This window comes from Pseudomonas inefficax, from assembly GCF_900277125.1.
GTDB lineage: Bacteria > Pseudomonadota > Gammaproteobacteria > Pseudomonadales > Pseudomonadaceae > Aquipseudomonas > Aquipseudomonas inefficax.
Window position 1 is genome coordinate 1 of the sequence record NZ_OPYN01000156.1, and the last position, 51,788, is coordinate 51,788.

The 51,788-nt window shown below is 62.6% G+C and carries 40 protein-coding genes and 3 pseudogenes; 21 read left to right on the top strand and 22 right to left on the bottom strand.

What is annotated here, in order from left to right; translation table 11 throughout:
* On the top strand, positions 1 to 808 hold an 808-nt coding region (locus JV551A3_RS18000), incomplete at its 5' end, for a biotin/lipoyl-containing protein (protein ID WP_328592108.1).
* Positions 809 to 945: 137 nt separating this feature from the next.
* On the opposite strand, the gene JV551A3_RS18005 is transcribed toward JV551A3_RS18000, so the two are convergent.
* Both JV551A3_RS18005 and JV551A3_RS18010 read right to left on the bottom strand, forming a co-directional pair.
* Positions 946 to 1,608: a LexA family transcriptional regulator gene (locus tag JV551A3_RS18005; protein ID WP_205125956.1), complete on the bottom strand. Its 663-nt coding sequence runs from the start codon at positions 1,606 to 1,608 to the stop codon at positions 946 to 948.
* Between the two features lie 107 nt (positions 1,609 to 1,715).
* Entirely contained in the window at positions 1,716 to 2,369 is a 654-nt protein-coding gene (locus tag JV551A3_RS18010; RefSeq protein ID WP_133973993.1) for a LexA family protein, read from the bottom strand.
* 130 nt (positions 2,370 to 2,499) lie between these two features.
* Between JV551A3_RS18010 and JV551A3_RS18015 the strand changes: the two genes are divergently transcribed.
* Together JV551A3_RS18015 and JV551A3_RS18020 are read left to right on the top strand one after the other, a co-directional pair.
* Positions 2,500 to 2,811 carry a DUF6124 family protein gene (locus tag JV551A3_RS18015; RefSeq protein WP_112252873.1) on the top strand — a complete coding sequence of 104 codons (312 nt, stop codon included), beginning with the start codon at positions 2,500 to 2,502 and terminating at the stop codon, positions 2,809 to 2,811.
* Positions 2,812 to 3,246: 435 nt separating this feature from the next.
* A complete protein-coding gene (locus JV551A3_RS18020; protein WP_133973995.1) occupies positions 3,247 to 3,762 on the top strand; it encodes a DUF4880 domain-containing protein in 516 nt (171 codons plus the stop codon).
* Positions 3,763 to 3,809: 47 nt separating this feature from the next.
* Here the strand turns inward: JV551A3_RS18020 and JV551A3_RS18025 are convergent, their stop codons facing one another.
* From JV551A3_RS18025 to JV551A3_RS18105, 17 genes are all read right to left on the bottom strand, one after another.
* Positions 3,810 to 5,000 carry a Bcr/CflA family efflux MFS transporter gene (locus JV551A3_RS18025; RefSeq protein ID WP_133973997.1) on the bottom strand — a complete coding sequence of 397 codons (1,191 nt, stop codon included), beginning with the start codon at positions 4,998 to 5,000 and terminating at the stop codon, positions 3,810 to 3,812.
* 270 nt (positions 5,001 to 5,270) lie between these two features.
* Entirely contained in the window at positions 5,271 to 5,681 is a 411-nt protein-coding gene (locus tag JV551A3_RS18030; RefSeq protein WP_025339872.1) for an SRPBCC family protein, read from the bottom strand.
* 72 nt (positions 5,682 to 5,753) lie between these two features.
* Positions 5,754 to 6,764 (bottom strand): aldo/keto reductase, encoded by a 1,011-nt coding sequence (locus JV551A3_RS18035; RefSeq protein WP_133973999.1) that lies wholly within the window; start codon positions 6,762 to 6,764, stop codon positions 5,754 to 5,756.
* Between the two features lie 158 nt (positions 6,765 to 6,922).
* On the bottom strand, positions 6,923 to 8,305 hold the full coding sequence (locus tag JV551A3_RS18040; protein WP_133974001.1) for an MFS transporter: 1,383 nt from the start codon (positions 8,303 to 8,305) through the stop codon (positions 6,923 to 6,925).
* Positions 8,302 to 9,513 carry an acyl-CoA dehydrogenase family protein gene (locus JV551A3_RS18045; RefSeq protein WP_133974003.1) on the bottom strand — a complete coding sequence of 404 codons (1,212 nt, stop codon included), beginning with the start codon at positions 9,511 to 9,513 and terminating at the stop codon, positions 8,302 to 8,304. Before JV551A3_RS18045 ends, JV551A3_RS18040 begins: the two co-directional genes overlap by 4 nt.
* A gap of 231 nt (positions 9,514 to 9,744) precedes the next feature.
* The gene (locus JV551A3_RS18050; protein ID WP_133974005.1) at positions 9,745 to 11,457 is read right to left on the bottom strand and encodes a dipeptide ABC transporter ATP-binding protein; all 1,713 of its coding nucleotides are present in this window, start codon (positions 11,455 to 11,457) and stop codon (positions 9,745 to 9,747) included.
* Entirely contained in the window at positions 11,454 to 12,317 is an 864-nt protein-coding gene (locus tag JV551A3_RS18055) for an ABC transporter permease (protein ID WP_133974007.1), read from the bottom strand. The genes JV551A3_RS18050 and JV551A3_RS18055 overlap by 4 nt, the downstream gene beginning before the upstream one ends.
* Positions 12,314 to 13,300: an ABC transporter permease gene (locus tag JV551A3_RS18060; RefSeq protein WP_112253239.1), complete on the bottom strand. Its 987-nt coding sequence runs from the start codon at positions 13,298 to 13,300 to the stop codon at positions 12,314 to 12,316. Before JV551A3_RS18060 ends, JV551A3_RS18055 begins: the two co-directional genes overlap by 4 nt.
* A complete protein-coding gene (locus JV551A3_RS18065; protein WP_133974008.1) occupies positions 13,297 to 14,931 on the bottom strand; it encodes an ABC transporter substrate-binding protein in 1,635 nt (544 codons plus the stop codon). Before JV551A3_RS18065 ends, JV551A3_RS18060 begins: the two co-directional genes overlap by 4 nt.
* 205 nt (positions 14,932 to 15,136) lie before the next feature.
* On the bottom strand, positions 15,137 to 16,924 hold the full coding sequence (locus JV551A3_RS18070; RefSeq protein ID WP_133974010.1) for an ABC transporter ATP-binding protein: 1,788 nt from the start codon (positions 16,922 to 16,924) through the stop codon (positions 15,137 to 15,139).
* A 21-nt stretch (positions 16,925 to 16,945) separates the two neighbouring features.
* Positions 16,946 to 18,595 carry a dipeptide ABC transporter ATP-binding protein gene (locus tag JV551A3_RS18075; protein ID WP_133974012.1) on the bottom strand — a complete coding sequence of 550 codons (1,650 nt, stop codon included), beginning with the start codon at positions 18,593 to 18,595 and terminating at the stop codon, positions 16,946 to 16,948.
* Positions 18,592 to 19,440, bottom strand: a complete 849-nt coding sequence (locus JV551A3_RS18080; RefSeq protein WP_133979016.1) for an ABC transporter permease — start codon at positions 19,438 to 19,440, stop codon at positions 18,592 to 18,594. The genes JV551A3_RS18075 and JV551A3_RS18080 overlap by 4 nt, the downstream gene beginning before the upstream one ends.
* Before the next feature lie 140 nt (positions 19,441 to 19,580).
* A complete protein-coding gene (locus JV551A3_RS18085; RefSeq protein ID WP_133974016.1) occupies positions 19,581 to 20,636 on the bottom strand; it encodes an NADP(H)-dependent aldo-keto reductase in 1,056 nt (351 codons plus the stop codon).
* A 101-nt stretch (positions 20,637 to 20,737) separates the two neighbouring features.
* Complete coding sequence (locus JV551A3_RS18090) at positions 20,738 to 22,060, bottom strand: LLM class flavin-dependent oxidoreductase (RefSeq protein ID WP_133974018.1); 1,323 nt, start codon at positions 22,058 to 22,060, stop codon at positions 20,738 to 20,740.
* Between the two features lie 14 nt (positions 22,061 to 22,074).
* Entirely contained in the window at positions 22,075 to 23,319 is a 1,245-nt protein-coding gene (locus JV551A3_RS18095) for an acyl-CoA dehydrogenase family protein (protein WP_133974020.1), read from the bottom strand.
* A 21-nt stretch (positions 23,320 to 23,340) separates the two neighbouring features.
* On the bottom strand, positions 23,341 to 24,273 hold the full coding sequence (locus tag JV551A3_RS18100) for an ABC transporter permease (RefSeq protein WP_133974022.1): 933 nt from the start codon (positions 24,271 to 24,273) through the stop codon (positions 23,341 to 23,343).
* Positions 24,270 to 25,913: an ABC transporter substrate-binding protein gene (locus JV551A3_RS18105; protein ID WP_133974024.1), complete on the bottom strand. Its 1,644-nt coding sequence runs from the start codon at positions 25,911 to 25,913 to the stop codon at positions 24,270 to 24,272. Before JV551A3_RS18105 ends, JV551A3_RS18100 begins: the two co-directional genes overlap by 4 nt.
* A gap of 641 nt (positions 25,914 to 26,554) precedes the next feature.
* On the opposite strand from JV551A3_RS18105, the gene JV551A3_RS18115 reads away from it, so the two are divergent.
* The 5 genes and pseudogenes from JV551A3_RS18115 (at position 26,555) to JV551A3_RS18130 (ending at position 33,181) form a co-directional block, all read left to right on the top strand.
* Positions 26,555 to 28,666, top strand: a complete 2,112-nt coding sequence (locus JV551A3_RS18115; protein ID WP_133974026.1) for a TonB-dependent receptor family protein — start codon at positions 26,555 to 26,557, stop codon at positions 28,664 to 28,666.
* A 200-nt stretch (positions 28,667 to 28,866) separates the two neighbouring features.
* A complete protein-coding gene (locus tag JV551A3_RS18120) occupies positions 28,867 to 29,178 on the top strand; it encodes a hypothetical protein (protein ID WP_133974028.1) in 312 nt (103 codons plus the stop codon).
* 170 nt (positions 29,179 to 29,348) lie between these two features.
* The gene (locus tag JV551A3_RS18125; RefSeq protein WP_133974030.1) at positions 29,349 to 31,595 is read left to right on the top strand and encodes a putative bifunctional diguanylate cyclase/phosphodiesterase; all 2,247 of its coding nucleotides are present in this window, start codon (positions 29,349 to 29,351) and stop codon (positions 31,593 to 31,595) included.
* A pseudogene (locus JV551A3_RS31430) lies at positions 31,592 to 31,921 on the top strand (PAS domain-containing protein); the annotation flags it as partial. The gene JV551A3_RS18125 and the pseudogene JV551A3_RS31430, both read left to right, overlap by 4 nt.
* A gap of 120 nt (positions 31,922 to 32,041) precedes the next feature.
* Positions 32,042 to 33,181: a methyl-accepting chemotaxis protein gene (locus JV551A3_RS18130; protein WP_372239057.1), complete on the top strand. Its 1,140-nt coding sequence runs from the start codon at positions 32,042 to 32,044 to the stop codon at positions 33,179 to 33,181.
* A 30-nt stretch (positions 33,182 to 33,211) separates the two neighbouring features.
* Here the strand turns inward: JV551A3_RS18130 and tssM are convergent, their stop codons facing one another.
* From tssM to vasI, 3 genes and pseudogenes are all read right to left on the bottom strand, one after another.
* Positions 33,212 to 36,820, bottom strand: a complete 3,609-nt coding sequence (gene tssM / locus JV551A3_RS18135; protein WP_133974034.1) for a type VI secretion system membrane subunit TssM — start codon at positions 36,818 to 36,820, stop codon at positions 33,212 to 33,214.
* Positions 36,817 to 38,285: pseudogene (gene tssA, locus JV551A3_RS18140) on the bottom strand (type VI secretion system protein TssA). Before tssA ends, tssM begins: the two are co-directional and overlap by 4 nt.
* Complete coding sequence (gene vasI / locus JV551A3_RS18145) at positions 38,273 to 38,905, bottom strand: type VI secretion system-associated protein VasI (protein ID WP_177421335.1); 633 nt, start codon at positions 38,903 to 38,905, stop codon at positions 38,273 to 38,275. The pseudogene tssA and the gene vasI overlap by 13 nt, the downstream one beginning before the upstream one ends.
* A 298-nt stretch (positions 38,906 to 39,203) precedes the next feature.
* On the opposite strand from vasI, the gene tssB reads away from it, so the two are divergent.
* From tssB to JV551A3_RS18210, 13 genes and pseudogenes are all read left to right on the top strand, one after another.
* Entirely contained in the window at positions 39,204 to 39,707 is a 504-nt protein-coding gene (gene tssB, locus JV551A3_RS18150; RefSeq protein ID WP_133974038.1) for a type VI secretion system contractile sheath small subunit, read from the top strand.
* A 17-nt stretch (positions 39,708 to 39,724) separates the two neighbouring features.
* The gene (tssC, locus tag JV551A3_RS18155) at positions 39,725 to 41,215 is read left to right on the top strand and encodes a type VI secretion system contractile sheath large subunit (protein ID WP_133974041.1); all 1,491 of its coding nucleotides are present in this window, start codon (positions 39,725 to 39,727) and stop codon (positions 41,213 to 41,215) included.
* A complete protein-coding gene (gene tssE, locus JV551A3_RS18160; protein WP_025339895.1) occupies positions 41,212 to 41,622 on the top strand; it encodes a type VI secretion system baseplate subunit TssE in 411 nt (136 codons plus the stop codon). Before tssC ends, tssE begins: the two co-directional genes overlap by 4 nt.
* Before the next feature lie 3 nt (positions 41,623 to 41,625).
* Entirely contained in the window at positions 41,626 to 43,392 is a 1,767-nt protein-coding gene (tssF, locus tag JV551A3_RS18165) for a type VI secretion system baseplate subunit TssF (protein WP_133974043.1), read from the top strand.
* Complete coding sequence (tssG, locus tag JV551A3_RS18170; RefSeq protein ID WP_133974045.1) at positions 43,356 to 44,372, top strand: type VI secretion system baseplate subunit TssG; 1,017 nt, start codon at positions 43,356 to 43,358, stop codon at positions 44,370 to 44,372. The genes tssF and tssG overlap by 37 nt, the downstream gene beginning before the upstream one ends.
* Positions 44,369 to 44,926 (top strand): FHA domain-containing protein, encoded by a 558-nt coding sequence (locus JV551A3_RS18175; RefSeq protein WP_133974047.1) that lies wholly within the window; start codon positions 44,369 to 44,371, stop codon positions 44,924 to 44,926. The genes tssG and JV551A3_RS18175 overlap by 4 nt, the downstream gene beginning before the upstream one ends.
* Entirely contained in the window at positions 44,923 to 45,717 is a 795-nt protein-coding gene (gene tssJ / locus JV551A3_RS18180) for a type VI secretion system lipoprotein TssJ (RefSeq protein ID WP_133974050.1), read from the top strand. Before JV551A3_RS18175 ends, tssJ begins: the two co-directional genes overlap by 4 nt.
* Before the next feature lie 52 nt (positions 45,718 to 45,769).
* A complete protein-coding gene (gene tssK, locus JV551A3_RS18185) occupies positions 45,770 to 47,107 on the top strand; it encodes a type VI secretion system baseplate subunit TssK (RefSeq protein WP_133974052.1) in 1,338 nt (445 codons plus the stop codon).
* Between the two features lies 1 nt (position 47,108).
* The gene (gene icmH, locus JV551A3_RS18190; protein WP_133974054.1) at positions 47,109 to 47,978 is read left to right on the top strand and encodes a type IVB secretion system protein IcmH/DotU; all 870 of its coding nucleotides are present in this window, start codon (positions 47,109 to 47,111) and stop codon (positions 47,976 to 47,978) included.
* 135 nt (positions 47,979 to 48,113) lie between these two features.
* A complete protein-coding gene (locus JV551A3_RS18195) occupies positions 48,114 to 48,629 on the top strand; it encodes an Hcp family type VI secretion system effector (protein WP_133974056.1) in 516 nt (171 codons plus the stop codon).
* A 73-nt stretch (positions 48,630 to 48,702) separates the two neighbouring features.
* Complete coding sequence (locus JV551A3_RS18200) at positions 48,703 to 50,688, top strand: type VI secretion system Vgr family protein (RefSeq protein WP_133974058.1); 1,986 nt, start codon at positions 48,703 to 48,705, stop codon at positions 50,686 to 50,688.
* 48 nt (positions 50,689 to 50,736) lie between these two features.
* A complete protein-coding gene (locus JV551A3_RS18205) occupies positions 50,737 to 51,168 on the top strand; it encodes a DcrB-related protein (RefSeq protein WP_133974060.1) in 432 nt (143 codons plus the stop codon).
* Positions 51,169 to 51,221: 53 nt separating this feature from the next.
* A pseudogene (locus JV551A3_RS18210) lies at positions 51,222 to 51,788 on the top strand (type IV secretion protein Rhs); the annotation flags it as partial.

Genomic DNA, 51,788 nt, shown 5'->3' on the forward strand with positions numbered 1-51,788 from the left:
GGTGTCGCCGTTCTACGACCCGATGCTGGGCAAGCTGATCGCCTGGGGCGAAGACCGCGAACAGGCGCGCCTGCGCTTGCTGGCCATGCTCGACGAGTTTGCCATTGGCGGGCTGAAGACCAACATCGCCTTCCTGCGGCGCATTCTCGCCCACCCGGCGTTTGCTGCAGCCGAACTGGATACCGGCTTCATTCCGCGTCACCAGGAGGTTTTGCTGCCCGCGCCTCAAGCGCTGCCCGCAGGCTTCTGGGAAGCGGCGGCCGAGGCCTGGCTGCAGGGCCAAGCCGCACATCAGCGGGACGACGACCACAATTCGCCGTGGGCCGAACGCAACGGCCTGCGCCTGGGCCTGCCAGCGCGCAGCACCCTGCACCTGATGAGTGGCGGGCAGGACCAGGCGGTTGCCCTGGAGCGCAGCGCTGCGTCTACCTGGCAACTGCTGGGCGAGCAGTTGGTTCATGACCAGGCGGGCGTGCGTCGCCAGCATCTGGCGATCCGCCGCGGTGGCACGCTGTACTTGCACTGGGACGGCGAGATGCATGCCATCGAAGCCTTCGACCCGATTGCCGAGGCCGAGGCCAGCCACAGCCACCAGGGCGGCCTGGGCGCGCCCATGAACGGCAGCATCGTGCGCGTGCTGGTAGAGCCTGGGCAGGTGGTGGAAGCAGGTACGGCGCTGGTGGTGCTGGAGGCCATGAAGATGGAACACAGCATTCGCGCGCCGCATGGCGGCACGGTGAAGGCGTTGTTCTGCCAGGAAGGCGATATGGTCAGCGAAGGGACGGTGCTGGTCGAACTGACCGAATGAGGATACCCGGGGGCCGCTTTGCGGCCCTTTCGCGACACAAGGCCGCTCCCACAAGTACCGCGCCAACCTCAAGGCATGCACCGTACCTGTGGGAGCGGCCTTGTGTCGCGAAAGGGCTGCGCAGCAGCCCCGGCAATCTAGAAGGCCCCGTGTACTCGCACGACCACCCCCAGAAACTCGCAGCCATCCTCACACAGCAGCGCCGGATAGTTGCTGTTCAATGCCTTCAGGTACCGCTGCCCACCTTCCTCGGCCAGCTCACGGAAAATCGCCGGTTTGCCCGGCTGACGGGCGATAATCAAACGCCCTGGCTCGGCTTCCAAGCCAGGGTCAACCAACATCCGCATGCCCTGCGGCACACTGCGGCCACTGACGGCACTCATGGCATCGTTTTCCACGGTCAGCCAGAACGCCTTGCCCTGGGCCAGATAGTCCGTCTGTTCGAATACGCCAGGCTCCGTAACATCTGCAACACCTAGCTCATCCCAACCCAGCACCGGGTAGCGGAAACACACGATGTATTGCATGAGGTCCAGATCGTCATCGGTGCCATCCACATCGTAAACGCTCCGCTCCCCGTCCTGCCCCTGAATGCGCAGGTGCAAGCTGACGCTGTAATGGGGCATGCCAATCTCGACAAGCGTGCGATTCATCGACTCGATCTTCGGCTGACGCCGCTTGTTCACCCAATGTCCCACGCTGCCTTGGGATACACCAACACGCTCGGCCAGCTGTTCTTGAGTGAGCCCCAGCTCCTCCATCCGATCACGGACCAGGGCAATCCATCTATCCATATTCATCGCTGCCATCAGCCTCCTGCAAAGGCGCGCCTCCCGATCGAACCCGGTGCGGCCGCTGTAGGAGCGGCTTTGTGTCGCGACAGGGCTGCACAGCAGCCCCCGGCAAGCTAGAAGACCCCATGCCCCCGCACGACCACACCCAGAAATTCGCAGCCGTCTTCACACAGGACTGTCGGATAACGCGTATTCAGCGGTTTGAGCATCCTGTCTCCGCCCTCCTCGACCAACTGCCGCAACACTGCCGGCCGCCCGGGCTGCCGCGCAATTACCAACCGGCCTGGCTCAGCCGGCAGGCCAGTATCCACCAGCACACGCATACCCTCAGGTATGCTCCTGCCACTGGCGGCATTCATCGAGTCGTTTTCCACCACTAGCCAGAACGCATTGCCGGCGGGCATGTAGTCAGTCTGCTCGTGGGCCTTGCTTGTTTCTGGCAAAGTCCCCTGCAAGTCAGCCCAACTCAGCACCGGAAAGCGTAAGCTCGCGTAAAGCAGTGCCTCTGCCGAAACCGGCTGCTCGGCCGCATAGTGACCAGGCGATTCGCGCACGATATCTCGCTCCACCACCATGACTTGGGCTTCCAGAAACACCAGCCCAAGTTTTTCGAGCTTTTCGTTGATGGTTTCCAGCGTCGGCCGCCGCGTACCACGCAGCCAATGCCCCACGCCCCCTTGAGTCATGCCCAGGCGTTCGGCCAGCTTGAGCTGGCTGAGATTGTGTTCGCGCTTGTAGCGCTTGAGAAATGCGTTCCAGTTTTCCATGAGCGGCAACAATACGGACTGTATTAATCGCAGCAATACACAATATGAATTATTTATTTTGAGATAGATAGTACAGACTGACCTATCCTCTGAATCCTGTGTGCTTGAAGGGAAATCAGAAGGTATCGCGATGAAACCACCGAAAAACGACGAAACAGATCTCGACAGCGAAGCCGCCCGCCGCGCCCTCGACTACTACCTCAACCCCAACCCGCCGCGCCCCACTCAGGAGAACAGGATCTGGACCCTGCACGAGGGGGTAACCAAAGACCAAGCCCAGGAGCATGCCATCGCCCTGCTGCGCTGCGCCGCCGCCACCGCGCAGGAAACCGCCACCCACCAGCACGGTAGCCAGCGCGAGCTGACCTTCGCGCTGATGCACATGATGGACATGGCACGCGCACTGCTCGAGCACAACCGCTCGGTGGGCTCGGGTTCGTAAGCAGGAAAGAAGGGAGAGAACGTGATGGCCAGGTAACGGCAAAGGCCCCGATTGCCGGGACAAGGAAGCGCACCGGTAAAAATTTTTTACCGGATTAGCGAAAATTCATTTGACTGGCAAATGATAACGATTATTATTGCACTCAGCTGATCGCGAGATCCGCTGGATAACCTGGAGCTTAGGTCGCTCTCAGATTATCTCCTCATCAGGCTAATCACGGTTTTTGACCCGGCTTTTTGCTGGGTCTTTTTTTTGGCTCTTCAGGCTAATGAAGATCGTGATGGCGCGCATGATAGCAAAGGTGTTTCAGGGCGTGAACGCTCATTACAAAACTTTGCGGAATCAGCACTTGAGAATCAATCTCGTTTGTCCTACGCTGATCACGCATCACGGAAGATGCCCCCATCCCTCCCCTTATAGAGCAAGGAGCTGTCCATGACCCGTCTGCTGATGCCCCTTGAGCACCCAACCCCTGCTGCCGAACACCATGCAGACGATGCCCTGCTGCACGCGCTGAAGCGCCTGCCGCGGCGCGTACAGCAAGTGTTCCTGCTCAACCGCCTCGACCAGCTGGACTTCGCCAGCATCGCCGCCCGCCTCGACCTGCCATTGGCGAGCATCGAGCGGCACATGGACCAGGCGCTGCAGGCCGGCCGCTCGCGCCGGGATGTGCTGGCGAGTGTTGCCGGGCAATGGTATGTGCGCTTGCAGAGCCCACAGGTGACGGCGTGCGAGCGGATCGATTTTCGCCGTTGGCTGGATGCGGACATGGCGAACTTGCAGGCGTTTCATGACACGGAATTGCACTGGCGCAGCCTGTTGGCACCGGCACGGCGATTAGGCCAGGATGGTTGGTACCGGCAAGGTCGGGCAGCGCTGTCGATTGGCGGGTGTTCGGTTGCAGTCGGGCTTGGTGTTGCGGCGTTGGTGCTGTTCGGTGTCTGGGCCTGATCAGCACCAGGCCGTTATCGTGCTCACTGCGGATGGCTCGTTTGGCATCAAATTCGAGTGCTGGTTGGCGTTTCCGTCAGGCATGCAAGCAGTAGCCATCCGCATAAACCCGCCCCCAGGAACAGAAGCCCCAGGCTCATCGGCAACGCGCCTTCGACGCCAGCAACAAGACTGCCAGCCAAACCACCACCTGCGAACAGCAAGGTCGTGTTGAGCGACGCTGCCGCACCGGCCTGCTGCGGGTAACGCGCCAAGGCCTGGGTCGTTGCAGCAGGGCGCACCAGCATTGTCCCGGTCGTGCAGATGATCATCGGCAGCAGCAGCCCCGCCACCGTCAATCCCGCTACCTGCTCCCAGATCAACAACGTGATGCCCCCGGCAGCTATGAGCAGGAATCCCGTCTTGATCTGAACCTGCGGGCTTACGCGGTTGTTCAAATAGGTCGCGGCTGTTCCGCCAGCGATATACGCAAGCCCATAGCCGATAAACACCACCGAGAATTGATAGGGCGTCAGCCCCAGGCTGTCCATCAACGCCAATGGCGCGACAACGATGAAGGAGAAATGGCAGGCAAAAGCGAGACTGGACAGCAGGGAGTGCGCAAGATAGGTCGTATCATGCAGCATGGCCCAATAGCTGCGCATGCCTGAAATACGGCGTCGCGATGGAGGCGTATCCTGCAACAGTGCAAACGAAAGGCATGAAACGATCAGTGCTATGAAAGCGAATAGCGTAAAGCTGCCCTTCCAGCCAAAGGATTGTTGGAGAAAAGCGCCTGCGACCGGTGACAATGAAATGAACAGCCCACTTGCGCTGGTCAGCAGGATACGCATGGCATTGCGCTGTTTACCACTGTACAAGTCCTGCACAAGCGCCTGGCCCAACACGAAGCTCCCGCAACCCACGGCCTGTAGCAAACGGAACGCCATGAACGTCTCATAGCGGGTTGAAAGTACACAACCCACTGCCCCTGCAATGGACACTCCCAGCCCTGCAAGCAATAACCGCTTGCGTCCCATGCCATCTGACAATGGCCCGATCACCAATTGCGCCAAGGCGACACCAAACGCAAAGAAGCTCACCGAGTAGGCTATCTGCTGTGGTTCGACGCGAAACTCGTCTGCGAGCGCCGGGAATGACGGCAGGATCACATCGAGAGGGAATACACCCAATAGACATAACAGAATCAACAAGCCCGAGCACAGAAAGTTACTGGGTGAACCCAAGGGCCGATTCACGCTACCAAGCCCGCTTTCTTGTATTGCCGGAAATAGTCACTGGAATCTCCACGGAAGCGCCGAGCCCTGATGGTAGCGACACCCTGAAGATGTACAACCCGAACCAGGCAGCGAAACTTCCGATAGAGTTGTAGGGCTTTTCCGTTGTCGCTTATTACCGTTGGGTTCTGGTGCTATCTGGGCTTCTGCTGACTGGATAACCGGCACCCAGCGAAGTCTCAGGGTTCGGGCCCTGACACTGTCGCCGGGCAAGCCCTTCCAGAAAGCCGCTTAGCCTTCCAGCCCTTTCTTCAGCGCCGCCAGGCCATCTTCATAAATGCCAGCGAACAGCGCAGTTGCCTCAGCATCGCTGATACCCACCGGCACGAACGAACCGGACCACTCCACGCGCGACCCGCTACCTTCAGCCACCACACGCAGGGTCGACTGGTAGTCACGCACCGGCGCCGGGCCCGTGAGGATGGTGTAGCTGTAGCTGCGGCCGGCTTCGTTGAAGTCCAGCAGGCGCTCGATGATTGTATCGCCAGCCACGCTCTTGAGGGTACGGACGCGGCCACCTTCGCTCAGGGCGCTTTCAGGGATGAACGGCAGCCAGTCGGGCAGCGCGTCGAAACCGCCAATCAGTTGCCAAACGCGGTTGGCATCGGTTGCAAGGGTGATGGAAGCTTGTGCAGTTGCCATGATGATTCTCCCGGGGCGTGGGCCCCATTGATTCGGGTAGGCAGGGCCGCGGAACGGCCCTGAAAGGTCGGTTTAAACGCTAGGTACCGGGGCTTGGGCGTTGATCAGCCCTTGCTGGCGCAGGTCGTTCCAGAACGCCATCGGAATCACCTTGCTCAGGGCGGCGAGGTCTTCGTTGGCGTGCGCAGGACGGGTGGAACCCGGGATCACCGAGACCACGGCCGGGTGGGCCAGGGCGAACTGCAGGGCGGCAGCCTTCACATCCACACCATGGGCACGGGCCACGGCGCGGATGCGCTCGAGCTTGGCAAGAACAGGCTGGGTGGCCTTCTGGTACTCGAAGTGCTCGCCGCCGGCGGTGACACCCGAGCTGTACGGGCCACCCACGACGATACCTACACCCTGCTCCACCGCTTGCGGCATGACGCGTTGCAGTGCGCGGTCATGGTCCAGCAGCGAGTAGCGGCCGGCCAGCAGGAAGCCGTCGGGGCGCGGCTCGTCCAGGTCGAGGGTCAGCTCGATCGGCTCGACGCGGTTCACCCCCAGGCCCCAGGCCTTGATCACGCCTTCTTCACGCAGGCGAGAGAGCACGCGGAAGGCGCCAGTGCGGGCGACTTCGAACTGGCTCAGCCACTCGTCACCGTAGAAGTCCTGGGCGATGTCGTGGATCCAGACGATGTCCAGGCGGTCGGTCTTCAGGCGGCGCAGGCTGTCTTCGATGGAGCGCAAGGTGGCGTCGGCGCTGTAGTCGTTGACGATGCGGTTGCGGTTACCGTGCTCGAACAGGCCGCTCTTTTCGCCCAGTTCACGGGCGGCCGGGTCTTCCAGTTCGTCGAGGATGATGCGACCGACCTTGGTGCTGAGCACGTACTCGTCACGTGGGCGACCGACCAGGGCATTGCCCAGGCGGCTTTCGGAAAGGCCGGCACCGTAGAACGGGGCGCTGTCGAAGTAGCGCACGCCGTTGTTCCAGGCCGCATCGACGGTAGCCTGCACTTCGTCTTCAGGTACGTTGCGGAACATGTTGCCCAGCGGTGCAGTACCGAAGCCCAGTAGGTTGGCGATAAGGGATTTGAGGTTCATGTGCGTATTCCTGATGAGGGGAGTTGGTTGTGAACTCCAGTGGCTGCAATCCTATGCGCCACCCACCAAGACCGTCCAAGTCATATTTCGAACGACTTGAGACCTTTTGCGCAACACCCTTTCAACAAACGGGTGGCTGATGCACACCCGGCCAATGACTAGTCCACCAAACGCCGGAACACCAGCGCAGAAGCCCCGCACATGACAGCGCACAGCAACATCACCGTGGCGATATCTGCCACCGAGGTTTCGCTACGCCCATCCAGCCCGGCCAGCATCCCCAACACCCCTCCTGCCAGGCTCACCGACATGGCCATGGTCAACTGCACGGACATCGCCGACAACGAACTGGCCGCCGCCGAACGCTCACCGGGGACGTCCTGATAACTGGCAGCTCCCAACGTCGAGAACTGCAGTGAACGCACCAGGCCTGCGGCGAACAGCACCGTAGCCATCAGCCACACAGCGGTATCACGATCGAAACTGGCGCACAGGGCAATCCCCATACCACTGAGCACGGCATTGCAACTGAGTACCCGCCCATAGCCGTAGCGCCGCACCAATGGCACTGCCAACAGCTTCATCAGCAGCGCGCCAACGCCACCACTGACCACCAGCCCTCCTGCCGCCAACGGGCTGAAGCCCAGGCAGTTCTGCAGCAGCAGCACGATCAGGAACGGCTGGGCAGCCGAACCCAGGCGGAACAGCCCGCCACCCGCCTGGGCCACGCCAAAGCTGCGCAGGCGCAACAGCGACAGGTCCACCAGCGGATTGGGGTGTCGTCGCGCGTGCAGCAGATACCCCAACGCACAGGCTACTCCACCGACCACCAGCACCATGGCCCAGACCTGCGGCAACTGCCCCAGCCCCAGCGCTTCCAGGCCGAACACCAACATGGCCAGGGCGCCACCGCTGAGCAGCAAGCCACGCACATCCAGCGGTGGCACCGGCCGTGCCGGATAGTCCGGTACATGGCGCAGGATCAGCCAGCAACCGAGCAGGCAGATTGGCAGGTTGACCAGGAAGATCCAGTGCCAGGACAGCACCGTCACCAGCAAACCGCCAAGCAACGGCCCGACCAGCGGCCCCACCAGTGCCGGCAGGGCCAACCAGGACATGGCTTGCAGCAGCTGCTCGCGGCTCGACCACCGCAGGATGATCACCTGCCCCACCGGTGTCATCAATGCCCCGGCGGCCCCCTGCAGCATGCGCCCCAGGCACAGTTGCCAGAGCGTATCGGCCAGGGCGCAGGCCAGTGAGGCACAGGTGAACAAGCCCATCGCCGCCAACATGACCTGGCGCGGGCGAAAGCGCTCGGCAGCCCAACCGCTGACCGGCACGCAAAGGGCCAGGGCAAGCATGTACAACGACACCACCAGATTCATGCGCAGCCCCGGCTCGCCGAAATCGGCGGCCATCTGCGGCAAGGCGGTCATCACCGCTGTGCTGTCGAGCAGTTCCATGAACAATGCGGCACCGATGATCACCGGGACCTTGGGGCTTTGCAAATGGCCGGCCAGCAAGGCCGGCTGGGCAGTCAAAACAGCCCCGAGACAGGTGGGCGAGTGCCCTTGAGCTGCCAGGCACCTACCACCGCCGCCTTCCATTGGCGCGGATTATGATTGGCGACTGTGCGGGCGTTGCGCCAGTGGCGGTCGAGGTTGTGCTGGCGGCCGGTGGTGGAGGCACCGCCAACGTCGAACAGCGTTTGCGCAGCCTGGAGCGCCAGCTCAGCGACCAGATACTGGGTCTGCGCCACCTCGATTGCGGATTGCTCCACGGCGGCTTCATCCAGTTGCGCGGCCCAGGCCTTGTCGATGGTTGCAGCGGCCTTGAGGACCACGGCTTGCGCGCCATATGCGCGGGCGGCAATATCGCCTACCGACAGCTCTACGTAGGGGTCATCCACCGAGCGGCTGGCCGTGCTGTGCTTGATCGGGCGGGCATGCTCGCGGGCGAAGCGGGTTGCGTCGTCCAGCGCATTGCGGGCGATTCCGGCCAGCACGGTGGCCAGGAACAGCTGCAGGAACGGCGTGACGATGGTGCGCTTGCCCTCCTCCACGGTACGCGTGCGGATATCGCTGGCCTCGACACGCACATTACGCAAGTGGGTGGTGCCGCTGGCGGTCAGGCGCTGGCCCATGGCGTCAAAGTCGTCGACCAGTTCCAGGCCCTCGCGGTCACGCGGCAGGATGAACGACACTGGCTGCTCGTCCTCGTCAAGGGCAACGGCACTGACGTAGTCGGCGAACAGCGCACCCGTGCTGTAGAACTTGCTGCCATTGGCGCGGAAATGATCGCCCTCACGCACCAGGCGCGCGGCGATGGCGCCGTTGGCACCGCCCAGTTCCCAGCCGGCATTGCCAATCACCGCCCCCTGCAGATAGCGCGCGAACCAACGCTCGCGCTCCTGCTCGGCGCCTTCGGCTTGTGAAGCCAGCAGGCCTTCGACAAAGGCAAAACCTGGGCGCAGGGCCTGGGCCACGTTGGAGTCGACCGAGGCGATTTGCAGCAGCAGTTCGATCACATCGCTGACACTGCCGCCGGGGCCACCGTACTGCCTGGGGATACGCACGGTGTAAAGCCCGGCTGCCGCAAGCTGGGCAATGGCCTCATGGGGCAACAGGCGTTCGCGTTCGCGTTGTGCGGCACCTTCGCCGATGGCAGGCAACAAGGCGACGATGCGGGCCTTCAGGTCTGCGACGCTGGTGGCCGGAGCCTGGGTTGGGAAACGTTGAAATGTGGTCATGGTTCAGTCCTTTAAGTACATCTTTCGTTTAGGCGACCCGAGCCTTGTGGGAGCAGCTGTATTGCCAACTTCCTGAAGCTGGCGCGGTCCCTGTGGGAGCCGCGCTTGCCGGCGATGGGCCGCGAAGCGGCCCCACAATTTCAAGGCAGTTGCATAAATCGCCGGGGCCGCTTCGCGCCCCATCGCCGGCAAGCGCGGCTCCCACAGGTGTTCGGCGCTGGGCTTGACGTTTCAAATCGCGATCTTCCACAGGCGGGTTTCGTCGAACAGGTCGAAGGCTTCGTGTTCCAGGTCCAGCGGCGGCACCACCAGTTCGGCACCGCTGCCGGGCAGGCGCGGCACCGCGCCGAGCAATCGCTGGGTGTATTCGTGGGCCGGGCTCTCGAACAACTGCTCGACCGGTGCCCGCTCCACCACCTGACCGTGGCGCATCACCAGCACGTCGTCGCTGACATGGCGGATTACCCCCAGATCGTGGGAGATGAACAGGTAGGCCAGGCCAAGTTCGTCCTGCAGGTCGGCCAGCAGGTCAAGCACCTGTGCCTGCACCGACACGTCCAGGGCCGACACCGGCTCGTCGCAGATGATCACCTTGGGTTCGCTGGCAATCGCCCGGGCGATTGCCACCCGCTGGCGCTGGCCGCCCGACAGTTGCAACGGTCTGCGCTGGCCGAGTTCTGCCGGTAAACGCACCTGGTTGAGCAGCACAGCGATACGTGCTGGCCTGGCTGGTGCCTCGATACCAGCTACCTGCAACGCGTCATCAAGAATCTGCGCCACGCTCCAACGCGGATCGAACGAGCCCAGCGGGTCCTGGTAGATCACGCTGATCTCGCGACGCAACGGCCTGCGCACTGCCTCGTTCACGGCGTTGGCCGGGCGGTTCCAGGGTTGCCCGCGATAAAGCACTTCGCCCTCATCGGGCTGCAGCAGGCCGAGGGCGATGCGTGCCACGGTGGTCTTGCCCGAGCCGGACTCGCCGACAATGCCCAGAGTACGCCCGGCACGCAGGCTGAAGTCGACACCCTGCACCACCTGGCGCACCAGCCCATCCGGGCCAAGGTAGCGCTTGCCCAGGCCACGGCCTTCGAGCAGCACATCGCTGTGCGAAACTGCTCGCGGTTCATGTCGCACGCCAACCCGCTCGGGTGACAACCGGCTGCCGCGCGGGTGCTCGGCCGGTACTGCCGCCAGCAAGGCCTGGGTGTAGGGGTGGCGCGGCTGACGCAGCACCTGCTGCATCGGCCCCTGCTCCACCACTTCGCCATGGCGCAGCACCACCACCTCATCGGCCAGTTGGGCAACCACTGCCAGGTCGTGGCTGATGATCAGTAGCGAGGCGCCACGGGCCTTGATCTGCTGAAACACTTCGAGAATCTGTGCCTGCACAGTGGCGTCCAGTGCGGTGGTCGGCTCGTCGGCGATCACCAGTGCGGGGTCCAGGGCCAAGGCACTGGCGATCAGTGCACGCTGGCGCAGGCCACCGGACAACTGCCCGGGGCGCTGGCGAGCACGCAGTTCGACATCCGGTACGCCAACCCGCTCGAGCAACTCATGCACACGCGCAGTACGGGTGTGGCGGTCACCGTATCCGTGGGTCTGCAGCACTTCGAGAATTTCCTTGCCCACCGGCCGCAGCGGGTCAAGCGATACCAGCGCATCCTGCAGTACGAAGCCGATATCCTTGCCACGCACCGCGCGCCACTGGCGCTCGCTGAGGTCGAGCAGGTCGTGGCCGGCGAAACTCAAGCGGCGGGCACTCACCTGCGCTCGCCCTCCGGCCAGCCCGACCAGGCAGCGGGCACTGACGCTCTTGCCCGAACCAGACTCGCCGACCAAGGCCACGCAACGGCCGGGCAGCAAGGTGAAGGACAGATCACGGACCACGCTGGCGCCATCAAAGGCCACGTTCAGCCCTTCGACAATCAAGGTCTTGTCGCTCATGGCAGGCGCCCCTCCAGGCGTTGTTGGATATAGCGGCCAGTCACGGTGGTCGCCAGGGTGGTGAGGACGATGAACAGGCCAGGGAAGAAGGTGAGCCACCAGGCATTGGCGATGAAGTCGCGCCCCATGGACAACATGGTCCCCCACTCCGGCGCCGGCGGCCGCGCGCCCAGGCCGAGGAAGCTCAGCGCCGAGGCCCAGACGATGGCCTGGCCAACGCCCATGGTCAGCGTCACCACCAATGGCCGCATGGCGTTGGGCAGCAATTGGCGCAGCACGATACGCGAAGTCGGGTGCCCCAGCGCCCGCGCCGCCTCGATGTAGCCGGCGTTGCGAACCGCCAGCACCTGGCCACGGACCATGCGCGCGTACCCCGGCGCACCGCCCAGCCCGGTGGCGACGATCAACGGGCCGACACCGCTGCCGAACACCGCCACGAACAGCAGCGCCAGCACCAGGCTGGGGAAGGCGAACAGCACCTCCAGCAACCAGCCCACCGCACGGTCCACGCGTGCGCCGCCAAGGCCACCCAGCAGGCCGAGGGCGATGGCGATAACCATGGAAATGGCCGTAGCTGCGAGGCCGATCAGCAGGCTCTGCCGTGCGCCGTGGATGACCCGCGCAAAGATGTCGCGGCCTGACTGGTCGGTGCCCAGCCAGTGCGCCCAGCTGGGCGGCTGGAAAGCCTCCCGCGGTACGATGGCCAATGGGTCGATGCGGGTGAACAGCCCTGGCGCCAATGCGGCCAGAAGCAATGCGAACAGGAACAGGATCGCCAGGCTTGCGCCCAGCGGCGGCAGTTTCACTTGGCGCTGCCAACGCAACGGCGCGAGCACGTGGCCATGGGTCAGGTCTGTCATGCTGCAGCCTCCTGCTGCCGAGGGTCGATCCACTGGTACAGCAGGTCGACCAGAATGTTCGCCAGCACATAGCCGGCCGCCACTACCAGGCTGATGCCGATCACCAGCGGCAGGTCCTGGGCTTGCACCGCCTGGTACAGCTGGCGGCCCACCCCCTTGCGGGAAAAGATCACCTCGCACACCACCGCACCACTGATCAGCGCGCCGATGGCCCAGCCTGACAGCGACACACCTGGCAGCAAGGCATGGCGCAAGGCATGCCGAAAACGCACGGCCAGGTCACTGAGGCCTCGTGTGCGGGCGGTAAGGACGAAGGGTTGATCGAGGGTGAGCTCCAGCGACTCCCGGGTGACCTGGGCAATGAAACCGGCCAATGGAATCGCCAGGGAAAACGCCGGAAGTACCAGGCTGGCGAAGCTGTCGCTACCTGCCGGCGGGAACCAGCGCAGGCCAAAGGCGAATACCGCCAGCAGTACCACACCAAGCCAGAAGTGCGGCAGCGCCGCGCTGAGGGTTTCCGCCAGCGAGGCGATGCCGCCGACCAGCCTGCCGCGCCCGGCTGTGACCACTGTCAGCAGCAGCACCAGCAACCAGGCCAGCACCAAGGCGGCGACGGTCAGTTCCAAGGTCGCCCCGCCCTGCTCCGCCAGCACACGGGTGACTGGCAGGTGCTGCGAGTAGGACACCCCCAGGTCACCTTGCACCAGGCGCCCGAGGTAGAACGCGTATTGCACGGCCAATGGCTTGTCGAGGCCGTACTCCACGCGCGCGGCTTCAATCGCTTCCGGCGTCGGGTTGCCACTGGGGCCACCAAGAATCGCCAGCACCGGGTCACCCGGCATCAGCCGCAGTGCGAAGAAGGTCAGGGTCGCCACCGCCCACAGCACCAGCACGCCACCGGCCAGGCGGATGGCGGCGCGCCGCCCCAGGGCAGCCAGGCGTTCGCGACGCGGGTCGGTCACCGCGAGTGTCGTCGTAGTCATTTGTTCACCCATGCGTCATAGAGGTAGGTCACCGCCAGCGAAGGTTCAAGTCGCACGCCATGGGCGGTCTTGTAGATACCCAGGCGCGTGCTTTGCGGATAGGTGGTGAGTTGCAGGTACTGCGCGGCGGCCTGTTGCTGTGCCTGGAAGTAGCGCTGGCGCCTCAGGCCCGCGTCCTGGGTGGCCAGGGCACTGTCGAGCAGCGCGTCGTAACCCGGGTCGGCGTAGCCGGAGGAATTCTGGTGATAACCGCCAACCCCGGCTGGCTGCACGAACGCGGTGGTGAAGATGATGCGCAGCACGTCAGGGGTGTTGGTGTTCCAGTAACCGGTGCGGATGTCGTAGTCCCATGCCGCCTGGCGAGCGGTGACCTGGGCATCGCTCATCTGGTCCAATACCAGCTCCAGGCCCGCCTGCCGGGTTGTGGCCTGTACCTGCTCCCACAGGGTCAGCTCCGACGGGGGCGTGCGCGCGCCGATCAGCACGACAGCACGCAGCCGCTGGCCGTTCCTGGTGCGGTAGCCTTCGCTGTCGCGGCCGGTCCAGCCGGCCTCGTCGAGCAACCTGGCGGCGCGGGCCGGGTCGTAGTCCTGGCTGCGTTCGAAGTCACCGCTGTAGAACGGCGTGGCCAGGCTCAACGGGCCACCGGCGCGGGGGAACTCGCCGAAGTACACACTTTTCAGCGCGCCCTCGACATCGGCGCTGCGAACGAAGGCCTCGCGTACACGGATGTCGTCGAACGGTGCCCGGCGCAGGTTGAAGGTGCCATTGGTGGGGTTGCCCGGGCGCTGGGCGATGATCAGTTCCACGTCCGGGTTGCGCCGTGCTGCTTCGTGCGACTCTGGTGGCAATGCTTCGATCACGTCGACCTCACCGGCCTGCAGCGAGGCGAAGCGCACCGACGGTTCCTGGATGAACTTCCAGACGATGCGATCAAGGTACGCAGGGCCCTGGTGTCGTGCGGTCGGCGGCGCCCAGTTGTAGGCCGGGTTGCGCACCAGCTCCACCTGGTTCTGCCGGTCCCAGCGCACCACCTTGAACGGCCCGCTGCCAACCGGGCTTTCGCAGTTCTGGTCACGGCTGCGTTGCAATGCGGTGGGCGACTGGATGCCGAGAAAGCCCTGGGCCAGCACTTCGAGGAACGCCGCATAGGGTGTCGCCAGAGTCACTTCGGCAGTGTAGGTGTCGAGCACCCTGGTGCCGCGGTACTGGCGGATGTAGCCACCGGCGGTACTGGATTGGGTCTTGGGGTTGGCCATGTGGTCGAGGTTGGCCTTGACCGCTTCGGCATTGAACGGTGTGCCGTCGGTGAATTGCACGTCGCGGCGCAGGTGGAAGGTGTAGCGCAGGCCATCTGGCGAGACCTCCCAGCTTGTCGCCAGCCAGGGACCGATCTGGCCGTTGCTGTCCATTGACACCAGCGAATCGAGGTACTGCTGGGCAACGAAAACCTGCGGCATGTCGCCGGCCACATGCGGGTCCAGACAGGTGGGCTCGCGGTCGGTGGCATAGACCAGGGTGCCGCCCTGCTGCGGCTGGGTGCTTTGCGCGGCATGCTGTTCGGCTTTTTCGCAGCCGAGCAAGGCCAGTGCGGTGCAGAGCGGGATCAGAGTGAGGATGGGTGTGTTCAAGGGCGCTCCTGCGAGGACTGGGCTTCGATAGGCCTGTTGCAGGAGTTGTGCCGGGTTCAAGGGCTTGATTTTGTTGGAGTTTGCCGGGGGTCAGGTGCTGTTGCGGGGGCAAAGTGTGTGAGAGCTGTTCGAGTGGCAACAGTGCTGTTCCGGCCTGTCGCCAGCCAGCTGGCGACAGGCCGCGCTCACAAGCCCGTTGCGGGGCTCAGGCCGCCTCCCCTTGCCGGCTCCACAGCCGATGGTAATAACCCCGCCGCGCCAGCAGCTGCGCATGGCTGCCATCCTCGACAATGCGCCCGTCCTCGAACACCACGATCCGATCAAGGTGCGCCACGGTCGACAGCCGGTGTGCCACCACGATCACCGTCTTGTCGTCCATGATCTCGTCGAGCTTGTCCTGGATATAGCGCTCGGTGATCGAGTCGAGGCTTGACGTGGCTTCGTCCATCACCAGGATCGGCGCGTTCTTCAACAGCACTCGGGCGATGGCGATACGCTGGCGCTGCCCGCCGGACAGCTTCACACCGCGCTCGCCCACCAGCGATTCAAAGCCCTGCTCCATGGCCTCGATGAAGTCCCGGGCACCGGCCCGGTCGATGGCAGCGGCCAACGCATCGTCGCCAGCTTCCAGGCAGCCATAATGGATGTTCTCGCGAATACTGCGGTGGAACAGCCCCGGCTCCTGCGGAATCAGCCCGACCTGCTCGTGCAGCGAATGTTGGGTCACCGTGCGCACGTCCTGGCCGTCGATCAGCACCTGGCCCTGATCCACGTCGTACAACCGTAGCAACAACCCGAGCAAGGTCGATTTGCCCGAGCCGGACGCCCCCACCAGCCCGACCCGCTGGCCCGCCGGAATATGCAGGTTCAGGTGCTGAAAGATCGGCCGCCCGGGGTGATAGCCAAAGGTCACGTCGGCAAAATGCACCTCGCCCCGCTCCACTTTCAACGACGTTGCGCCGGCCGTGTCGCGTACCTCGTGTGGCCGCACCAGGGTGCGTACGCCATTGGCGATATTGCCCATGGCCTCGAAGAACTCCAGCAAGCGCCGCGACAGCCCGGCCACATCGGTGATGATCATCAGCGACAGGCTGGTAGCGGTTACGAAGGTGGCGATGTCGATGCTGCCGCGCTGCCACAACCACAGCGCCAGCAGCAGGATGCCAAGCTTGAGCAGCACCCCGCAGCTGTTCTGCAACCAGCGAATCTTCTCCATGTAACCGAGCGAGCGGTCCGCCGCTACCACCTCACGGTCGAGGAACTTGCCCAAATAGCCATGCTCGTAGGGGTGGCGGGCGAACAGACGGATATTGGTGAGGTTGGTCACCGCGTCCACCACCTTGCCGGTACTGACGCTGCGCGCTGCGGCAAAGTCGCGGGCCAGCGGGTGACTGCGCCTGGCCAGGAACCAGCACAGCATGAGAAAACCGACCGCCCACAAGCCCATGAATGCCGCCAGCCAGGCGTTTGCGGTGGCCAGCAGGATGACTGCCAGGGCCAGGGTCACAAGCAGCGGGATGAGGTCGAAGATCAGGATCGCCAGGGTCTGAGTGGTGCCGATCGAGACCTCGCTGATACGGTGCGCCAATGCCCCGGCGAACTCGCTGGTGATGTAGCGATGCGAATGGCGTTGCAGGTAGGCGAACAAGGCTTGGGTCACCGCGCGCCGCTGACGGGGCACGGTGTAGATATGCAAGCCACTGGCGGCACGCGTGCTGACCATCTCGAGCACCAGCATCAAGGCAAAACCCGCCAGCGGCCAGCGCAATGCCGTGACGACCTGGTTCACGTCCAGGCCCTGGCTGACCAGGCGGGTGATATGGCCAAGTTGCCAAGGGACCAGCACGGCGCAGACCATGGCGAAGGTCTGCAAGGCGAGCATGCCGGAGTAGGCCAACGGGTGGCGCAGGATGAATGCGCGAACGAAGGCCTGCGGGGTGTCTGGCAGGTGACGGATGTCCCAACCATCGGGCAGGCGGTGGGTAGATGTCACAGTGTTCTCCTTGTGTCTCGCCTACACGGCGATGCGACCGAACCAGCTTGGCCTCGCCGCCGGGAGATGAGGTACGGCATCGAGCAAAGCGCGGGTATAGGCCTGACGCGGCTGGCCAAGCACCTGGGCTGCCGCCCCTTGTTCCACCACCCTTCCTCCTTGCATCACCAACACGTGGTCACTGACCTGCTCCACCACTCCAAGGTCATGGGAGATGAACAGGCAAGCCAGGTTCAGCTCCGCCTTGAGCTCGGCCAGCAATGCCAGGATGCGCGCCTGCACCGACACATCCAGTGCCGATACCGGTTCATCCAGCACCAGTACCCTGGGCTTCATGGCCAGCGCCCGGGCAATCGCGATGCGCTGCCGCTGCCCGCCCGACAACTCTAGTGGGCGGCGCTCAAGCAACCCCGCCGGCAACTGCACCCGCTCCAGCAACGCCGCCGCCTCGGTGCGCTGCAACGCACGCGGCACACCCGCATGCGCCAGCGCCTCGGCCAATACCCGTAACACGGTGTAGCGTGGGTCGAACGAAGCCAGCGGGTCCTGGAACACCACCTGGATACCCTGCCGTGCCTGGCGCTGCTGCGCGGCAGACAACGCAAGCCAATCCTGCCCGGCCAGTTGCAGGCTGCCCTGTTCCGGCCGCTCCAGCCCAAGCAGGATGCGCCCCAGCGTGCTCTTGCCAGAACCGGACTCGCCTACCACGCCAAGGGTTTGCCCGGCGCGCAACTGCAGCGACACATCGTCCAGCACCTGGCGCAGCCGCCCGTCCGGGCCGGCAAAGGCCTTGCTCAGGCCGCGCGCCTCCAGCACCACCGGTTGCTCGTCCACGACATTCTCCATCAGCGCCAGGGCAGGCGCCGCCGGACGTTTGAAATGAACCGCCCGAGCCGCGCTCAGCAGGCGTTGGGTATAGGGGTCCTGCGGGTCCTGCAGGATCTGCTCGACACTGCCTTGCTCCACCACCACTCCATGGCGCATCACCGCCACCCAGTCGGCCAGGCGCGCGACCACGGCCAGGTCGTGGCTGACCATCAACAGGCTGTTGTCGCGCTCGCGCAGTTGCTCCAGCAGGTCGAGAATCTGCGCCTGCACCGTGGCGTCCAGCGCGGTTGTGGGCTCATCAGCGATCAGCAGGCGCGGCTGACAGGCGATGGCCGACGCGATCAGGGCGCGCTGCCTGAGGCCTCCGGATAGCTGCCAGGGGTATTGCCGGGCACGGACTTCAGGTTCAGGCACCCCGACCTGACGCAATAGCTCGAGCACCCGCAGGCGGCGCTGCTCCGCAGCCAGGTCGGTGTGCAACAGCAATGGCTCTTCGATCTCTGCCCCCACGCGTCGCAGCGGGTCGAGCGAACCCAGCGCATCCTGCATGACAAAGCCGATGTGCTCGCCACGCAAGCGCCGCCACGCGCGCTCATCGAGCTGGCGCAGGTCCTGCCCGGCAAAGGCCAGGCGCTGCGCCTGCACATGAGCGCCGGCGCCGGTCAGGCCGACCAGGGTACGCGCCGTGACGCTCTTGCCCGAGCCCGATTCGCCCACCAGTGCCAGGCACTGCCCTGCACGCAACTGCAGGTCGACGCCGTGCACCACTGGCACACCATTGAATCTCACGTGCAGGCCGCGGATGTCTACCAGCGGTGCCTGGTTCTTCTTGAAGATGCTCATGCGCGTCTGCCCTCGCTACGGCGCAGCCAGTCTCGGCCAATGACGGTGATGGAAATGACAGTCAGGGTGATCGCCAGCGCCGGCCAGGCCATCAGCCAGGGCGCGTTGGCCATGAAGTTGCGCGCCACTGCCATCATCGCGCCCCACTCCGGCGCGGGAGGTGGTGCGCCGAAGCCCAGGAAGCTCAGCGCAGCGGCGGCGGTGATGGCGCCACCCAGGCCGATGCAGGCCAGGATCAGCACGGGTTGGACAGCATTGGGCAGCACATGCCAGAACACCACAGCCAAGCGCCTGCGGCCCAGCGTGACCGCTGCTTCGACGAAGCTGGCACGCCGGATGGTCAGGGTCTGGGCGCGTACCAGGCGCGCATAGCGCGGCACCGAGGCGACGCCAACGGCGAGGATCAGGTTGCTGGTGCCTTGACCGAACAGGGTGATGATGACCAGCGCCAGTAGCAGGTCCGGGAAAGCCAGCAGTACATCGACGGCGCGCATCAGCAGGTTGTCCAGCCAGGCTGGAGAAAGGCCGGCGAGCAAGCCGAGCAGCGTGCCCAGGCCAAGCCCGACCAGGGTGGCGGCCAGGCCGATGTAGAGCGATGGGCGGGCGCCATGGATCAGCCGGCTGAGGACGTCGCGGCCGTTCTCGTCACTGCCCAGCCAAAAAGCGGGGCTTGGCGGGTGGTAAGCCAGGCGGGCGTCGGCGGCCAACGGGTCGGTCGGCGAGAGCCAGTCGGGGAAGGTTACTGCCAGCAATATCAGGCCCAGTGTGATCCAGGCCAGCGCCAGGCCTGGGCGAACCTGCCACCTGCTGGTCGCTGTGTCTGGTATGGATACGATCGCGTTCATGTCTGTCCTTCTTGTGTCGCCTGTACTGGTCTCTTCGCGGGTAAACCCGCTCCCACAGGAGCACAGCAAAGGCTGAGTCCACGCGGTCCCTGTGGGAGCGGCTTTAGCCGCGAACAAGGGCGAAGCCCTTGCCATGTGGGCTACGGCGCTGGGTTGGGAATACGCCGGTGCACAGCCTGGATCTCGGCCAGTACTTCATCGCTCAGTTGCACATCCAGTGCGCTCAGGTTCTCCTGCAGTTGCAGCAAGGTGGTCTGCCCGGTAATCGCACTGGCCACGAACGGCTGGCGTATGACGAACGCCAGGGCCAGTTGCGCCGGTGTCAGCCCATGCTCCCGGGCAATCCGCACGTAGCTGGCAATCGCGTCGTTGGCCTCCTCGCTGCCATAGCGATTGAACGTGCGATACACCGACGACAATCGCGAACCCTCCGGCCTTGCCCCGTTCAGGTACTTGCCGGTCAACGCCCCGAACGCCAGCGGCGAATAGGCCAACAGGCTGACCCCTTCGCGATGGCTGAACTCCGACAGGCCGTTCTCGTACAAGCGGTTGAGCAGGCTGTACGGGTTCTGGATGCTGGCAATCCGTGCCAGGCCTTTGTCCTCGCTGTGCCGCAGAAACTGCGCCACACCCCACGGCGTCTCGTTGGAGACACCGATATGGCGCACTTTGCCGGCCTTGACCTGTTCGTCCAGCACCGCAAGGGTTTCTTCGATGGCTGCCGTTTGCGGATGGTCGTCGACGTAGGGGTACTCACGGATGCCAAAGAAGTTGCTGGTGCGGTCGGGCCAGTGCAGTTGGTAGAGGTCCAGGTAGTCGGTCTGCAGGCGGCGCAGGCTGCCCTCCAGGGCGGCGACGATGTTCTTGCGGTCGTGGTGCGACAGGCCATCGCGGATGTGCACCTGGCCGCCCGGGTCACGGGCCGGGCCGGCGATCTTGCTGGCCAGCAGGAGTTTGTCGCGGTTACCACGGGCCGCCAGCCAGGTGCCGATGAAGCGCTCGGTGGTGGTCCAGGTTTCAGCGCGGGTAGGTGTGGGGTACATCTCGGCGGTGTCGATGAAGTTGATGCCTGCAGCAAGGGCAGCGTCCAGTTGCTGGTGAGCATCCTGTTCGCTGTTCTGGTGACCCCAGGTCATGGTGCCGAGGCTGAGCAGGCTGACTTGCAGGTTGGTGTGGCCGAGTGGGCGGTAGCGCATGGGTGCATCCTTGTGAATGTGTGTCGGGTTTCAGATCCTGGGGCTGCCTTGCAGCCCATCGCCGGCAAGCCAGCTCCCACAGGTCGGGCGCAAAGCGCGCCCTAAGCAGCAAACTGGTTGTGTGCCTTGGGCAACCCCAGGTGCTCGCGCAAGGTGGTGCCGGTGTATTCGGTGCGGAACAACCCACGTTTCTGCAGCAGCGGTACCACCTCTTCGACGAACACCCGAGCACCCGACGGGAACATGTCGGGCATGATGTTGAAACCATCCCCCGCCCCCGCCAGGAACCACTCGGCCAGCGTATCGGCGACCTGTTCAGGGGTACCGACGGCCAGCCGGTGCCCGACCAGAATCCGCCGCGACAACTGGCGAATGGTCAGGTTCTCGCTACGCGCCAGGTTCAACTGGGCCTCCAGAAAACCCTGCGACCCCCGCTCGAAATCCGCCACCGCGCCAATCCGTTCCCACGGCAACGGCGCATCGGGGTCCAGCTCGCGGGGATCGATGCCGATACGCCCCGCCACTTGCTGCAACAGGCCGTGCTCGCCATGCCAGGCATTGAGCTCGTCGAAGCGTGCATGGGCCTCGGCCTCGGTGCTGCCAATCACGGTCGACAGGCCGGGCATGATCTTCAGGTGCTGCGGGTCACGGCCCCAGGCTTTGGCCCGTGCCTTCATTTCCCGATAGAACGCCAGCCCGTCGGCCAGGGTGGTCTGGGTGGTGAAGATCGCATCGGCATAGCGTGAACCGAGTGCCTTGCCACCTTCGGAAGAGCCGGCCTGCACCAATACCGGCCTGCCCTGCGGCGAGCGCGGCAGGTTCAGCGGCCCCTTGACCTGAAAGTGCTTGCCCTTGAAATCCAGGGTGTGGACTTTGCCCGGGTCGGCAAAACGACCGGCACTGCGGTCACCGATGATCGCGTCGTCCTCCCAGCTGTCCCAAAGCTTGAGGGTCACATCGACGAACTCCTCGGCCCGCCCGTAGCGGTCTACATGCAACGGCGCGCCAGCCAGGCCGAAGTTCTGTGCTGCCGCATCACCGGCATTGGTTACCACATTCCAGGCTGCGCGGCCGCCGCTGATGTGGTCCAGCGAAGCAATTCGCCGGGCCAGGTTGAAAGGTTCGTTGTAAGTGCTGGAGCAGGTCGCGATAACGCCGATGCGCTCGGTGGCGGCCGCCACTGCGGTTAGCAGCACGGTCGGCTCCAGGCGCCCGCCGGGCTGGGCGGACACATCCGGCGGCAACGCCGGGCCATCGGCAAGGAAGATCGCATCCAGGCAACCGCGCTCGGAAATACGCGCGATATCGCGGTAATAGTTGACGTCGATATAGGCGTCGATTGCCGCCTCACCCTGGCGCCAGGCGCCGGAATGCGAACCGAAGCCGAGGATGTTCATGCCCAGGCTCATCTGTTTGGTAGTCATGCCGATTCTCCTGATCAGACTGCGCTGGCTTCGTCGCCGCTGCCCTGCCCTTCGCTGGCGCTGGCATGAAGGGCACGCCAGGCCTGGGCCGGGCTGATGCCATTGAGGTAGTAGTTGCCCAACGCCTGCTCGCGGTAGATCGCCGGGTTGTGCGAAGCCAAAGTGCGGGCATTGCGCCAGTGGCGATCGAGGCGCCGAGCATTGCTGGTGGCCGATGCGCCGCCCACTTCGAACAGCAAGGTGCTCGCTTCCAGCACTTGCGGCAGCACAATCTGCTGCGCCTGGAAGGCATGAATCTCGGCGTCGGTGTAAAGCTGCTCGGCCACCTCGCCCTGCTGCCCGGCTTCGAACACCGCCTGCAGGCTCTGGCCCACGGCGGTAACTTGCGCATTGGCGGCGAAGGCCAGGCTCGACAGGCGACCTATCACCGCCTGCACCCGCGGGTCCGCCGCCGGCTGCGACTGCCCCGGCACACCAAATGCGCGGGTGCGTCCCTGGACGAACGCTACGGCATCGGCCAGTACCGCATGGCCGATACCCGCCAGGGTGGCCAGATGCACCGCCTGGTAGAACGCGGTCAGGTACGACTCGGCGCGCAACTCGCCCTTGGCGAAACGGCGCAGCACATGTTGCGGCGGCACGCTGACCCGGGTGAAACGGGTGGTGCCGCTGCCGGTCAGGCGCTGGCCAAAACCGTCCCAGTCGTCGACCCGCTCCACCCCCGGCGCGCGGGTCGGCACCACGAGGCTGACAAAGTCGTCGCCATGGTTGGCCACTGCCGCCACCCAATCGGCGTACAGCGTACCGGTGCAGTAATACTTTTCGCCGTCCAGACGGTAGCCACCCTCGTCTTCGCTCAACTGCACGGTATTGCCGGTACTGTCGGTGCGCTCGGCCATGGCCGCGCCCCACAGTTCACCGGCGACCACGCGAGCGAACCAGTAGTCCTGAGAGGCGTCGTCGCCGGACGACAGCCGCCCTTCGACGAAGCCGAAGTGGGCACGGAAGATCTGCGGCAGGTTGGAGTCGGCTTGCCCCAGACGCACCAGCTGGCGCAGCAACTGCGGCAAGGTTGCGCCTGAGCCGCCGTGGCTGCGTGGCACGCGCAGGGCGCCGAAGCGGGCCTCGCGCAACCAGGCCACCGGCTCATGGGCCAGGGTGCGCTGCTGCTCGCGGGCCACCGCGCCTTCGGCAATACGCGCGTAGACCGGCGCGAAACGCGCATCCAGTTCGGCATCGGTAATCGTTGTTTGGCTCATGATGGTTCCTTTTTCGTGAATTCAGACGCGTGCGGTGCGCGGGTCGATGGCCTGGGTCGCCAGGTCCACCAGCAGGTTGACCAGCACGTAGATCGCTGCCGCCAACAGGGTTACGCCGAGCACCAGTGGCACGTCCTTGCTGGCGGTAGCGTCGAGCATCAAACGGCCGATGCCTTGGCGGCCGAACAGCAGTTCCAGCACCACGGCGCCGCCGAGCAGGCTGGCGAATACGTAGCCGGCCAGGGTCACCAGCGGCACCAGGGCATGACGCAGGGCGTGGCGCAGACGCACAGCGATGTCCCCCATGCCACGTGCACGGGCCTGGGTGATGAAGGGTTGTTCCAGCACCTGCTCCAGCGACTGGCGCAACACCTGGGCAAGCACCGCCGCGATCGGCAGCGCCAGGGCCAGGCTCGGCAGTACCAGCGAGCGCCAACCGCCAGACCCGGACGGCGGCAGCCAATGGAAGTGGAACGCGAAGGCCAGCAGCAGCACCGTACCGATCACGAAGTTGGGGGCCGACGACAGCAACAGCTCGATGCCCGACACCACCGCCCGCAAACGCCGCCCGCGGTTGGCGGTGAGCAGCGCCGAGGCCACCGCCAGCAGCACCGCCAGCACAGCCGCGCTGCTGGCCAGCGCCAAAGTCGCGGCGGCCTGCTCGCCAATCGCCTGGCCGACCGGTATGCGCAGCCGGTACGACTCGCCCAGGTCGCCCTTGGCCAGGCGCGCCAGGTAGTGGCCGTACTGCACCCACAGTGGTTGATCGAGGCCGTACTCGGCACGCACCTGGGCCAGCAGCGCTTCGCTCGGCATCGCATCCGGGCCGCCGAGAATCGCCAGGGCGGTGTCGCCACCGCTGTGTTGCATGCCGAGAAAGGTCAGGCTGGCCGCTGCCCATAGCACGACCACACCGTCACGCAGACGGCGCAGCAAGATCGTCAGCAGTTTCATGGTTGCTCCTTGGCCAGCCACACGCTGGTGAACAGGGGAACATTGTGCGAACCATCGAACAGCACGCCGCCGACCGCATTGCGGTAGGCCAGCAGCATCTGGCTTTCCACTGAAGGCACAGCCGGTACTGTCTCGCCCAGGCGTTGCTGGGCCTGGCGATACAGCTCGCGGCGTTGCGCCGGGTCGGTGCTGCGCCGGGCGGCGCCGAGCAACTGGTCAAGGGTGGCGTCACGGAAGTGGCCGACGTTCTGGCCGATCATTCGTGTGCTGGGGATGGATTGGCTGTGGTAGAGGATGTACAGGCCATCGGCCGTGTTGGTGTGCCAGTAGCCGCCGCCGATGGCGTCGAAGTTGCCGCGGTAACGCAGCTCCATGACCTTGCTCAGCGGCAGCAACTCGATGCGCAGGTCGAAGCCGACCTTGCGCAGGTCCGCCTGGGCCGCCACCGAGACATTGGCCGGGAACGCCGGGTTGTCATAGGTCAGCAAGGTCGCCCCGAGGCGCTGGCCCGCACGGCTGCGATAGCCTTCGGCATCACGCTCGGTCCAGCCGGCGGCGTCGAGCAAGCGCCCGGCTTCGGCCGGGTCGAAGGCCAGGGTGTCGCGGGCCACCGGGTCATAACCAGGCGTATTCACGGCAAGGAAGTCTCCCTTGGCCAGGTATTCGCCGAAGCCGGAAATCCATGCCAGGCCATCACGGTCGATGGCCTTGGCCACGGCCTGGCGCACCCGCACATCATCGAACGGCGCACGTTCGACATTGAAGGTGATGCTGCGCGATGGGTTGCCCTTGCGAATACGATTGCGCAGGGTCAGTTGCGGGTTGGCGCGGATCGCTGCGGCATTCTGCGCCGGTGCGTCCAGGGCCATGTCGTTGTCGGCAGCTTCCAGCGAGGTGTAGCGGATCATCGCTTCAGGCACGTAGCTCAGCTCGATGCCATCCAGATACGCCTCGCCCTGGTGGTTGATCGCCGGCGGCGCCCAGTTGTACCCCGGGCGGCGAACAAAGCTGGCACGCTGGTCGCGCACCCAGCCGGTCAACACGAAAGGCCCGGTGCCGATGGGCTGACTGGCAATGGTCTTGGGCGCCTCGAGGATCTGCCGTGGCGAGATCATCCCCAGCCAGGCCTGCGACAGTACATCGAGAAACGGCGCATAGGGCGCACGCAGGGTTGCCTCGAATGTGTACTCGTCCACCACCCTCCCCTGCAGGTACGGCGCGATATAGGCGGCGGCCAGTGGCGACTTGGTCGTCGGGTCGCGCATGTGTTCGAGGTTGACCCTTACCGCCTCGGCGTTGAAGCGCTCGCCATCGCTGAAAGTGACGTCGTCACGCAGGTGGAAGGTGTAGGTCAGGCCGTCGGCGCTGATGTCCCAGCTTTTCGCCAGCCACGGAGTGAGGGTGCCGTCTTCGGCCTGGTACACCAGGCAGTCGAACAGGATGCGGCCCATCCACTGCATGTTGCCATTGGACAGCGCGTGGATATCGAAGCTGCCAGCGTCGCTCGCCGCCGACACGCGCAGCGTGCCACCGCGATTGCCGGGCTGCTGCTCGACGAAATCGCTGGCCGGGTAGCGCATCACGCCGTTCACTTCGCTGAGCGCTTCGCCCTTGAGCGGCGCCTGGCTCTGCGCGGACATGGCGGGTGAGCAGGCGGCAGCCAACAGCGCGCTGGCCACCAGGCATGTATTGAATAATCGAGAATTCAGCTGCACAACGGGCCCTTTATATAGACGGCTACATAAAGGGCTATTGCAGTTGTCGTGCCAGCGCTAACACTGCGCATTCATTGGGGTTAGTTCAATCCACCTGACGCATTAACCATACAAACTGTTTCATCCCTGTTGCGCTGACAACATCCAACCCTTTGGGCTGCGCTGTCGCGCAGATAACTGAAGTTGCAAGCAACCCGCTTCCCCTGTGGGAGCGGCTTTAGCCGCGAAGAATCGAACGCGGTGCATGGCACCGGCTACGCCGGTGTTCGCGGGCATGCCCGCTCTCACAGGGATCGCCCAGCCTTTAGAAATTGAGTAAGACAGTTGCTCCCACAGGTTGCGCCATAGCATTCGGATATTTGGATATAACCTGCACTGTTCCGCAAACAACAGAGGCGCAACAAAATTTGCTGTTTTGTTCAGCACTTCACAGTAAAACTTTGGCCACACCCCCAAACTTCCGGCCTTTCGCCAGCTGGCACAGAAACTGCTCTTACACATTCCGACAGGCCTGACTATTCCCATAGAACGCCGAGGACCTACGATGACTTGCAAGGAACTGAACGATGCGTGCGATTCAACCCCATCCACTGCGCCTGGCCATCCGCCACGCCGCCCTGGCCACCGCGGCCACGGCCCTTCTGGCCCCGGTCACGGTACTGGCCGCTGAGCAAACCCTGGGCACAGTGACCGTGCAGGCCGCCAAGCAATCCGAAGTGCAACAGGCCGCCAGCGCCCTGGCCGAGGTGCCCGGCGGCACCAGCGTGGTCGACAGCGAAGAGGTCGCCAAAGGCCGCACTGCCACACTGCAGGACACCCTCGGCTACCAGCCAGGGGTATTCGTGCAGTCCACCGGCGGCAACGACGCTGCGAAGATCTCGATCCGCGGCTCCGGTGCCAATACCTCGCCCGGCTATTTCCGTGAGGGCATCAAGTTCCTGTTCGACGGCCTGCCGCTGACCGGCCCTGGCGGCACACCCTACGAATTCCTCAACGCCAGCGGCGTGAACTACACCGAGATCCTGCGCGGCGCCAACGCCTTTCAATATGGAGCGCTGACCCTCGGCGGCGCGGTCAACTTCGTCAACCACAGTGGCTACAGCGCCCCTGGCCTGCGCGTGCGCGCCGAGGCCGGCAGCTACCACTACCAGAAGCAAAGCATCAGCTACGGAGGGGTCGAGGGCGACCTGGACTACTACCTGCAGGCCGACAACTACCGCAACGAGGGTTTCCGCGACTACAGCCTGTCGAAAAGCTCCGGCATCGTCGCCAATGCCGGCTACCGCTTCAGCCCCAAGCTGGAAACCCGGCTGCTGCTGCGCTACCGCGACGAAACCCACAACGACCCCAGCGCCACCACCCTCAACGCCGCACTGCACCACCCGCGCCGTGCCAGCGCCACCGCCGAGAGCAGCGGCGCCGGTGCGCGCCGCCCGGGCAGCATCTGGGTAGGCAGCAAGACCACTTATACCTTCGACGACGATGCACGGCTGACCTTCGGCCTGTCGTATCACGACTATCGCCATACCAACAGCCCGCGCAGCCCGAGCAATCCCAGTTACTGGGACTGGCACGACCTCGGCCTGCTGTTGGGCTACGATCGCGTCGACTACCTGTTCGGCCACGAAAGCCGCAGCAACATTGCCTTTACCTCGACCCAGCACCTGCGTGGCGGGGTGAACTCGGCCAATGACGACAAGCTGTCGCTCAAGCAGGTCAACTACAAGGATTCGTTCGACCGGGTGATTGCCCTGGGCAACGATATCAACCTGGTCGACAACCTCTGGCTCACCAGCGGCGTGTCGTTCATCAACGTACGGCGCAAGATCAACATCGACCACGCGGTAAACCCCAACACCACCACCTTCCCGCAGCACGTGGACTACGACAACTGGAGCGTCGCCCCGCGCATCGGACTGCGCTACGAGTTCAGCCCGAACCTGCAGGTATTCACCAACTTCAGTCGCAGCATCGACCCGCCTGCTTCGTGGGAATATTCGGGCTCCGGCCCGGCCCTGCCTTACATCCGCCCGTTGGTGGAGCAGAAGGCCAACACCTTCGAGGTCGGAATCAAGGGCTCGCACGGCATCTTCGATGGCAGCCTGGCCCTGTACCGCTCGTGGATCCACGACGAACTGCTGAATGTGCAAATCATCCCCGCCACGTCATCGTCGGCAGCGGTCACCGGCGCCTTCAACGCCTCACCAACCATCCACCAGGGGGTCGAAGCCGGCCTCAACACCCGCCTCTGGGAAAACCCTCAAGGCGACCTGGTACGCTGGCGTCAGGTGTACACCTACAACGACTTCTACTACCGGCATGACGACAGGTTCGGGGACAACCAGCTGCCGGGCGTGCCCAAACACATCTACCAGGGCGAACTGCAGTACCAGGACCATAGCGGCTGGTACACCGGAATCAACGTGCAGTCAGCCTCGCGCACGGCAGTGGACTACGCCAACAGCCTGTATGCGCCGTCGTACACCATCTGGGGGGCGAACCTGGGGTATGAAGCGCCGAAGGGCAACTGGAAAGTGTCGCTGGACCTGAAGAACCTGGCGAACAAGGCATACGTGACGGCAGTGACGCCGGTGTACAACGCGCGCGGGCAGGACACCGCGTCGTTCTGGCCGGGAGACGGGATTGGCGCATACGTGGGGGTCGAGTACAGGTACTGAGCAGGCGGCCACGCGTTTGATGGCACGTCCGTTGTGCATTCGAAACCGAGCACCGTCCCACGGTGCTCGATCTCGAGGAGCGCTGTTCGCGCCGAAGGGCTTCACAAGGTAAATGGAAAGGTTTCAGCATTGACCTGAATCAATCAAACGCCATGGGCGGTGTTGTAAACAGCACACCGAACATAGGGGGATGAAGTTTGATGAGCGAGTCCAACCAGGCAACCAGAATTATCTGCAACAATCTTGAACTGGCCGATCAGTTGCGCCAGTTGCTGGCGCCTATCGCACCCGATTGCGAGGTGTTGAGCACGTCTGACAATTGCAGTGCCGTACCGCTTTGTCGCTGGCTCGGTGAAGCTCAGTTGGGCTCGGCTGGGCAGGTACAGGCTGCACTGCTGGATGCCACCGAGGTGCTCGAACAAACCCGACACGCCTTCAAGTCCCGCGAACTGGGTTTGCTGCGGCGACGCTTGGTTGCATTGCTGGATAAATTGTCGGAAGATCCCCAATGATGTAAATGTGCCATCACCAGGTTCCGCCCTGCGGGAACCGGCTTTGCCGAGCAGGATAATAGGCCTGAAAGACGAAGCGCCGTGGCAACAAGTTCTCGAGCAGAACTTGTTGCCACGGCGCTTTTTTTTGTTCAGCACAAAGGAATCTTCTCCAACACCGGGGGATGTGAATGAAGGTGACAAAAGACCTCGAGGAACTGCTCAAGCGTATCCGTCTCGATCACGCCGAGATTGTCGAACGCTTTCGTTTTCTTGACTGGAGCGCCGAAGATGCCAGGCGACTAGGCGCAGCAGCTCAGTACATGGCCCCGTCCCAGCAGGCTTTCGTCGACCATCTGTACCGTCACCTGGCGGAATTCTCCACGCCGTCTGCGTTGCTTCGCACACCGGAGGTCACCGCCCGCTTGAAGCAGAGCCAGGCTGAGTATTACCAGTGCCTGTGGGGCGGCCCCTACGATGAAACCTACGTCAACGGCCGCCTGCGCATCGGTGTAATCCACCAGCAGATCGGCCTGGAGTTGAAGTGGTACCTCGGCAGCTATCGCCTGTATCTCGATGACATGCTTGAAAGCGTGTTCGGCGACAGCCCGGATGCCACGCTCTATTCAAGCCTGTTGAAGGCGGTGTTCTTCGACATGACGCTGGCCATCGATACTTACAGTGCGACCCAGCACAAGGCGCTGGAAGACAGTGAGGCGCGCTTCGCCCGCGCGCTGCGCGGTGCCAACGACGGGCTGTGGGACTGGCATGTCGATCAGGATCGGCTTTACGTTTCGGAGCGTTGGGCCAGCATGCTCGGCCTCAGCCGCGATTGCATCGGCGAGAGCAGTTCCAGCTGGTTCGGTCGCGTGCACCCGGACGACCTACCGGATTTTCGCCATGCCATCGATGCCCATCTTCAAGGGCAGACATCGTCCGTTCACCATGAGTACCGGATCCGCAAGCACAACGGTGACTACATCTGGGTCCTGGCGCGAGGGGTCGCCGAAATGACCACCCCTGGCGAGCTGCGCATGGCTGGCTCGCAGTCTGATATCAGTGCACGCAAGGATGCCGAGCAGCGCCTCCAGCATACCGCCCAGCATGACCCGTTGACCGGCCTGGCCAACCGTATCCGGCTTGACGAGCAGATGCAGAAGACCTTCAGGAAGCAGCGCAAGGGCGGGGACTACGAGGCGCTGCTGTTCATCGACCTGGACCGCTTCAAGCTGATCAACGACAGCCTCGGCCATAACGTCGGTGATCGCGTGCTGGTGGAAGTTGCAGCGCGCTTGAAAGAGTCGCTGCGCCCCACAGACCAACTGTTCCGCTTCGGCGGCGACGAATTCATCGTCCTGCTTCACGACCTCACCTGCGACCGCGACGCCGAGCAGATATCCCAACGCATTCTCGACAACCTGCATCGACCGCTGCACATGGACGGCCGTACCCTGGTGGTCAGCGCCAGCATCGGCATTGCGCCATTGCACGACGATGGCAAGGCCCTGGATGTCCTGCAGGCTGCCGACCTTGCCCTCTACCGAGCCAAGTCTGCCGGCAAGGCGCGGTTCGCCCACTACGACGAAACCTTGCAGGACACCGCACAGCAGCATCTGGAACTGGAGTCGGCGCTAGGCCAGGCGTTGCAGCAGAACGAATTCGAACTGTACTACCAACCCATCTATCGTCTGGGCCAAGGGACACCGCTGGTGACCGGGGTCGAAGCGCTACTGCGGTGGCGCCATGGCGAACGTGTGATCTCGCCACTTGAGTTCATCCCTGCGCTGGAGGAATCCGGCGAGATCATCCGCGTCGGCGAATGGGTACTGCGCCAGGCCTGTCAGCAGACCCGGGCCTGGCAACTGGCCGGGCATGAGCGCCTGCGCTGCTCGGTGAACATTTCCAGCACCCAACTGGAACAGGCCGACTTCACCCTCCGGCTGATCGATATCCTGCAAGAAAGCGGCCTGCCTCCCGCCAGCCTGATCCTGGAAATAACCGAAAGCCAACTGATGCATGACGACATGGACACATTGGCCTGTCTGCACGAGTTGACCAGCCTTGGTGTTCTGCTGGCACTGGATGATTTCGGCACGGGTTACTCCTCGCTTGGCTACCTTACGCGCTTTCCACTGCACATCCTCAAGCTCGACAAGAGCTTCATCACCGGCGTCCCTTACGAGAACAAACAGAGCGCGATCAGCCAGGCGATCATTGTTCTCGGCCGTAGCCTCGGCCTGGAAGTAGTGGCCGAAGGCATCGAGAGTTCGGCCCAGCTCGAATTCGTGGTCGGTGAAGGCTGCCACTACGCCCAAGGTTACTGGTTCAGTCGGCCACAACCCGCCGCCCAGATACAACACCTGCTCAGCACAGAAGACCGTTTCGAGGGAAGCGCAGTTGCGCGGCGCGTACCAGTCAGTTCAGGAGAAAAACAATGAAAAACAATCTTCCGGTCAGTGGTCGTGCCGTCGAATTCAGCGCAAACGCGAACATTCTTTCAACAACCAACCCCAAGGGCGCCATCACTTACGTCAACCCCGACTTCGTCAACATCAGCGGGTTCAGTGAAGCCGAACTGCTCGGCGTCAATCACAACATCGTGCGCCACCCGGACATGCCGCCGGAAGCCTTTGCGCATCTGTGGCAGACACTCAAGGCTGGGCGCTCGTGGATGGGGCTGGTAAAAAATCGCTGCAAGAATGGTGACCACTACTGGGTCAGCGCCTACGTCACGCCGATGCAGCGCAATGGCGAAACAGTGGAATACCAATCGGTTCGCACGCTACCGGCCAAAGCGCTGGTGCAAGCCGCAGAACATCTCTATGCGCAGTTGCGTAGTGACACAAAGGCCAACTGCCTGCGTATGTCACGGCTATCCGTGGGCATGCGCCTGGTACTCGCCAGCACTGGCGTGAACCTGCTGTGCTTTGCTGCCTTGGGCTCGCTGGGCGCGTTGGCCTGGAGCCATGCCGCCCTCTCCATGATGCTATCGAGCTTGCTGCTCGGCGGCCTGTTGCGCTTCAGCCTGCGCCCCCTCGACGCCCTTGCGCACAAAGCCAGGAAGATCGCTGACAACCCTCTGAGCCAGATCCTCTACAGTGGCCGCCGCGACCAATTTGGCCAGATCGATTTCGCCCTGCAAATGCTCGAAGCCGAGACCCGGGCAATAGTCGGACGCATTGCCGATTCGTCCCGCCAGTTGAGCAAGGAAGCCGAAGCGCTCGTGTCTGCAGTGGACAACAACAATTGCGCGACCCTCCGGCAGCAGGGGGAAACCGCCCAGGTAGCCAGCGCAATAACTCAGATGGCCAGCAGCGTGCAGGAAGTGGCGCGCAACGCTCAGCTCACCGCCAGCGCCGCGAACCTGGCCAATCAGGAGTCCGACCGCGGCCACCAACTGGTCGAGCAGACCCGCCAGCACATTGATAGCCTCGCCAGCGAGGTGCAACAGACCAGCATGGTGATTCACCAACTGGAACAGCATGGCAATGAAATTGACCGCGTGCTCGAGGTCATTCAAAGCATCGCCGAACAGACCAACCTGCTGGCCCTCAACGCCGCCATCGAGGCTGCCCGCGCCGGTGAAGCCGGCCGCGGTTTCGCCGTGGTCGCCGACGAGGTGCGCGGGCTGGCTTCACGGACTCAGCAATCCACCGCCCACATCCAGGGCACCATCGAAACCTTGCGCCGCTCCACGGGTAGTGCCGTGCTGGCGATGCAGCGCAGTCACAACAAAGCTGAGGTCAGCGTCGAACAGGCACTGCTAGCTGCCCGTGCGCTGGACGGGATCACCCAGCGCGTCGATGAGATAAGCGGCATGAGTGTACAGATCGCTGCCGCCGTAGAGGAGCAGAGCGCGGTGGGTGACAGCATTCAATGCAACCTGGCCGGTATCAGTCAAACCACCCAGAAAAGCGTGCTTGCCAGCAACCAGAGTCGCACCACTGCCGCCCACGTCGCCAAGCTGGCCGAGCGCCTTCAACTGCTGTCGGCGCAACTTTGGGGGCGCCAGCGCCACGGGTGACGGGTTCGCACCTTATTTTCAAGCCAACCCTCACAAGCCGGCCTGCGTGGTCGGCCCCAGCTTTGGCGACTTCTGCAACAACCCTCGTGGCAACTGGAAACCTTTGAAAGGCTCTTGCGTGATAGGGTTGAAGGCTTTCTGTGCGTTAAGCCGGTAGCGCATCACGCCATCGCCGGTCCTGAAGCTCAGGTCCACGCTGGTCGCCGTGCGCCCATTGAGCGAGCCACGGCTGAGCAAGCGGAACATCGACCAGGGGCCACGGTACTCAAGGCTGCTGCTGTTTCCGTTCTGCCGGAGCAAGGTCAGGTTACTGCGCACCTGCTGCCCCAAGGTATTGGGCCAGACGACACCGGTGATCTGGCGCGGGCCATGGGTGTAGGGAATCAATTGACCGTCCAGGTCCAGCAAGCTTGTACGCTGGTTGGCACTCAGGCCCAACGGCTCGATGCTGAACTGCACACTCAGGTTGCCGCGCTGATCAAAGAAGGTCTCACGGATGCGATCTGCCCGCTCCAGCTGTTCGAGCACATCACTGCGGATCAGTGATTGCCCCTGCTGGCCGGCCTGCAGGGCTTCGAGGTTATCCTTCAGAAACACCTTCAGGTATTGATCATGAAACTGCTGCAGCCGCCCCTTCGGCCCGAAGAAGGCTTCAAAGTCGTCCAGCGAAGCGTCGGGAGCTTTCACGACGAAGGGGTAGCGCCCTGCCAGGCGCTGCTGGAAGAAGCTGTACACCTCGGCGTCCCAGCGTCGCTCCAATTCGCGCAGGGCTTCGACATTTAGCACTTGTACTGTTTGATCGGCGATCTTTCTGACCTGGTGGTTGATCGGTTCCGGTAAGCCGGTGGCCACACGCTGCAGGGTGCCGATGGGGTCTTGCCCTGTCATCGAGAATCGCTGATGCACGGCCTGCAGTGCGGCCTTGCCTCGGTCGGGGCTGTTCTGCACCGCCTTGGCATAGTCGTGCACGGCCGCAATGGCACCGAGAGTCTCGTCGTAGTAGCTGGGTTTCTCACCGGTTGCCTGCAGCATGGCACTCAGCCCGGCAAAGGCCCGCTGAATGGCCCAGGCCTGTTGTTGATCAGGCTTGCCACTTGTCGGTCGCAACGCTTCGACCTTCCCGGGTGCCTCAGCGACAACGGCTGATGAAAGCGAAGTGTTGTCCCTCACTGCATCCAACAACCGATGCAGGGGTGCTGCTGGCCCGGTCAACTGCTCCAGAATCGCGATACCATGATCAAGGTCGCGGAAGTCGGCCACCGAGAAGGCGTTCAAGGCACGGCGCCAACTGTCAATGAAATCGGCGTTGTACAGGTTACGTAGGCGTTCGCCCAGCGCCTCCCGGTCGGCATCCGAATAATCGAGCTGATCGCGCTCACCCAGTGCCCACTGGTCGATCATCGCCATATCTGCAAACCGCTCGCTACGTGGCTCGAAATACTCTTTGAAACCCTTGGCGGTGAGCATTGGCGCTATCAGGACACCATCGCCCTGCCTGAGGCCGGGAGAGGACTGATACACCACATCGAACGCTGGCCCCACCTGATGACGCAGATCCAGGCCGGCATTCAACTGCGCGCCAGCCTGCTGTTTCAGGCTCGCGTAGACCCGCTCTGGCAGTGGTACCTTGCGCAGCACCTGCTGCACCTTGGCCATACGCTGGCTGTACTGCGGAAGTTCGGTATCGGCATAGGCCAAGGCATACTTCAGGTGCCGCATGAGGTCGCGTTGCAATTGCCCCTGCCCGGGGAACTTCAGTTGCCACTGGCGGGCCATCCAGTCCTCGACCCATTCGGGGCGGCGGCTCTGGCGGTCCTCCAGCATTCGATAAACCCGAAGAGCAGCCATCTGCTGTTCGCTGCCCGGCGGCGCGGCGTCCATGGCATCGATCACACCGCTGGCCAAGGCTGGCAGGAAGCGCCGGGAGAGCAGACTCAGGTAGGCCTCGTCGACGCGAGGGCCAATGGCGCGCCCCTGATACAAGCCAAGGTCGGAAACACCCGGCCACGCGTCACGATAGTTGCCAAACACCGACACGGCATCGCGTATCTGGTCCAGCGGCTCCAACAGGTTGCGCCCGGTGGGGTCCAGACGCTGGTCCACCTCGTGATGACTGTACTCTCTACTCTTGGCGAGCACATTGGCGGCCTTGGCGCCATTGATGTCAAAGTAGCGTTGCCAACTGGCGATGGCGACACTGAAGGCCAGTACGCCTACTGCAGAACCAACCCAAAGCAACCGACGCTTGCCGCGCGCTACCTTGATGTTGTCCCCAGCAAGGCCAGCCTCCTGATAGATGACTCGTCGGAAGGCGTGCTGAATGAAGTAGACCAGCGCCTGCCCCTGCGCCTTGCCTTCACGCAGCGGAAACTCGGTCTTGTACGGCTGTGCCGCCTCACGCACGAACGCATTGAGCATGTCGCCCTGCTGCAAGACCGAAGACCAGTACACGCCACGTACCAAGGCAGGCGTGGTGAAGCGGTCACTTGCGAGGGTTTCTTTCAGGAAGGCCAACAGTATCGGACGCAGCCCGATCAACTGGGCATGCAACGTGAACAAGCGAACTCGCAACGGCGCTCCGCCCAATACATCGAGCCGGTCCACTACCTGTTCAAACAATTGCCTTATCAACCGATCGTAATGATCGCCATATTCATCCAGCCAGGCATCGAACGTGCCGACCGCGTCCAGTTTGAAGGTGAAGCCCAGCATGTTTTCCCGCATGGCGGCGGGAAGCCCAGCGTACAGCTGGTCGAAACCGTCCAGCAGATCGAATTTGGCCAGTACCACATACAGCGGCAGGCGCGAGCCCGACTGACTGCTCACTTCATACAGCCGCGTGCGTAGCACATGTGCCAAGGCGACACGTTGCTCAGGCGTGCCATGCAATAGCGCAGGCAGGTCAACGACCAACAGCAAGCCGTTTAGTGCCCTCTGGCTTCGATTACGTACCAGCCAGCCCAGCATGTGTTCCCACAACCTGGCCGAGGTGGTAGGTGGTGCTTTCGACGTGTCTGACTCCTCGGCGGATGAACCTGCCAACGATTCCTGACGGACGAATGCGCCCGGCGGGTCGATGATCACCGCGTCGTTGCTGACCCACCAGCCTATCGGATAAGCCAACACCTGCGCTTGCCTGCCTCGCGCTTGTGCCTTGTCGATGCGAGTCAGGGAAAAACTCTGTTCGGTACGGTCGATGAAGCTGGTCTTGCCGGCCTGTTGGTCGCCCACCACCAGATACCACGGCAGTCGGTACAAGGCACGCCTGCCACCCGCATTGTCCAGGTAGCGTGCCAGCCCTTGGTCCAAGGCTTTCTCCTGTGCCTGGACGAAAGGCAACACGTTGTCCAGTTCAGCGTCCACCGCCTGCTTGCGCTCGGCCTGCAAACGGCGAAAACGCCTGCGCAGCACCACAAGCCAGCAGAGTAGCGGCACCAATACAAGCGCCAGGCTGGCCAAACCACGATGTGCCACGCTAGCCAGCGGCTGCTGCTCGCGCCAGACCCATTGCGGGCCGAGCCACCAGATTGCAACCAGCATCAATGCGGCACCCAGCCCGAGCAGCAGCGGCATGGCCAGGCCGATGCGGGCCACCAGGGGCAAGCCCCAACGTTCAAGATGCTTCCACAGTTGATTCATCGTGACTCCCGTTCCTTGTTCCAATCAGCCCTTGATGGGCAGTGCACGCGTACTGCTGAAGGCGTTGAAACACCTCAGGCTCCCAGGCGCTGGCGGTGGTTTCCTGCATCGTTCGGGCAACGCCTGCGCACAAGTCCTGGGCCAACCAGGACACGCCCCGAGCTGCCAGCAGATCAGCCGCGATCACGGTGGTATGGCAGCGCTCACGCAGGCTGCGGAAGTCCGCCTGCATGCCCTGCAGCCTGAGCAACACCGCTTCCACGCCGCTGGTTTCCAGTTGGCAGGCCAGCTCCTCTCGCAACGTGGCGAATTCCTGAGAGGCTGCGTCCGAATCGGATTGCCCTTGTGCCCCCCTGAGCCACCCCAGACATTGGTCATCGACAAATACCTTGCCGTCGCTGAAGCACAACTGCTGCAGCGCGGGCATGCGCTGCACGAACCGCGCGGTCGCAGCGCGAATGGCCTCAGCTACCTCGCCCATCGCCAGCCGCGTGGCAGCGCTCGCTGCCAGAAAGCTGCCGCGAATCCAGTAGGGGCAAGCCGTCACGCTCTTTTCGATCCGCTGCAGCAGCGCCGCGTCGATTGCAGTAGCGGCAATGGCATCTTCATAGTCCCCGGCAATGTCCTGCGGCACCGCCATCAGCTCCGTGCGGTTGCCCTGCCTGGTTTGAGGCGGCGTCTGGATGTGCGCCCACAAGCCGAACCGACGCAACTGGTAGCCAGCAGGATCGTAGGGATCTTGTTGATTGATCAGCTCGGCCATGGTCAGCATGGCCCTTCGTGATTCCCGCTCGTTGCCCAACGACACACGGGGCATCGGCGTGGCGATGACCTCGGCCAGGGGCGCAGACTTGATGCCCTTTGCGGGGGGCTTGTCCGTAGTGGGCTCGGCGAGGCCGTTTGAAAGTTCCGTGTGCTTGCGTAGCAGGAGCTCCAGTTCGCCAAGGGCCGCTTCATCGAGCTGCGCTGCTTCCCGCTGCTGTTGCAGACGTTGCAGCGCGCCCTGAGCCGCCGCGGCGTGCGCGGGGCTGAACGTGAAGCGGTCCAGGCGCGGCAACGCCAGGAGCAAACGGTTGAGCATCAGGCCAACCAGCTTGCGCTTGCCGAGGAACCCTTTGGGGCCCGGTTTCGGATATGCGCTTTCCCAATAGGCTTCGACCATGCCGGCCAGCAGTGCGACGGTAAAACCCCAACGCTCCCAGCATTGGCTGCGTAGCCAAGCGACACCCAGGTGGGCGACGATGCGCAGGTGCTTGCACTCCTGGCCCAGGTACTGGCGGGACGCTTCTTCGATATAGGCCCAGTCGATGGAAGGCTCCTGCAACCCACCCAGCTTGACCATTTCCTGGTCGATGGCCTGGTAGGTTTCGTTCTCCACGTCGAACAGGCCGGCAGGGTTCTGCGCGTCGATTGGGGCAAGCAACCGGGCAATTTCCTGTGCGGTGACCTCTGCTACCAGCGACATGCCTTGCGCGCCTCATCGATGAGTGGGTCCAGCCCCTGGGCGTCGAAAACCAGCCCATCAACGGCTGGGTTGTCGCTCTCGACCTGAATGCGATGGGCCCCGATCAGTGGCTTGATCTGCTCGATGCCCGGCAACCCCCTGCCAGCGTCAAGCACCTGGCCGTTCTCCGTCACCTGCCAGGGAGTAGCGAGGGTGGAACCACGCTCCCCCTGCAATCGCACCATCACCCGGCCGGCATCGATGGGTTTTGCGGTAACCAGTTGCAACCTGGAAATGTTCTGCACACAACTGATCACCAGGTAGGGGTACGGTGCGACCGAAGCGATTGCGGGCGCCGAGATCATCAGCCCGTCATCCCCTTTTTCGAGGCGGAACGTCAGCTCCTCCGGCGGCCGCCCCGCCTCATGGGTCATCACACGACGCAGCGTGGGCGAATCCTGCTCCGGCGCGGACCATTGCAGTTTCGTCACATGCGCCGGGGTGCCAGCGGCCTGGTCGAAACAAGCCAGACGTTCGACGTTGGAAACGATCTGCGGGCAGTCCCTGGTCTGGCTTGCCAAACTTGGCGCCAGGGAGAGCAACATCGAAAGCCCAACGCCATATGCATAGCGGACAATCATTGGTTTCACTCACTCATCAAATATGGCAACAGCACTACCCGACTGACCAGTCACGCTTCAACAGCAGTCATCAAATACAATTACTGGATAGTGGAGCATCGAAACGTAACAAAGGCTAGCGCCGACAAAACAATATTCACAACCAAATATTTCCTTACACTTTCACGCTCGACGCACAATATTTTTCCGGTGCATGGTTTTTATACGCACATAGCGAAACCCCAATTAAGTTTAAATTTAAACACAACTTTGTAGGACGCTTCCTACATATATCCAAACTTCACGAAGGCTGACACCCATGAGTAAAAGCTCAGGCTCCGTTGCACCCAAAGAACGCATAAACATCAAGTACGTGCCGGCCACCGACGGCGAACAAGCCGAGGTAGAGCTACCGCACAAGATGTTGGTACTAGGCGATTTCGGTCTGGATGATGCGCGCGCGCTGGAAGACCGTTCGATCATGCGAATCGACAAACACAGTTTCAACAATGTGTTGAACGACGCCGATGTCAGCCTCGCCATGTCCGTGCCATCCATGCTCAGCACTGCCCCCGACGCAGAGCTGGCGGTCAACCTGCAGTTCAAGTCCATCAACGACTTCGGGCCAGACAGCATCGCTCGCCAGGTACCGGAGCTGAACAAGCTGCTGGAGCTTCGCGAGGCATTGGTCGCGCTGAAAGGCCCATTGGGCAACGTGCCCACGTTCCGCAAGCAACTGCAGCAGCTGCTGAATAACGAACAGGCGCGCAAACAACTGGCAGAAGAACTTGACCTGGTGCTCGAGGCGCCAAAAGAAGACTGAGACAACGGAGCGTCCCCATGCCAAAGCAAAACAGCACGACCGTCGCGGTTGAAACAGCAACCGAAACACTGAGCAACGCCACCCTGCTCGACCAGATCATGGCAGAAACCAAGTTGGTACCAACTCAAGAGGGCTATCAAGTCGCTCGCCAGGGTGTATCGGCTTTTATCGCCGAAATCCTTAAAAGCCATGACCCTGATCAACTCATCAACAAACATCGCGTCGACCAGATGATCGCTGAACTGGATCGGGTGCTCAGCAAGCAGATGGATGCCATCCTGCATCAACCCGAGTTCCAGCAACTTGAATCCGCGTGGCGCAGCCTCAAACTTTTGGTCGACCGAACCGACTTCCGCGAGAACATCAAGCTTGAAGTCTTGCATGTCAGTAAAGATGACTTGCTCGATGACTTCGAAAATGCTGCCGATATCACTTGCAGCGGCATCTACAAGCATGTTTACACCGCAGGTTATGGCCAATTTGGTGGCGAACCCGTTGCAGCGATGGTTGGCAACTACAGCTTCGGCCCCTCCTCTCCCGATATCAAACTGCTGAGTTACATGGCCTCGGTCGGTGCCATGGCACACGCACCTTTTCTCGCGGCGCCCTCTCCTGAGTTCTTCAATCTGAGCAGCTTTGAAGAGCTGCCCAATCTGAAGGAGATCAAGGATATTTTCGCCGGCCCCCGGCATGCCAAGTGGCGTGCGTTCCGTGAAAGCGAGGATGCCCGTCATGCCGGGCTGACCGGGCCGCGATTCATGCTCCGCTCTGCCTATCACCCGCAAGAAAACCCGGTCCAGAGCTTCACCTACGACGAGGACATCGCCGGGCGGCACGACAACTATCTGTGGGGCAACTCCGCCTTCCTGCTGGCCAGCTGCATCAATGACAGTTTTGCCCGCTACCGCTGGTGCCCGAACATCATCGGCCCGCAGTCGGGTGGTGCCGTCGAGGACCTGCCGGTGCACCTTTACGAGTCACTGGGTCAGCTGCAGGCCAAGATTCCGACCGAAGTCCTGATCTCCGACCGCAAGGAGTTCGAGCTGGCCGAAGAGGGGTTCATCGCCCTGACCATGCGCAAGGACAGCGACAACGCCGCGTTCTTCTCGGCCAACTCGGTACAGAAGCCGAAGAACTTTCCCAAGACCCCGGAAGGCCTGCAAGCGCAGACCAACTACAAGCTTGGCACCCAATTGCCCTACCTGTTCATCGTCAACCGGCTGGCCCACTACATCAAGGTGCTGCAGCGCGAGCAGATCGGTAGCTGGAAAGAGCGCAAGGACCTTGAGTCCGAGCTGAACAAATGGATCAGGCAGTACGTTGCCGACCAGGAGAACCCGTCGGCCGATGTGCGCAGCCGTCGCCCGTTGCGTGCTGCAAGGGTCGAGGTGTCGGACGTTGCCGGTGATCCGGGCTGGTATCAGGTTTCGCTCGCCGTGCGCCCGCACTTCAAGTACATGGGGGCGAATTTCGAGATCTCCCTGGTCGGTCGGCTTGATACCCAATGAGTGGTTTTTTCGACCGCTTGGTGACGGATCAACTCGCAAGCCGGGTGCCGTCCAGGCAAGAGAACGCTACCCAGAAGTTCGCCGCCATCAAGCGCCACCTGGAAACGCTGCTCAATGCTCGCCAGGGTTGCTCGCAAAGCAGCCCTGAGCTGGGCCTGAGTGACTTCAACGGGCACGACGCAAGCAGCGGCGACCTGCTGAAACAGGTGAGCGCAGACATCCGCCGCACCATTCAGCGCTTTGAGCCGCGTGTGCACGTGCGCGCGCTGAAGGCAGTCCCCGATTGCCATGCCCCGCTGGAACTGCATTTCAGGCTGGACTGCCACGTGCAGGTCAACAACCACACGGAGCAGCTGCAACTGGAGCTGCTGGTCAATGGCCATAACCGCCACACCCGAGTGAGGTGACCTATGTCACTCAAGGACCGATTCAGCGAGGAGTTGCGTTACCTCCATGAACTGGGGAACGACTTCGCCCAGGACAACCCACAACTTGCCCGCCTGCTCGGCAAGGGTGGCAGCGACCCGGATGTCGAACGCCTGATGGAAGCCTTTGCATTCCTCACGGCCAAACTGCGGCTCAAGCTGGAGGACGACCTGCCCGAGCTGACACACCCCATGCTGCAGTTGCTGTGGCCCAACTACCTGCGGCCCCTGCCGAGCGCCACGATCATCCAGTTCACGCCGCGCAAGCAAGCGCTCAGCCAGTCGCAACCCATCGCCAAAGGCTCGCGGTTGTTCTCCAGCCCCGTGGATGGGGTGCCCTGCGAATTCCGCACCTGCACGGCGGTGGACATTCACCCGTTCGAGATCGAGTCGGTGAGCGCTACCCAGACACTCGACAGTTCGGTGGTTCGCATCGACCTGCAAACCTTGGTCGAGCGGCCGCTGAACACCCTGGGCTGTGCCAGTCTCGATTTTCATCTGAGCGGTGATACCCAAACTGCCCGCACGCTGTACCTGTGGATCGCTCAGTACCTCAAGCATGTCTGTGTGACAGTCAATGGTGAGGTACGCCGGCTGCCGGCCAGCAGCATCGTGTTCCCAGGCTTCAGCCCGGACGAAGCGCTGCTGCCTTACCCACAGAACGTCTTTGACGGTTACCGGATCCTGCAGGAGTACTTCGTATTTCCCGAACGTTTCCACTTCGTCAGCATCACCGGCCTGGAGAAAATCTGGCCTGATCAAGCGACTCAGCGGGTCGGCCTCGAGTTTCACTTCACCCGACAGTTACCGGATTCGCTGCGTGTCGGCAAAGCAGACTTCAGCCTGTTCTGCACCCCGGCAGTGAACCTGCTCAGCCACAGCGCCGAGCCCATCGACCTGTCCAACCGGCCCGCCCAGATCGAGCTTGTGCCCAGAGGCAAGGAGCGGCACGCCTATGAAATCTTCAGTGTCGACCGGGTCATCAGCACCCGCACCACGACTGACGGAAGTACCGGCGAACACCTGAGAACCTTCCGCCCCTTCGAGTCGTTCGCCCATGAGATCGAGCATGTGCAAGGGCGCACGGCGTTGTACTACCGCTACACACTCGAGGACTCCCTGCGCGGCGATGGCGTCACCCATCGCATCGCTTTCGTGCGCGCCGATGCCAACGCCTACATCGGCGAACTGGAAACAGCGTCCATCGACCTGACCTGCACCAACCGCGACCTGCCGCTGGCGTTGGGTATCGATGACATCAACGTGCTCACCGAGATCACGCCGCCCCTGGCCACCTATACCAACATCCGTGCCCCCACCCGCCCCTACCGGCCGGTGCTGGATGGCCAGTTGCAGTGGGCCCTGATCTCCAACATGTCGCTCAACTACCTGTCGCTGCTCTCGGCCGAGCCACTGAAAGCGGTCATCCGCGCTTACGACTTCGCGGCCTTGCACGACATCCAGCAGACACGCACCACCCGCAAACGCCTCGATGGCATCCGTGATGTGCAAACAGAGCCGCTGGACTGGCTGATCAAGGGCCAGCCCATTCGTGGCTTGCGCACGCAACTGAAGCTGGATCAAAGCGCATTCCTCTGCGAAGGCGACCTGTACCTGTTCGGTTGCGTGCTCGCGCACTTCTTCGCCCTGTACGCCAGCATCAATTCCTTCCACCAACTGGAAGTGATCAACACCACCAACAACGAGCACTACACATGGCCAATCCAGACCGGCAAACAACCGCTGATCTAGCCGACAAGCTGTTCGCCGAGGCGCACCAGTACAACTTCTTCCAGTTGCTGGAACGCCTGCACGGCTTGCACGGGGATGACCTGGAACCACGCTGGCCAGATCAGGCCACCCGGCTGAGGGTGCGGCTAGCCAGCGACCCGCGGTTGAGCTTCCCGGTTTCCGACGTATACAAGGTCGAACGCATGCCCGGGGAAGCTGACCGCTATCGCGTGTGCACCACCTTCATGGGTTTGCATGGCACCGACTCGCCGTTGCCCACCTATTACCTGGAGCAGGTGGCATACGAACATTCACAGGGCATCGGTGTGCGGCCGGCGTTCTTCGATTTCTTCAACCACTACCTGCTCAGCCTGCTGCATCGCATCTGGCGTAAATATCGCTACTACATCCGCTTTCAGCCGGGAGCTACCGATGGGTTCTCCCAGTACATCTTTGCCCTGCTCGGGTTGAATGACAGACAGTTGCGCGGGGACACGGCACTGCCGTGGAGCCGGCTGCTCAGTTTCGCTGGCGTCATTGCCAGCCGCAGCCGTGCGCCGGGCACGGTCGCCGGCATCATCGCGCACTGCTTCGACTTGCAGCAGGTACAGATCCGCGAGTTCGAAACCCGCTCGGTCCCCACTGCCGCCAAGCAACTGGTCAGCCTTGGCCGCAGCAACGGCGAACTGGGCAGCACTTTCATGGTGGGCAGCCGCACGCGAACACGCAGCAGCAAGTTCACCATCGTGATCAGCGAACTCGACCCAGCGCAATTGCGTGACCTGCTGCCCAGCGGCATCAACTTCGGCCGGTTACGGGCATTGATCGACTTCCTGCTGCGTGATGGCCTGGCCTATGACCTGGAGCTGCGCCTGAAGCAGAACGCCCTGCCGCCCTTCTGCCTGCACCGCAGCCTGGGTGCCTACCTGGGCTGGACCAGCTTCATCGATGACCGTCACGGCCAGAGCAGCCCTGTCGTGCGGTTCCGGGGGCGCTCATGAGCACTTTGACCTTGAGCATCACCAACCTGGATCAGTTGCAACACAACGTCACTGCCCGACATCAGTTCGATTGCACAGGCGGCACCATCGGCAGCGCGAAGGCCACCTGGCAGATCAACGATCGTGAGCAGAGCGTTGCACCGATCCATTGCGAGATCCGCTGGATCGAGGGGAGCTTCTGCGTCATCGATCGCTGTCAGCGTACCTACCTGAACGACAGCCTCCACAGCCTGGGGTCGCTAACCGCAAGGCGGCTGCTCGAGGGTGACCAGTTGCGCATTGGCGCCTATCGCCTGCAGGCCCAGCTTGCGCCGGCCGATGCACGCTCACTGGAGGACCTGTTCAGCCCTGAACAGAGAACCCTCGATCACTGGTTGCGGGATGTTCCACCGAACACGTGTCAAGCCACTGCTGTCGCCCCCCAGACTGTCACAGACATCTGCTCGGCATTCGAACCGAGCATGGGCAACGACCCTTTGGAGGCATTGGACGCAGAGGCAGCGCCAGCCCAGCAGAGCCCACTGGAACGCCTGATTGCGGGAGACCGACCATGATGCGTCCAATATGCGTGGCCGGCCTGCTGACGGCGCTGATCGGGATCTCGGGTTGCACGTCCCTGAGCAAGATTGGCCAGGTGGTGATGGACCCCTCATTGCCCGTCGGACCGCCCGGGGAACACCCTACCCAGGTCGCGTTCAGCATCAACGCCAGCCCAACGCTCAATGGCAACCCGAACAGCCTTGAGGTGGCGCCCGAGCCCGGGCCGGTTGTGGAGCCCAGCCCTTACGCGGTCAGCCTGAGTGCAGGCGACCCCTACGTGCTGACCGAGAAAGTCGGGGCCTTGTTCGAGTACCTGCAGGAACAATTCCCGGCCATGTCGCCCGTCGATTCGCCAGTTGACGATGGCGAGAATCCGGCGCGCTCCCCCATGGAAGAAAGTACTCCGGGCAGCTACGACGACCCGACCGTGGTGCTGACCTTGCCGCGTACCACCACCGTGGCCGCCGAGCCCGTCGCTACGCCCATGGCCGTGAAGATCCTGCAACTGCGCGACGACTCTCTCTTGCGCAACAGCGTTTACGAACTGCTGGACAGGGACCCTGCCGAGGCGCTGCGCAGCACCTACATACGCGATGACGATTACCTACTGCGCCCTGGCCAGTTCAAGTTCATCCCCTTTGCGCCCATCGAGCCCGAAACGCGCTTCGTCGCGGTGATCGCCGACTACCGGAACCAGGAAAACGCCACCTGGAGCCAGGTGCTGCGCATTCCGCCCCGCGGGCACCAGATCATCCTGTCGGTGTTGCTCAACGACACGCAGCTCCTGCTCAAGGAGGAAGACTGATGGCGCCTGTAACCCTGCCCTTCTCGCTTGTTCACCCTGACATGGAGCGCTCATGAGTTCACGTAACCCTGTCCTGTGGCCGGAAGGCCTGTTCGTCAAACCGCAGCATTTCCAACAGGCCGCCCGTGCAGCCGAAGCGGCCCTGCATCAACGTCTTGGCAGCCTGAACGCAGCCTTCTATGGCTTCAGCGAATTGCAGTTGAATGACGAGTACCTGAGCCTGGGCAAGGTCGCAATCACCCGTGCACGGGGCATCATGCCGGACGGCACGGTGTTCGATATCCCGGCAGACCTGCCACCACCACCACCGCTGGAAATCGAAGACGACGGCGCGAAAGACAGCGAGATCTACCTGTGCCTGCCGCTGCGCACAGAAGGGGGCCGTGAAGTAAGCTGGCCCGATAACCCCGCCAACTTCCGTTACAGCGCCCAGGCCCTGGAAATCAAGGACACGCACAGCGCCGACGGTGATCTGGTGCAGGTTGACCTGGCGGTGCCCAACCTGCAGCTCAAACGCAAGGCCGACGACAGCAGCGCCTACACCCGCCTGGCCGTGACGCGCATTCTGGAACGGCGCCCCGATGGCAGCCTGCAACTGGATGAAGGCTTCTATCCCACCAGCGTTTCAGTGCGCGCCGTACCCGCGCTGCAACGGTATCTGGAAGAAATCACCAACTCCCTGCGCGAACGTGCGCGCAACCTCGCCGCCCGCATTGGCGCCTCAGGGCAGTCCGGCATTGCCGACATTCGCGACTTCAACCTGCTGCAGGCCATGAACCGCTGGTGGCCATGCTTCCAGCATCTGGCCAGGCAAGGGCAGACCCACCCCGAACAGTTGTACCTGTGCATGAGCCAGGCCTGTGGCGAGTTCGTGACGTTTACCGACGAGAGCCGGCTGCCGCAGGAATTCCCCGCCTATCACCATACCGCGCTACGCACCTCCTTCAAGCCGCTGGAGGACACGCTACGCCGGGCACTGAGCACGGTGCTGCAACCCCGCGCCGTTTCGCTGCCGCTGGAGACGCTGGAGTACGGCTTGCTGACAACCACGCTGGAGGATCGCCGTCTGATCGACGAGGCCGACTTCATTCTGGCAGTGCGAGCCCACATGCCGCCTCAGACATTGCGTCGGATGTTCGTGCAAAAGGCAAAGGTCGTCTCGCTGGAGTCGTTGAACGAGGTAGTGCCACTGCAGCTTCCAGGTATTCCATTGGTGCCGCTGCCCGTGGCTCCTCGGGATCTCCCCTTCCATGCAGGCTTCACCTACTTCGAGCTGGACCGTCGCTCCCCGGCTTGGGCAGGCATGGAGGCATCCAGTGGCTTCGGTATTCACATCGCGGGGGAGTTCCCGGGGTTGGAACTGCAGTTCTGGGCGATCAGGAGTGAATGACATGAAGGAAGAAAACAGCCCCGCAACTGATGCTGAAAAGATCGAAAGTGAGCAACTGCACGCGATGCTTGAAAAGTCATTGTCCAACGACTCACCTGCACCGACGGCAGCTGATGCCGCTGAGCGCACGCCGAAGGCAGAGCCGGTATATGAAGGGTACCCGGCAGACCCAGACTTCCAGCTACGTGGCGGCTACGACAACCTGATGCTGGATGCAGCCGCGCCGCTGTTCGGCCTGGTGATACGCCTGCGCACACTGGATGCCTTGCCCAACATCAAGGAGGTGCACCAGCAGGTGCGCAACCAGATCGACAACGTGCGGGAAGAGATGCGCCAGCACGGCTACGAGCCCGCTCAGTTGCTGGCGTACTCATACGGCCTTTGCCTTTTCATCGATGAAGCTGTCATGGACAGGCCTTGGGGTAAAACCAGCTGCTGGAGCCAGGAACCCCTGCTCAGCATCTTCCACGACGAAACCTGGGGTGGAGAGAAAGTCTTCACCGTACTGTCGCGCCTCATGCAGGAACCCAAACGTTACCAGGACGTGCTGGAGTTCATGTACTTCGCGCTTTGCCTCGGTTTGAAGGGCAAGTACGCCATCGCGCCGAAGGGCGAAGAAACCCTCAACGCATTGATACACCAACTCCACGGGATTATCCGAGAACTGCGCGGCCCGACTCCGGAGACCGTCTGCGATCCGTACACCAATGTCGCCCCAAGCAACTTCCGCATGAACCGGCAATGGCCGTGGTGGAGTCCGTTGGTCATTTCCGCCCTCGCCATGGCGGTGGCGTACGGCATCTACAGCTACCGGCTGCACCTCATTACCACCGAGGTGCTGGAGTCGCTGAACAGCATCTTGCAGCAGTAGCGAGCCCACACACGGCTCACCTGATTTCAAGGAATTAGCGAAGCGTTTGCTTCGTTGACAAGACCATCGTTCCCGATGGCCACGCCACCCTAGGGTGCGCGTGCTTATATCCACATGGACGCAGGAGAAACTGCCATGCCAACACCCGCCTACATCAGCATCCACGGTCAAAAACAAGGCCTAATCACTGCTGGCGCATTCACCGCTGACTCCGTCGGCAATGTCTACCAGCAAGGTCATGAGGATCAAATTCTGGTTCAGGAAATCAATCATGAGGTCACTACTCCCACTGATCCACAAAGCGGCCAACCCAGCGGTCAGCGCGTACACAAGCCGTTCAAGTTCACCAGTTCGCTCAACAAAGCCACGCCGCTGATGTATCAAGCGCTGGCCACCGGCGAAATGCTGCCGACCGTCGAAGTCGAGTGGTACCGCACTTCGACGGAAGGCAAACAAGAGCACTTCTTCACGACAAAGCTTGAGGATGCAACCATCGTCAGCATCAATACCGTCCTGCCCCACGCTCAAGACAAGGAGAACGAAAACTATACGCAGCTGATCGAGGTTGCACTGGCCTACAGGAAGATCATATGGGAACACGGTGTAGCCGGTACCGCTGGCTCGGATGACTGGCGCGCACCAGCCGCCTGATATTTACGAATGCTCCGGGTGGGTATACCTGCCCGGACTTTGTATTACTTCAGACGGCGGACAAGGATTGCTTATGCCTAGCCAATCTGATTTGCGTTACAGCTTCCAACCCCTGGTGGGTAAAGCTGAATTCGAAGTGGTGTCGTTCGAACTCCGAGAGGGGATCAGCATGCCCTTCGAGCTGGAGCTGAAACTCATCAGCTTCGAAAACGATATCGACTTCGGCCACCTGCTCGACAAACCTGTGCTCTTCACCATCTGGGACGGCGAACGCCCGGTGCGATACGTGCATGGCCTGGTCAGCCGATTCAGCCAAGCTGAAAGCGGCTTCTACCGCACCTATTATCACGCACTGGTAGAGCCGCAACTGGCCCGTGCCAACCTACGCTCGAACTGGCGCATCTTCCAGCAAAAAACTGTCCCGCAAATTCTCGAGCTGATGCTCCAGCGCCAAGGCATCAACCAGTACGAACTTCGCCGCAGCATGGACCATCAGGTCCGCGAGTTCTGTGTTCAGGCCGGTGAAACGGACCTGGCGTTCATCGCCCGCCTGGCTGCTGAAGAAGGCTTCGTCTACCGCTTTGCGCACAGTGAAAAGATGCACAAGCTGATCATTACCGATCGGCTGCAATCATTTGGGTTAATCAGCCATGGGACCATCAAGGCCGAGGATGACGACGAGAGCTTCTTTGATGCCGACGAGCCTGTAGACCCCGACAGCGTGCTGTACCAAGCCACCGGCGGTGGCGATCAAGCCATGCCTTGCCTTCGCCGCTTGCGCTACAGCGAACAGGTGCGCACCGCTCGCCAGGTTCAGCGCGACTACACCTTTACCAACCCGGCCTACCGCCAGGAGCACAGAGCCGCCGGGCCCTTCCTGGAGCATCAGTCCAAAGAGTACGAATTCTTCGATTACCCCGGCCGCTATAAACGCGATGCCGTGGGCAAACCGTTCACTGAAAACCGTATCACCGCGTTGCGCCATGATGTGCGAGTCGCCGAAGTTGAGGGTAACGATGTTCGCCTGCAACCGGGCCTCAGCTTCACGCTGACCGGACACCCCCGAGACGACCTCAATGCGCATTGGCGGGTGAACACGGTTACCCATAGAGGCAAACAGTTCACCAGCCTGCAAGAAGAAGCCGCAGGTGTGGAACAGGGCACGCGCTACGAGCAGACCACCGTGCTGGTCCCCGGTCGGACCGAATGGCGCCCTGCACCACTGCCAAAACCACGCGTTGACGGCCCGCACATGGCGACCGTGGTCGGCCCGAAGGGAGAAGAAATCTACTGCGATGAGTGGGGCCGGGTGAAGGTCAGCTTTCCCTGGGACCGTGAAAGCCAGAACAACGAGTTCAGCTCCTGCTGGGTGCGTGTGTCGCAAGGCTGGGCCGGTGGCAGCTGGGGCGCGATGGCGATCCCGCGCATTGGCCAGGACGTGATCATCCAGTACGTCAACGGTGACCCCGACCAGCCGATGATTACCGGGCGTACCTACTGTGGTGATCAGCTCCCGCCCTATGACCTGCCCGACCACAAGACCCGCATGACCATCAAGAGCCAGACCCACAAGGGGGATGGTTTCAACGAGCTGCGCTTTGAGGACGAACTGGGCAAAGAGGAGGTGTTCATTCATGCCCAGAAGGACCAGAACACCCTGGTCAACAACAACCAGTCTCTCACCGTCGGTGTTGATCGGACCCAGAGCATTGGCCAGGACGAGTCCGTTGCCGTCGGCCGCAATCGCCTGCGCGTAGTGAAAGCCAACGACACCCTGAAAGTCGGCGGCGGCAAAAACGACCTCATCGCCGGCGACTACGAGATCGAAGCTGGCAACACCCTGCGCCTCAAGTGCGGCAAGACACTGATCGAGATGCAGGCCAACGGCACGCTCAATATCACCTGCGAGACCTTCAACCTCACCGGGCAACAGACCGGGCAGATCAACACGCCCGCAGCGAAGCTCGACCTCAACCCTGAGGGCGGAGCGGCAGGTGCCGCAGCGGATGGACGCGATAGCAGTGCACTGAAAGCCGATGTGGATGGGCATTTCAAGTAGCTGCTTGCACTTGCCCGTACGTAAAGACCTCCTGAAAGGACTCCCGCAATGACGGAATACCTGACTCACGACCTGATCCTCAATCTAGGCGAGGAAGCACCTGAAGACCTCACGCTCAACATGCTGCGCTTTCGTGCCCGAGACACCACGTTGGTAATGGCGCGCAGCCCCGTCGCCAATGACAAGACCCTGGACCAAGCCATCGAGGACCAGCTGCGGATGCTGCGAAAAAAGTCCGGGGCAATGACCATCACACCCACGAAGATCGCGCGTTTGGGGGGCGGTGAACACTCCGTCGAAGCCCGCGAAATGGCCATTGAATTCAAGGTAGGGGACAAGCCCAATTTCCAGCTCCAGGCCGCCTGCATGATTCCAGGTCAGCACCGGCTGCTGGTGATCAACTACAGCAAGCCAAGCCCTTTGAGCAGCGACGACATTGAGCACTGGCGCGCAATTAAACAAGAGCTCCGATTCACCTGACCCGTTCCCCCCCCCAGGTCAACCTCATTCAGAACTTTTGGAGCTCGCAAGCCATGGCGCAAATCGTTCACGCCGCCCGCATGGGCGATGAAATCCTGCATCCGTCCCTTATCGCCGAAATGGTCAGTGCCGTTGCAGAGGCCGTCATTTATGCCGCAGCCACCGCCGCCGTGGCTGCCGCTATCAGCCTGGCCGTTGTCGGTACTGTCGCGACAGGGGGCGCAGCTGGCATCGCCATCGCCGCCGTTGCGGGGGTGGCGGTCGGTGCGATGAGCACCCTTTCGGTCGGTGAAGAACAGACTGTCGGCGATGCCATCTCCCGCTTTTGCGACAGCCTTGGCAACAGCGTGGATGCACCCGACCCCTATGGAAGGATCGAAAGCGGGTCCCACAACGTGTTCGTCAACAGCAAGCCCGCCGCTCGCGCAGCCGGTATCACGGGGCCGCCAGGAGGGGGAGCGGCCGACGCAGAGCAAGCAGAGCCTTCGATTCTGGAGAACGTAGGTTCCATGGCTATGGCGGCGGTGCCCTACCTGCTCCCGGTGGTGGGGTTGGGCATGGCGATCCGCGACATCTTCAACCCGCCCGTCACTACGCCAAAGGACCCTGGCGCGGAATCC

Coding starts and splice junctions, on each gene's coding strand:
- JV551A3_RS18005 (WP_205125956.1), bottom strand. CDS start 1,608: ATGAATATGGATAGATGGATTGCCCTGGTCCGTGATCGGATGGAGGAG.
- JV551A3_RS18010 (WP_133973993.1), bottom strand. CDS start 2,369: ATGGAAAACTGGAACGCATTTCTCAAGCGCTACAAGCGCGAACACAAT.
- JV551A3_RS18015 (WP_112252873.1), top strand. CDS start 2,500: ATGAAACCACCGAAAAACGACGAAACAGATCTCGACAGCGAAGCCGCC.
- JV551A3_RS18020 (WP_133973995.1), top strand. CDS start 3,247: ATGACCCGTCTGCTGATGCCCCTTGAGCACCCAACCCCTGCTGCCGAA.
- JV551A3_RS18030 (WP_025339872.1), bottom strand. CDS start 5,681: ATGGCAACTGCACAAGCTTCCATCACCCTTGCAACCGATGCCAACCGC.
- JV551A3_RS18035 (WP_133973999.1), bottom strand. CDS start 6,764: ATGAACCTCAAATCCCTTATCGCCAACCTACTGGGCTTCGGTACTGCA.
- JV551A3_RS18045 (WP_133974003.1), bottom strand. CDS start 9,513: ATGACCACATTTCAACGTTTCCCAACCCAGGCTCCGGCCACCAGCGTC.
- JV551A3_RS18050 (WP_133974005.1), bottom strand. CDS start 11,457: ATGAGCGACAAGACCTTGATTGTCGAAGGGCTGAACGTGGCCTTTGAT.
- JV551A3_RS18055 (WP_133974007.1), bottom strand. CDS start 12,317: ATGACAGACCTGACCCATGGCCACGTGCTCGCGCCGTTGCGTTGGCAG.
- JV551A3_RS18060 (WP_112253239.1), bottom strand. CDS start 13,300: ATGACTACGACGACACTCGCGGTGACCGACCCGCGTCGCGAACGCCTG.
- JV551A3_RS18075 (WP_133974012.1), bottom strand. CDS start 18,595: ATGAGCATCTTCAAGAAGAACCAGGCACCGCTGGTAGACATCCGCGGC.
- JV551A3_RS18080 (WP_133979016.1), bottom strand. CDS start 19,440: ATGAACGCGATCGTATCCATACCAGACACAGCGACCAGCAGGTGGCAG.
- JV551A3_RS18085 (WP_133974016.1), bottom strand. CDS start 20,636: ATGCGCTACCGCCCACTCGGCCACACCAACCTGCAAGTCAGCCTGCTC.
- JV551A3_RS18090 (WP_133974018.1), bottom strand. CDS start 22,060: ATGACTACCAAACAGATGAGCCTGGGCATGAACATCCTCGGCTTCGGT.
- JV551A3_RS18095 (WP_133974020.1), bottom strand. CDS start 23,319: ATGAGCCAAACAACGATTACCGATGCCGAACTGGATGCGCGTTTCGCG.
- JV551A3_RS18100 (WP_133974022.1), bottom strand. CDS start 24,273: ATGAAACTGCTGACGATCTTGCTGCGCCGTCTGCGTGACGGTGTGGTC.
- JV551A3_RS18105 (WP_133974024.1), bottom strand. CDS start 25,913: ATGTCCGCGCAGAGCCAGGCGCCGCTCAAGGGCGAAGCGCTCAGCGAA.
- JV551A3_RS18115 (WP_133974026.1), top strand. CDS start 26,555: ATGCGTGCGATTCAACCCCATCCACTGCGCCTGGCCATCCGCCACGCC.
- JV551A3_RS18120 (WP_133974028.1), top strand. CDS start 28,867: ATGAGCGAGTCCAACCAGGCAACCAGAATTATCTGCAACAATCTTGAA.
- JV551A3_RS18125 (WP_133974030.1), top strand. CDS start 29,349: ATGAAGGTGACAAAAGACCTCGAGGAACTGCTCAAGCGTATCCGTCTC.
- JV551A3_RS18130 (WP_372239057.1), top strand. CDS start 32,042: ATGCGCCTGGTACTCGCCAGCACTGGCGTGAACCTGCTGTGCTTTGCT.
- tssM (WP_133974034.1), bottom strand. CDS start 36,820: ATGAATCAACTGTGGAAGCATCTTGAACGTTGGGGCTTGCCCCTGGTG.
- vasI (WP_177421335.1), bottom strand. CDS start 38,905: ATGATTGTCCGCTATGCATATGGCGTTGGGCTTTCGATGTTGCTCTCC.
- tssB (WP_133974038.1), top strand. CDS start 39,204: ATGAGTAAAAGCTCAGGCTCCGTTGCACCCAAAGAACGCATAAACATC.
- tssC (WP_133974041.1), top strand. CDS start 39,725: ATGCCAAAGCAAAACAGCACGACCGTCGCGGTTGAAACAGCAACCGAA.
- tssE (WP_025339895.1), top strand. CDS start 41,212: ATGAGTGGTTTTTTCGACCGCTTGGTGACGGATCAACTCGCAAGCCGG.
- tssF (WP_133974043.1), top strand. CDS start 41,626: ATGTCACTCAAGGACCGATTCAGCGAGGAGTTGCGTTACCTCCATGAA.
- tssG (WP_133974045.1), top strand. CDS start 43,356: ATGGCCAATCCAGACCGGCAAACAACCGCTGATCTAGCCGACAAGCTG.
- JV551A3_RS18175 (WP_133974047.1), top strand. CDS start 44,369: ATGAGCACTTTGACCTTGAGCATCACCAACCTGGATCAGTTGCAACAC.
- tssJ (WP_133974050.1), top strand. CDS start 44,923: ATGATGCGTCCAATATGCGTGGCCGGCCTGCTGACGGCGCTGATCGGG.
- tssK (WP_133974052.1), top strand. CDS start 45,770: ATGAGTTCACGTAACCCTGTCCTGTGGCCGGAAGGCCTGTTCGTCAAA.
- icmH (WP_133974054.1), top strand. CDS start 47,109: ATGAAGGAAGAAAACAGCCCCGCAACTGATGCTGAAAAGATCGAAAGT.
- JV551A3_RS18195 (WP_133974056.1), top strand. CDS start 48,114: ATGCCAACACCCGCCTACATCAGCATCCACGGTCAAAAACAAGGCCTA.
- JV551A3_RS18200 (WP_133974058.1), top strand. CDS start 48,703: ATGCCTAGCCAATCTGATTTGCGTTACAGCTTCCAACCCCTGGTGGGT.
- JV551A3_RS18205 (WP_133974060.1), top strand. CDS start 50,737: ATGACGGAATACCTGACTCACGACCTGATCCTCAATCTAGGCGAGGAA.